Source organism: Oribacterium sp. P6A1, from assembly GCF_000702885.1.
In the GTDB taxonomy this organism is placed as follows: domain Bacteria; phylum Bacillota; class Clostridia; order Lachnospirales; family Lachnospiraceae; genus Oribacterium.
Genome location: NZ_JNKO01000012.1, coordinates 1 through 57,671 on the forward strand (window position 1 = coordinate 1; position 57,671 = coordinate 57,671).

Sequence of the window (57,671 nt, forward strand, 5' to 3'; positions counted from 1 at the left end):
TCACGTATAATCCAATCATATTAGAAAAGTGATTGGATTATTCCTTTCTCCCAGGTTCTCTGGGCTATTTCTAATCCTTTTCTGATATATTTATTTAGGCACTGTGGATCTGTTTCTAAATCAATACAGCTTTGACTGGTGTGAGGTGACTCAGACCACAGCTTTTCGTCTAATACTGGTAATTAGTTTGTTAACGCTTGACGTTTAGATTTACGTGATTACACAGTCGATCTCTCTGTGGTAGACAACAGTGCCAACTATAATAATCAGGAGGTTATATCTAATGTCTATGTATTTTGCTGGAATTGATATTTCCAAGTACAAACATGATTGCTGCATTATAGCTGCAGCCGATCAATCTGTAGTTGCTAAATTCACTTTTAAAAACAATAAAGAAGGATTTGATCAACTATTCACAACTATTAACTCTTTATCCTCTCCCGAGGACATAAGAATAGGGTTTGAATCAACATCTCATTACGCCCTAAATCTTGAGCTTTTCCTTGAAAACGCCTCGCTAACGTTCATGGAAGTAAATCCAGTCTTGATATCGGAATATAAAAAATCAACCACTCTAAGGCGTACAAAAACCGATTCTGTTGACTGTGAATCTATTGCTCGATGGTTAATGACTGTTGAGTACAAACCCCATTCAAAAGGATTTTATCACTCTTATTCTTTAAAGTCATTAACCCGTCTTCGCGATAGGTTAGTCCGTCAAAGATCTTTATATCTTGTTAAACTCACTAATGTTCTTGACCATACATTTCCGGAGTTTAAGCCATTCTTTAATGAACGTTTTTCTAAAACAGCTCTATATCTATTAGAAAACTACGGCTCTGCTGAAAACATGTCTGCCATGAATGAAACTGACTATAATGAAATCCGTCGCATATCCCATGGTAAGTTTTCTCCTCAACAGTTCCTTGAGTTGAAGCGTTTAGCTACTAATACTGTTGGCATCAATAATTCCATATTTGATGTCGAACTTGAAAGTTTACTATCCCTTTTCAAATCCTTAGTCAAAGAAATAAATTCGCTTGAAGGCGAGATTATAAGGCTCATCAACGAAGTTCGTCCTCACTTCATGACCATTCCAGGAATTGGTCCTATTTCTGCGGCAGTAATCTACGCAGAATACGGAGACATTTCCAATTTTTCATCACCAGCACAGATGCTAGCATTTGCTGGCATTGAGCCAAGCGTAAATGATTCAGGTACAGAATCCCATGGTGGAAAGATGGTAAAGCACGGATCATCTCCATTGCGATATGTCTTGCTAAACTGTTGTCTTCCTTTAATTCGCTTCGATATGACTTTTGCAACTTACTATGCCAAGAAGCGTCATGAAGGTAAACCTCATCGGGTAGCTATAACCCATGTTGCAAAGAAACTCATACGAGTAATCTTTGCTTTAGAAAAACAAAACATAGACTTCAATTCTCAGAAATCACGCTAATTTCAAATAATATCTGATCCGTCCACCATCTGAAATACGGTATATTCAGATGGTTTATTAAAGTTACCCTCAAGTCAATTAATCCCAAATTTTCTCTAAAACCTATTGACTACTAATAGTTTGTCACCTCATTTTCAACTTCTCTTGTCATGTTAAGTCCATAATCTGATTTCAGTTTCCTGACCTTATCTGCTCCGTTGATGCATTCATCAAAAAGATCTGTGAGCAAGCATATCATTTCATTCTCGGTATTTGCCGAATCATGCTTTTCACTTATGTAGATGATTGTCGCATTAAGGATATCATATCTCGGATTATCCGTATTATTACCATACAGAAATTTTCTGTCGATATCATAAATCTCAATAGAATTCGCTCTGGTCTGCGCCGCTTCGGTGCAAATCCAAATTGAATAAACCTTCTTGATATTACCATACTTCACGGGATCATCACTATTTGTAGAGAACTCAACTCCCTGCTGTGCCGATATCATCCGGCAACAGTAGAATAATGCTCTAAGCGGTAAATCATACCCTGGTTTATCTTCATTCTGAGCCTCAAGATTTATGATGAGTTTTATAAATTCCGAATCACTTCTGCCCGGCAACCTGAGATACGTACGTATATCATATCTATCTAAACCTTCACCGTTTAAATACGCTTCTGTATTCAGTCCTTCAATCCGTTCACCTGCATTGGTGATTCCACTATCAATATACATCTTACCGACGAGAACATCACCTTCTATACAGGTCTCAATCTCATCATATTTCATATCCCGGCATTCAGAAACAACTTCCTTGAAAATTCTGGCTAGCAAAGGTTTATATGAAAGAATGTTTTTCACAGTCATATCTAGCCGGATCTTGTCTGGGTCTGCAGCCACTATGGCTTTTCCTAATCCTGTTAATAGTTCCATATCTGCTCCTAAAGTACAGCGAGAAAGATATGAATCTCTCGCTTTGATTATATATCAGCTCTTCGCAAAACTAATAATGAAATTTGTATTATCGGGAATGATCATTCTGAAAGAACTTTCAAGATTATAATCGTTGAATGTCTATTAGACTTTAGCATCATATCATAGTCCAACAGATTTTCATATTGTCTAATTTTAGACCATATGGTCTTGGGTAGGGGATGAATTTGCCGGTCCATAGACCAGTATATCCCTTTCCTTGAAGCAAAATGATCCCGCACCGTGAATTTTACCTCGGTGCGGGATTCTTATATCAAACAACTTACATTTATTCTGCTTTTTTACATCATTCTGCTAATACAACGGAAGTCACCAAGATTCCGTATATATACATTGATCAATAAAAATATTATTGCGGTATAAGTTCATCCAATACCCGCTGGCTTGTGTCCCATGGCTATACCACGATCCTATATACATACGAACACTTGGATCATCTTTCAAATAGAATATTTTTGATCCCATATGATTCTGTATATCGTTGCCTTCTCCTAAATATACAATCTCATATGTCCCTGATAACCCTGCAAATGAATTCTCTATGTATAAATATCCATTCTTTATTTGTTTACTTACTACGTTCTGATAAACCCCAACATACACTTCGTTGTTATAGTCATCGTAATAAAATCCTGAAAAATCAGTACGATATCTTACCATATCACTACTTGGATCAACTCGATAGAATGCGCATTCCCATGTATCCGGAAGCTTTTGAAAAACGATTTTATCATCAGCCGGATAATAGTCAATTTCCGCCGGTTGATCTATACTTTCTATTTCCCTGTAATGAAACGATATAGTTGTATCTTTTTCATTAACACGTTCTAGTTTTAAATCACTATCAATAGAAATATCATTTTCATCTTCATCGTATCCGTCAATAATATAATTCAAATAAAGATTATTGTTCTTATAATTAACTACTAAGAACCTCTCTGCACACTCTGTTCCAAATGAGAATACGCTGCCACTCATTTGTTTCAATGGATCAGATAGCTTATTCCTCCTTGCTGCTAATCTGTTTATATTCTCCTTTTCATAAACATTGAACACAGATTCATCAAAGCTCTCTCTATCAAGATATCCGTAGTACCAACTTTTGGATTCAAAATATGAGCTTAACTCCTTCTCTTTGAATTTTCGTCCATGCCGTGCATATATTTCATTAATCGCCAGTCTTAAATCCATCATAGATAATGCATTGATCTCATTATCATTCAGAACTCTCTCATCACTGTCTGGAAATATATATTCATCTATCCTGCCTTTAGATTTAGTTTCTGTCTCTGTCTCATTATTTTCATTGGGCTGAGTTGAATCAATAGACTGCTGCATTTCTATCTTCGTCGTCTCTTGAATTACCGTGGATGAAATATCTTTGGCGTTTTGTTCTGTATTACCAGAAGAGAATGAAGCTCTACACATATTAAAAAATGAGACTGATATATAGATACATGCCAACACTAAAAGCACTTTCTTAATATCCAAATTATATGCCGTAGCTCTTGATGCCCTTCTTTTTCCTATGTCTTCAAATGATCTTTCATAATTTCCAAAATCACTTTTATCAGTAGTATCATCTGAGGCAGATGATTGAGGATTGTTATTGGATGCTGCCTCAAAATCAGATTGTTTCCCTGTGTCCTCAGCAAAAGTATTTTTATTCACTTCACTTGAAGCTCTCATCTTTTCAGACGCAGAGTTACCGCTATGAACTTCTCCACCATTGATTTCTTCTTTTATTTCTTCATAGGACTTATTATTTTCGGCAATACCCTTATAATGCGGATTTTTTGCTTCACAAATTGGGCAATACTGATCATTCTCAGACAATTCAAAACCGCAACGATCGCAATACATTTCTTATCTCACCCCATCCTAAAACCGTCAATTTGACACAGGAATATATTTCATCAATCAACCGGAGGATGTAAATCCCACTCCGGAAAACAATGTGCGAATCCCTCTAAATTCTGTGTCAAAATAACCTTTTCACTTTGTTCAGCTAATGATTCACCGCCAAATAGACTATCCAATTCTTCCAACTCATTCTGATCTTCTGGTCCTAACATACTCTACATCTCCATTTCTATATAACAACCGCCATCTTATCTGAATCACGATACATTTCCACAACTTTATTTGCTGCATTCCATTCCTTAACACAATTATCTATTGTTACAAGGCCTCCTGCTTCAATATCACTGTAAACCTTTCTTATCTTCTCAACATTTTTTACCTTATTTTCCTTGAATTTTTGAACTTGATAGAAGCAATACACAATTACAACTATTGCAATAACAAGCGAAACAAACCCGGAAGCCCCGGCAAATAAGATTCCCATTGCTGCAGCAACCATCATCCACACATAATATTGATTGGGGGTCTTTTGCATTTCCGCATTCACTTCACTTTCACAAACATTAGTTATATAATCATGAAATTGTCTCTTCATTTCTTCTTTATTTGATCCATCCTGAGTCCTTCCCTGCCAGCCTTTTATGTTCATGGATATTGCCTTGGGGAAAGCCTCCTCTTTTTCGTTCATAAATTCTTCATAACCCTTATTGATATACATATGCAAAAATGAAAGGGCAGTTTTCTTTTCCGATGCTGCAGTTCTTCCGCCATTTGTTATAAGTCCGCTCATTCTCTCAACTAAGTTTTTGGTCTCTTCGCGTCTTGCTGTATTCTCTATCTTGATTTTTGCGGCAGCCCTAGCCTCATCTCCATCAAATTGCTTCACAAAAGTAAGATACCGTTCTCTCTGTCTTAGTAACTTTTCATCCGGAGTATCCTGACTTACCAGTTCTATGAGTTTATCATCAATGCTTCTTCTTAACTGATCCATATCGACATAAGCATTTTCTATATCTTTAAAATCTGTTTTAATTCTGTTTCTTGCTCCTATACGTCCGATATATGAATCTATATCTGAAAATTCTGATACATATTCCTTCATATTTGGATAATAATTACCTGTTGAATTACAGTATTTTTTAAAATGATTTTTCCAGGTCTCTATCTGTTCATGTTCGAAACGGGCGTTACTACTTCGAACTTCATTGATCCATTTATTGATATAGTCGTCACACATATGCCACTTATCAGGTCCGAATACACCATTCACATAAGCAGTAACATATACCATGCTTGCCTCAGAAAAATTAGCTGAATTTTGAGTTGAAAAATATATGGATAGCCATTCATAACAGGTTTCAATACGATTATTTCTACGACATATCAGAGCCATTGTAAGTGCAGTCTGCTCCTTGTCTCGTTTTACTGCTTCTCTAATAGCTCGATTTGCTAGATCTCTGTCATTGTTTATCCATGCAGCTATAGCAACCAAGCATGGGGCAAGCCAATATCTCGGTGTTGATAACATTAATTCCTCTGAAATATGAGAAATAGTTGTTTTCCTGACTAATGCAGCATCTGTAGCCTGCAAAACACCCAACATATTGTCACGAACCACCTGGTAGTTACCATACTTATTCTGGATTTCCTGCCGCACTGTCACAAGTTCTGTTAATGCCTTTTGTAATGCAGCTTTCTTCCTCTGCTCATTGATCATCTCATCAAAATCATTTTGTAATTTTCTGAGTTCCTTACTCAATTCCCCAAGGTTTCTGCTAATACCACTGATCTCTTGGCTAAGTCCATTGAGCTGTGTACTTGTACTGTTTGACATTCTCGCTATGTCTGAAGATATTCTGTTTATTTTTTGATCCAGACTATGAAAAACATTATCCATAAAACTATCCCTCCGCTATTTAAAAAGCTGCATCTTTCTCATATTCGACTCTGAATTTATTGTACACAGAAACAAACTTAGCTTTATGATCATTTGGCTTCATGGCCGTAATGATATTACCCACAGGTACTACATATTTATCATAGAAAAGCCGTGTATTTCCTTTCATGTAAAAGCTATTATTCCGATACGGAGAAGAAGGGTTATCTTTAATCCCTTTTATAAGCATTAAACATGTTCCGGGGATATCACAATTCTCAGCAATATCTCTATACAACTCAGCCATATCCGAAGTCAGAAAATCAGCTGAACTTCTTTTAGATATACAAAATTTTGAAATGTCATCTGCGAAGTTTGACAGTTTCTCTCTATCTTCTTTTCCTTGAAGATTCAAAATAGCCATTTTTAACATCTGTTCCTCAAAATCAACCATATTATGGGCGCTGATAACAAAAAGATCCATGAGTTCTGTTACCTCATCATACTCCAAAGCCACATCCATCATTGTGGCAAAAAACCTTTTCATTGATCCTTCTTTCCCATTATAGAATTCATCTTCATACGCCATGATGAACAAAGCGACTGCATTATCCTGCATGATATTTAACACATCCTGTGCATATCGCCGTGCGTTTTCTCTCATGCCTTCTTTAAAAAACTTTATTGCATTATCTCTGGAAAATGCCACCTTACCGTTAGCCCCCAGCGTTGCTCTGGAATAGTATTCTGTTTTCCCACATTGATTACAGCTAATTAATCTTGTCTTGGGATCAAAGGTGACATTCGTACTTCCACAACCATGACACTGTAGTCCCGTATATTCCATATGATCTTGCCTTTCAATTCATATCTGCAATGCAACAACTATTTACCGTCACATGCCAAAATTTCAGTGGCACAGACTTAATCGTTGTTTCCAAATGTTCATAGCGCTTTTGATAATTGCGATAATCTCTTCCTTTTTCCAGTGACCATCCAGCTTTTCGTCAATGCTCAAAAGAAGGTTGTTAAATTCATTCTCAAGATCCTTTGTTTCCGAATCTGAAGTATTACCTCCCATATCTACCATTTGCTTTAGGGACAACAACATTTTATGAATTTCAGGATCATCTGCTTTAACTAAAAGCATCCCTAAAGTATCTGACATTCTGTTTATATCTCTGGTCTTCTCCCCAATCTCTCTTAACTGGATTATCAGCCTCTCCTGATATTGATTGAAATAAATCAGATATACCAGATAAGCCGAAATAGTCACAGCATTGAACAGTATAGGAATTGCTTTTATACCATCATCAGATTCTAATATCGATGACATATATATAAAAACCGAATTTACCAGCAAGGATATACAAACAAAAAACATCGTAATAAAGAACGGAACCATGTTTGCCTCTGTCATCTCCCTTCTGGCAAATTTCTCAAGATGTGTTACTTCCCAGGTAGCAATGACACAAGTTATAATTCCAAATACCAGTCCTGCCTTAAAATAATAATGAGTTCTTGATAAATTCGAACTAACATAAATACATGCACACCACGAAGCGAACAGAAAAGCTGCAATCAAACACAATTTCATATATTTGCTTAATTTCATTTTCACCTCCATGAGTTTCTAAGGCGCAGAGCCCTCACTTGTACTCATCCTTCTCACAAGTTAGACCTGACTGTTCACTTTTAAATTTGCGCCTACCCTATTTTTGTTCCGCAATTTATGCAGAATCTCGCACCCTGTTCTAATTCCTTTCCACAATTAGGACATACACTGGAACCAATTTTTGCTCCACAGCTCATACAGAACTTCGCTCCGGCAGGGAGCAACTCTCCACAACTAGGACAACGTATTTCCTGAAGCAATTTTGATCCGCAGTTAAGGCAAAACTTTGCAATCTTTGGATTCGTATTACCACAGCTTGGACAAACATTTATATCTCCTCCCTGTGAACCATTCTGTTCCTTTGATATCTCCTGATATTTTCCTCCGCTAACTCCTTTTTCAATTGGCTGAGCCTGTACACTCTGTCCCAGAAGGTTCCCCATATCACCAATGGTCCCCTTTGCAAGCGATCCCATTCCTGCGCCTACGGCACCGCCAACTCCTATCCCCATACCGAGCCCCATTCCTGCTCCCATAAAGCCGGATGAAGTACCTTCATTTGATGCTGCAGTCCCCATAACCTCAAATGCCTTTTCCTGCTGGAATGTATAGCCTTCTCTGGCACGTTTTCTTGCCATAGCTTCTGACTCAATATCCATTTTTCCGGCATTACCCTGGGCTTCAATCAAAGTCTGCTTTTTCTTGATTTTTAATTCATTAACAGCAGCAAGATCTTCATCAGGAACATTTATATTCGTTATGGAAAAATTGTCCAGTGTAAGACCAAAACTAAGAAAATGCTCACGTAATTTATTCCTCAAAACATCTGATAGTTCTGATAAATATGAGGTAATCTTCAGTATTCCTATCTTTCTTTCTGTTAATGTCTGTGATACAAGATTTGGTGTATATTCAAGTATCTTTGTTCGCATATACTCTATTAGATTATCTCTTGTAAAATCTGCACGCGTCCCTACAACATGTCTAAGAAACAATCCAGCTCTGGTAGACGCCACAGAAGTATCATCTTTTTCTATGTGGACACCAAAAAGTCCATATGCCCTCACATGGATATTCACCTCTTCTTCCGGATCTTCAACAACAAATGGCTGCTGTGTTCCCCAATTCAAATCATTTAGATATGTTGTATTGATAAAATATACGGTACTGTGAAATGCCGACTCACCTGCGGTCAAAGCATGTTTTATATTTCTAAAAGGTGCAAATCTACTGTCTCCTGTATCCAGCTTTATCTTACAAGGTCCGATAAATACCGAATACTGTGCTATACCGCTTCCATCATTCCCGACTGAACTTCCGGCATTCATATTGTTACAAAAAACAGCAATCTGTGACGGAGCTACAATTAAAAATGAACCATTCGGAAAATCTTCATACTGAAATCTATGCGCAATTATTCCGGCCTCAATATCACTTTCCGGTTCCCATTTAATGAGATCAACTGAAAATGCTCCTAAAATTCCCTTATGATCCTGCTCCTTTGGATTGTCACTGTGAAATAATGACATTTCTTGCTCCTTCCATTTAGTACATCCCATTGTAATTTCCATGTACTTTGATTAATAATCATGTACCAATCTTGCATTGTTCCGAAAACAGTTTATATATATACCTTATCGGCATATTTAACCGGTATCTTAATGATTTTAATTTCTTTTTATTAGTTCTGTGCTCACCTTTAGATTTCTTCACGACCAAGGGAAAATACAAAAATATCGAATAGGTACATATCAAAGGCATCATAATTATCGGATATTTGTTTGTAATTAAAAAAAGTCGAGCTAACCGCCCGACTTTTTTATAATTAACTATCCTTTTATTCAAACATCCTCTTTCTGCCACTTTTTTTCACAAGCATAATCCCCGTCACCCGCAGTATTCCCAGCTGTCTCTGTATTCATCATAACTGTATATGGAATCACTTTCTTCATCGTAGTAGAACATTGTATCTGTTTCGTCATCATAGAGATACAGATATCCGTCATCATAGCAGTACCATATCTCCTCCTCATAGTCGTATATCCAGTCATCATAACAACCATCATTATTGTAACAACTTGAATCATAGTATGAGTTGCTGTCACAATATGATCCGTAATCATAATATGAGTTATAGCCTGAACCTCCACCGTAGCAGGAACTGTAGTCATAACCATACTGACAGGATCCGCCGTTACTGATATTGCAGCCGTACTCGCTCTCGTAGTCTCCCCAGCCGCCCCAGTTGTTCTCAAAGCCGTAATAATCATAGTAGTCATCATAGCCGGAACTCTTTACGAATCCTTTGAGCCAGTCTATATATTCAGCATCCAGCCCGATATCGCTATAGACATCCCTGAGCCTTCTGTAAAACTCATTATCTCCGTAGGGAAGCGATACCGCAAGCCCCGTCAGTTCGTTTTTATCAGATGTATGACCATAGTAAGCCACAGCTGCTTTCAGAGCAGAAATAAGGTTCTTTGCTTCATCACTGTCTTTGTCGATACTCTCCACCAGAGCAAGGATATCGCTGATATAGTAATCCGACAGAGTAACGAAACTGTAATCAAATCCCCAGTTGTCAAAATAACTCCTGCCCTTTGCCCTGTGCATCTTACTGTAATTCTTCTTTAAAAGCGCCGCCTCGTTTTTATATGCAAAGGCCTTCCATGCTTCAAAAAGACTTCCGGAGGTGGAGACATTGAAAAGTCCCATACAGGCAGAACCGCCGCCATAACTGCTCTCATTATCCGCAATAATGGCATCCACTATATATTTTCCGAGAAGAGGGGTTGCCATCCCTGGATTATTCTCAAACTCCTTCATCCATCCGGTGTAGTCCCATCCAAGTCCCGACTCAAAATCCTCGGATAAAAGGGCATACTTGCAGTAAGGGGCCAATGCATAGCAGGTCTCCATGCTGGCCATGATACAGCAGTCCATGCCAATGATATCGAAATGTACATCCTCATTTTCCGAAAAGGCCTCTGCCATCTCCGCTATGGTAAGGCTATCTGTCTCTGACTGCCACTCATCATATCCAAAGCCATAAACAGGACCTCCGCCGTGATCCCAAAACAGGAACATATACCGGTCTGCCGGATATTCGGATTTACAGAAACCTATAAATTCAGACAGGGTTCTTTTATCAGTACAGTCAAGCTGCCCCAGTTTGTCTCTTATAAGTCTGAGACCTCCATTTTCTATCTTATACGTCTGGGCGCTTTTCGAGGAGATACCATAGTTCTGCCAGCGCCTGGTTCCCATAGTCTGTATGATGACGTTGACATTATCACCTATTCCGGAGGCTATCATCTCGGAAATATCTCCTGTTGCCTCTCCTGCCTCCGACTCAAGATCCGAGCCGTTTATATAAACCATTATGGTAGCGGACCTGGCATCTGTTCCCACAGAAACAGTATCCACATTAATCTCCTGGGCTGCGGAATTACCGTTCTGATCATTTATATTTCCGGAACTGATATGAGACTGCATCTGTTCCAGCAAAGTCTTTTTCTCAGCTGTCTTCTCCCCGGCCGTCTGCTCTGCCGCTGTTCGTTCTGCTGCTGTATTTTCTGAAATTGCCTTTTCTGCAACTGTCTGCTCTCTTAGGTTCCCGTCTGCTGCTGTCTGTTCAACCACAGTCGTTTCGGTGCTTTTTTCTTCGTCATCAGGCCAAAGCATCAAAATGATGAACATAAGGCCTAAAGCCGCCAGTATAAAGATTACTACTTTCTTTATTTCTTTCCACATAGCTCTTCATCCGAAAAACCATCGTCATCAAAATCTTCGCCGTCAAACTCCTCATCAAACTCTTCATCATCGAAGAATTCTTCGTCATCAGGCTCATCAAAGATAGTCTCATAGTATCCCGCTGTCTCGAAACCGTCATCCTCATGATCAGACATCATCCATTCCATCACTTCTACTATTTTGTCATGGCTTCCGTCAAAACGGTCATGCACATAGAACAGTGACAGAATATCCTGACTCAGCTCCATTCCCGGAATTTTATTATGGAAGGTCTCTATCAGGTTCCATAAAGTCACGGAATCATCATACTCAATATCCATGAGAAGTACATTTAATCTGTCCGGATTATAATAGCAGTGTATCATACCACCCACTGTATCCTCTCCAAAAAGATCCATATATATCTGTCTCAATGCCTTGGCATTGAGCTCATCAGGATCATTTAAGTAATTCTCAGGATTTTCTATAGCCACACGATAGTGGCTGAAAGCCTCATTCTTCAGTTCCAAAAACTCAAGGGTATCTGCTATTGCAGTCTCTATAGTCACATCATTCTGCTCTGTATATGATTTAAGGATCTGCATATACTCATCAGGGAATTCCATCTTAATGCCCATAATCAACCTCCGGTTTACTATACTTCACTCATCTTTGTCCGACAAACGTATTTTACACGCCTTCATCATTTTGTGCGTATATTCTATATCTATAATCACATACCTGCAAGCTCTGCCATGAACATATCATAGTAGTCATCCTGTCCCTCAAGCTTAGGGGAATTCTCGCCTCCGCCGTTTGTGGATCTCTTGATGGCTGCATAAAACTCCTCCCCGTATGTAAGGATATCCATCTCATACAGCTCATAACCCTCCTCACGGGCGATATTGCAAAAAGCTGCCAAAGGATTTTTTTCCTTTTGTGTATCTAAAAGTTTCTGTCTGAATTCTGCATCCTCCAGAGCTTTCTTACGAAGCGCCGCCATTACTGTCTCAACATCCATAGTAACCTCCCACTTTCAAAACATCTCCCAAATATATGCTGATACTCCCTTAACAATTCAATATCGGACCGCCTTGTGCCATACGCTGCCGGGAAAGTCAGATAATTCGAATTCATTTATCATCCAGCTTCTTCAAAACGAATCTGGTTACAGCCGCACCGATAAGACTGCCGACTGTAAGTGCAACCGCCATAAAAAATGCCGGCTTTCTCACATCTGCTCTTACCGGTATTTCAAACTCTCCGCCGTTCTTGCAGATAAGCCCTATCTCTCCATCTGCAATGAGATATGACTCTCCGTACAGCATCTCCTTATTGCTGCCTGTATCTTTACGTATGTACGCACCGTCAGTAAGACAGTAAAATGCTCTGTTCATGCTGTCCGGATAAGTGATCTCCTCAAACAGCTTTTTGCCGTCAAGAACCGAATCTATGGTCTGATTGTAGTGGGGAATGACATTGGTCTCAGTGAGCCCCAGCCCCTCTATAAACCTTTGGTAATTTGCATCCTTGGCTTCCCCCGCAAGTTCCGGCTGGGCATACACTTCATCGGCACAATTCATGGTACCCGCGCTTATGCCAATGACTATGCCCCTGAAACTTTTGATCCTCTCTCTCAGATTAATCTTACGGAACCATTCATTTTCCGTAGGTACATGGCCCCCCGCAAGGATCACCACATCATAGCAGCCTATGATCTCAACTGTTTTCTCATCCCTGGCATCCAGAACATCTATCATGTCCATGCTGAGTCCTGATTTATTGAAGGCATCAAGATAGGTCTGTGCTATGGCACTGTTCATCTCTGCGGCTTTGGGATCTGATGAAACCAGGAGACATTTGCTGTGCTCCTTCCAGTCCTTTTTTAATCTGTCCACAAAATTATTGCTGTTATCCAGTTTTTCGGGCAGCCCTGTTTTTCGATCAAACCCTCCCGGGGTAGATGTCATATATATGATCATTAAAAAACTTCCTCCTATGAAAAAGATCCTGATTTCATATCACACTCTGATATCCTTCAAATTCAAACGAATGTGCCGGATACTATATGAAGCAGTTTCATCTCTTTCGATTCCCGCCCGGGATCATACTGTTATATCCCTTCATCACGAGCCATGAAATAAGATAATTTCCTCCCAGAATTGCTACGGTCCAGAACACAGCCATAATGAGGGACTGCTCATGCACACGCAGGAAGAAGTATGGTCCATCCGCAAGTCCGGCCACATTCATGCCTATCAGAATCACAGCATAGATCACCGTCGGTATGATGGCATAAAATGGCGCCTTTTTCGGAAGCGGTTCTGCAGTCTCCAGAAAAAGAAAACTCATCAAAGACAGTACCGGTGCAATCACATGATCAATGGGATGCACTCCCTTCAGCAGCTGATCCGCAAAACCTTTCTTTGGTCCGAGAACAAAAAGCACCACAAGAAAGGTAAGCATCAGACAACAGGTGCAGATGTATCTAAGCAGTGTGATCCATCCCGGCATTCTTCTGGAACCTTTATAATGCTGCATCATATAAGTGGAAACGAAACCGCTGGTCCTTCCCTTGGACAGAGCCGGAAGCATGAACATAACAAAAAGTGCACTCACCAAAAGGCAGAGAACATTTGAGTTATCGGTATAATATATAAACATTTTAAATCCGTCATGAACCGAGAAAGTATAATTCAGTCCGATGAGTTCCATGACCACCAGCATGATGTGAATAAACAGCGCTGTTCTCATTCTTTTATCATTCATTTCAAATGATCAAGGCCCGGCGGATCTCCCGTCAGGCCTCTCCTCCTTTTACAAATCTTTCAAGTCACCGGCTATCAGTTTCATTATACAAACAGCCGTATCTTCCCATCAAGGACTTTAACACGGACTTCTCCTGTGTTAAAAAATCAGCCTTCTTACAGTATGGGCGTCAAATGTCACGTCCTTCACTCCTGCGGTCTCTATCTGATAGAGAGCATTGGCCGCAAGATGCTCCGCCGCCTGCTCCAGATCTCTGCAGCCCGTCTGATCGCGATACTTTTCAAGAATCACATCAATGGCCCTGTCCTCCACCACACACTCCGAAGCTTCCATTCCCATACGCTTTAAAACCCTGGGAAGTGAGAACTTCTTAAAGATGATCTTTTTCTCATCAGGTGTGTAATCCGGAATGTCGATCACCGCAAATCTGCTCATAAGGGGATCTGATATTCTGGACTTGTCATTGGCAGTGGCCACAGGATAGACCCCGTTGGTGGGGATGCGGCACTCGATATAATTGTCCGTATATCCTATGTTATCAAGCAGTGTCAGAAGAGCATCCGCCGGATTTCCGTTTATACTGTTCTTATCGGCTTTATCCAGCTCATTTATTATGAAAACAATGTTACTGGAGCCACTTTGTGTAAATGCCTCCATTATACGCCCGGCCTTGGCATTGGCATAAACACGGGGACTGCCGGTGAGAGCCTCGGAATCATGGATGGCACTCATATCGAGGCTGGTCCAGGGGAGCCTCAGGATCCTTGCTACTGCATAGGCAAGCTGCGACTTTCCGATTCCTGCCGGACCCGCAAGAAGAAGCCCGTAGGCAGGAAGGGTGTGGGTTCTGTTTATCTGAATGATAGTCTCCATGATGCGCTGCTTTACCCTCTCAAGGCCATAAAGCTCTTCATCCAGAATCTGCCTTGCCCTTACAGGGTCGATAGAAGCGAAATACTCACCTTTCCAGTGAATATTCAGCACCATCTGAAGAGCTCTTTCCGCGTGGCGCCTCTCCTCCGGGGTGATGGTTGAGGACTTTATGAGGTTGACGCTTCTGTCCGCCCAGACCTGCATGTTCTTTGGAAGTGTATGTCTCGCGCAGGCAAGGTAATTAAGCATTGAGTTCAGATCTCTCAGATCCTGCTGTCCGGACTCTGCCGGCTCTTCATCCATATCCCCATCCTCCGGGGCATCACTCTCTGAAAGCCTCTCTATCACCATCTGGAGAAATCTGTCACGCTCAGACTGAATACCGGATCCGCTTGGATTCACTGCACGTATCTTATAGACACAGTATCCTTCCTCCCGGCTCTCTCCGGTCAGTCTCACGGATACATGGTTCTCTCCGAGCCACTTTTCAAGCTCCACAAATCGCTTGTCTATAGTGAGGACAGGATGGTTCAGGTCTCTGCCGTCCTTGTCCAGGCCGCTGACATTGGCCTCCACCGTGCCTCCCGTATAAGCGAAGGAATTCCCTCTCAAGGGGTTTATAAAAACTCCGACAGCGTGCCGGGGAAGCTTTTCTTCCCCCTCCGTAAGGATCATGATGGGAGTCTCAGGAGAAAGCTCCTTGCTGTCACTTATCACCACCTTGAATGCATGAGACGCCGCAGTTCCGGCCTCATTACCCCCCTCTGCTTCCGGATTCACTATCGTACTACTGTTAAAGTCAAAAATCCTGTCCCCCATATATGCGCCCGTCTATAAATCGATGAAAATCGATTTCCCCTTTCTTACTAACATCAGTGCCTGACAATTGAGCTAAAAGTACCGGATCAGGCCATCATCTATCTGCCTATACTAACATACTTTCGCTTTCCAGTCACATAACTTGATATAAGTGTGAATAGAGATATGCTGTTTTTTATTTGATAACCATCAGCCGACCGGCGGAGACAGCTCCTGTCCATAAATGATATAGGTAAGTCCGTCAGCATTTTTTATAAAAGGAATGTTCAGGATACCTTCCGTATGACATAGAACAAGTACACTTGTACCATCACTGAACAGTACCTTGTATGTCTCCCCGGCGGTCACTCCTGCACTTACAAGAACATCCACTGTTTCTGAGACTGAGTCTGCAAACATCCCGTTGAAGCTTACAACACCTGCTCCCTTAATGTTTTCTGTCCTCATGGTGACTGCATCCGATAAAAAACTGTTTATGGCAGTTAAGGTGTCTAAAGGTCTCAATACATCAGAAACTCTCTGTACCCGGTATTCCCCTTTGTTATTTACCGAAATGATATGTAATCCCATGACCTCTTCAGAAAAAGCTGAACCATAATCCGTGGAGGTTGAAGTTTTTTTATTATCACTTGTGTCGGACCCGTCATCGGAACTTATGTCATTTGCAGACTTTGTCAATCTGACACCGACTTCAACTCCGCCGCCTCTTGGAACGACCAGATAAGCATTTCCTTTACCATCTGACACGATCCTGTAATTGCTGTTTCCATTGACATCATAGAATTCCGCCCTGTGGCCTGAGGGGATATCCACCTTGAGATAAACTGTTTTATCCTGATTATCTGTATACATACCGCTTATATATTTGCCGTTTCCACTGAGAGAGATGCTCGGAGAAGCCTTTATGATATAGTTTATCTCTTTCTCAGCCACTTCTGCACAGCTGTATTCAAGCTCTCCTGTTTCTGAATTTGTCTTCATGCTTTCCGCAACCGCTTTGCCACCGGATGTATCAACCTTCCATACCGATATGTCAATATTCTCTGCCGAGTCTCCATACTGAAATACCAGATTATGATCACGCCCTGAAACCGTACCATTAACTATAAGATCGATATGGGTGTCATCTGCTTTCTTGTTTATCAGGACAGCCTGTCCCTCCTGTCCGTTCTGTACGACATTACCGTCAATATATGCTTTTATATCTCCATTTACAGACCACAGATCTACTCCATCTGAATCCGGACCTGAAGAAACCACATCTCCCATGACAGTTGCAGAGGCATCACCATCCTCTGTATAAAGAAAGACGCCTATTGCCAGATCCTTTTCTGACTCGGCACTCACGCTCCCGGATACTTCAACATTTATTGTTCCGCTTTTGGCCTCCGCAAAGACCCCCTCAGCAGTCTTACGAGCTTTAACTTCAACATCATTTCCAACGGTCACGGCCGTCACTCCGCCACTATCACTTGACGGAACTATACCGAAGGCTGAATCTGAATAAGATGTGGTCTTTATATCCTCTTCTATTTCTACCACCGTGCTGCCATTGCCGGAGCTGCCTGCTTTAACACCGATATCCTTTCCTTCAGATGTTACATTTATATTTTTCGCACTGACTTCAGTAACTGCTTCATTTTCAGCCGATGCGTCAATGCCGTAGGCCAGGTCCTCCGATATCACCGTTACATCCCCGCCTATGTTGACATCGGCATTTGAAACATTATCATCATCCTTTTTACCGGATGATGAGGTTGCTACACCTATTGAAGAATTCCACGAATCACTGTCTTTACTGGTTTCAACATCACCTTTAATATCTACCGTGACCTTATCACCGTCCCTCATGGATACTATCACCGCCGGCGAACCATCATCGGAGCTTGCAGATTCTTTTTCTATAGATTCTTCATGCTGAGTTCCTGTCACCGCTATAACATTAGTCGCCAATGCCGGAACAGAAATACAGTTACTTAACAAAACTGTAACTAAAATCGCCGTAAACTTTTTTGTTTTACATAAGTTCCTTCTTATCATTATGAGTCCTCCATTTCTGCCTCTTAGGACAGATTCTCACTAAAATCTCATATGATTTTTCGCATACTTATTTATAAATTCGGCATTTTTTGAGAAAAAATTAAACGTGAGTATACGGAACACAATAAGATACTTTAGTGCTCTTTATACTCACGTTTTAATCTATGCGGCAGATATCAGACTATGGTGCAGCCTATCTGCTCAAGCCTCTCCCAGACAAAGTTCTGGGTCATGGATCCGGTCTCTTCAAGCTCCTTGAGAAGGAGCTCTTCCTTCTGCTTTGTCTTGATGGTATTTTCGTAAACTTCCTTTGCGTACTCAGGCTTGATAAAGACGATTCCGTCCTGGTCACCTACTACGATATCTCCCGGATTAACCAGCTGTCCTCCGCAGACGATGGGAACATTGACCTCGCCAGGACCGTTGAAGAAAGGACCGTTAGGGCTCACTCCCTTTGCGAAAACAGGGAAATCCAGCTCTGAAAGCACCATACTGTCACGAAGGGCACCGTCACAGATGATTCCGGCAGCGCCTGCCTTCATGGCATACTTTGTTGTGACTTCACCGATAACAGCTCTGTCTTCAAATCCACCCGCATCAATTACTATTACATCTCCGGGCTTAACATACTTAAGTGCAGCTCTGAACATAAGGTTATCTCCGTGAGGAAGCTTTATGGTAAAAGCCGTACCTACAACAGTCTTTCCTGTGAAGGATGAAATCTTATGGAAAACCGCCTGGGTTCTGGACATGTTATCATCAAGATCAGCAACCTGAAGTCCCTCAAAAAGCGAAACCAGTGACCTGTCCGGTCTCTTGAAATCTGTTATTATCTGACATCCTATAGACATATATTTTCTCCTTATTACTATGATGCAAGTGTAAAAAAAAATCTGCCACTCACTTATGACGCCACCGCACACATTCGTGTGCAAGGTGTTACTGATAAAAACTCAATCATATATTCGGTGTCATACTATAGTTCTTTAGATTTCATTTGAAAAATACAGGTTTTTTATATACTATTAGTTTTATTAATAATATTGAGCGCAATTCACATTTATTATAGTAACAATCTATATTTTGATAATATCAGCAGCTCCGGAAACCTACCTCCGGAAAATCAATTAAAACAAGTAATATAAGAGGCACGTCCATGATCACCATAAAACAGATGAAGTATTTCCTTTCCGTCTGCAGAACAGAAAATCTCAGTAAATCAGCCAAAGAGCTTTTTGTTTCCCAACCTACCCTTTCCGTTGCCATAAAGGAACTTGAACAGGAAACCTCCACCCACCTTTTCATGAGGAAGGGAACCCATATAACCCTGACAGAAGCCGGAAGGAAGCTCAGGGATGAAATAAAAAAGATCATGGAGCACTACAATAAGATGAACTCCATGATAGAATCGGGAATTTTGAACACCGACTATCTCCGTCTCGGCTACTCCACCATCATCGGCAGCGAATCCCTGCCTCTTATATACAGAAGATTCACGGAAAGCTATCCTTCCATCCATCTGGAGATCTCAGAGGGTGCCGGATGGAACCTTCTCCAGAAGCTGGATGAGGACGAGCTTGACGCAGTTCTGACTGTAGAGAATTACTCTCAGGAAAGTCTCTGGAAGAAAAGATTTGAAACAAAAAAGATAAAAGCCTCAATCCTTGAGTATTGTGTAAGTGAAAAAAGTCCCCTTGCAGGCAAGGAGACTATCACTCTTGAAGAAATTTCAAAGGAACCGCTTATTCTGTTTGATCAGGCCTTTCCTCTTTCCGGAACCATCGAAAATATCTTCAGTGACAGAGGCTATGATCTCAAAGTGGTTCTCAGAAGCTCCCAGATTTTCATGGTGTCCCGTTTCATCGAAGAAGGTCTGGGAGGCGGCTTCCTCCCTGCATCGGCATGCAGAGAGAACTTAAAGCTTGTTCCCTTGGACTGCCCTGAGCTCACCCACTCTTCCGGTATGGAAGCAAGGGTTTACTGGAAAAAGCATTCTGCCCCGGACCGGCCCCTGGCACTGTTTCTTAATCTTCTGGATTCCATAATGTGATATGCTTTGTCAAAACCAACAAACCTTTAGAACAGGCTGCTTTCACTGTCTATAGCCTTTATGATACGGTTCGTCACCATTAAAAGTACAAAACCCACTATGCTCTGCAGGAAGGACGTGGCAGCGGAAAAACTGAAATTGGCCTGCTGCATCAGCGCCTTATAGACATAAACATCCAGGGTCTGGGTCACACTCTGCAAAGATCCCGAATCCAGCGGTACCTGGTAGAACAGACCGAAATCCGAATTCAATATGGTGCCGATACGGAGAATAAATACTGTACAAATGGTGGGGCGAAGATGCGGCAGTGTAATGTAACGTACCCTCTGTAAAAATGTTGCCCCATCCAACACTGCCCCTTCATATAAGGAACGGTCAATGGCCGTCACCGCACATAGATATATGATCATTGCGTATCCGGTGGATTTCCATAACTCGGTGATGATAAGTATCACTCTCCAGTATCCGGGAGACTGGTACCACTGTATACCCTCCATCACGAAGATCCTCATAAGGTGGTTCACCTGTCCTTCATTGGTTGCCAGAAATGCATATACCAGATATCCCACTATAACCCATGAAAGAAAATACGGAAGAACCATAACCATCTGAATGAAGCCTTTAAACTTCACACTGTGTATCTCCGTGAGAAAAATCGCAATAAATACAGGTATGGCTATTCCCAAAATGATGAAGAAAAAGTTATAGAAAAGCGTGTTCCATATGATTCCGGACATATCCGATGAACGGAGCAGAAAGCTGAAATTATCAAGTCCTGCCCAGGGACTGTTTATGAAGAGATTTTTAAGAAGAAACTCCCCCGGCTTCGGTGTAAAATGCTTAAAGGCAAAGAGAATCCCGAACATAGGCAGATAGCAGAAACAAAGATACCATACGATGGCCGGAAGAGACATTAACATAAAAATCCTGTTTCTCTTTCCGGTATATCCTGATGGTCTGTTAAGAGACCCCGGCTCAGTCTGTTCTCCTCCGGCTTTGATATCTTCCGCTGCAGCATTACTTCCTCTTTCATCCCTCATTTTCTCAGTTTCCGTCATTACTTATTCCCTTCTCTCCGGTTTCCTTACTTCTGTTCCACTCCGAAAGCTGCGATCTTATATCCTGAAGAAGCTCATCCATCCCGGCAGCCTCCATTCTCCTCTTTATCTCAGGCAGCACCACATCCGGATCACTGGTGCCGGTCCTGAGTTCTGCCCCGTAATCGCTGTAAATCGCCTGAAGGGCTGCGATGATATCCTCTTTTCCTGTCTGATCATAGGAAAAACCGTTTAAGGCACTGTGGATACCCTCTGTCTCGTACTCTTCAAACACTCCCTTCCACTGATCCGGATCCGCAAGAAAAGATCTGCTGACAGATTCAACAGATGCTGCTGCAGACGGACCGGTCTGATAAAGCATCAGATAGTATCTGTCTCTCCCGGCAGGAGTCCTCAGGACAGTACCGTTTTCCAGATACTCAAAGTGCTTACCCTCTATACCGTAGGCAAGAATATCCCGGAATTTCTTATCCGTACTGAGAAGTTCCATATACTTAAGGCAGGCTTCCGCATGCTTTTCGTCACAGGCAGCCGAGACACCGAACATGGCCCCCTGTCCACTGGATCGTGACAGGAAGGGTCCCTCAAAGGTGGAGATCTTGACATTGAACCCCCACTCCTCCGGATTCGAGTATCCCTGATAGCCTTTCCAGGCAACACCGAACCTTACCGGGATAGACTTGTCAGAGGCCGTTGACTCAATTGTGGCAGCATCCGGGTGTATGTATCCCGCCTTGTACCATTTATGAAAAAGCCTGAATTTTTCCACCAGCTCTTCGCACTCATAAAAAGGCACAACCTCTTCCGCTTCCTGCCCATCTCCGAAGGGCACCACTACAATGGGATTCACTATACGCTCAAGAAAATTGAGATATCCCCCGGGACCTGATTTAGTCATTTCCAGCGGGAACTTATCCGGAAAATCCTTTTTATAGACCTCCAGAAAGGGTTCAATGTCTCTGATGGTCATTCTCTCAGGAATCACCATCCCCTTCTCCCCCTCAAAATAATCGGCATTAAGACGGAACATCTCCTCCGCCCCCATGTCTTTAAGAAGCGGCACTCCGTATATCCTGCCATTCACAGCTGCACAGTCCCAGTACGGATCCACATACTCATATAATTCCGGTGTCTTCTCCTTAACCAGGTCTGTTATATCGTAGTAAAGTCCTGCCGACGCATTTTTATCATAGTTATTGATCCAGGAGGAAGTATAGACCATATCATAGTACTCTCCCGATGCCATCATGAGATTTATCTTATCTCCCGGCTGGAACTCAAGGTCCACAGTCACGCCGATCTTTTCCTGGGATATGGCATTGGCCTTCTCCATGACCTCTTTTATATCGAGAGGGACATCTACTGCCTGATATGTAACAAACCTCAGATTGATCACACCATCCGCCTCTTCCTTTTTTCCGCATCCTGTAAACAGCACCGAAAACACAGGAATCAAGGCCATAAGAAACCTCATACCGGTCTTTTTAAATAATCTTTCACTCATACATAAATGTCCTCTGACTCTCAAAAACATCTTCATCTGTCAAAGATGTGTTTTATCCCTTGATGGCGCCTATAGTCATTCCGTTCTTCAGGAACCTGTGGAAAAACGGAAGCAGTATCATGATGGGAAGGATAACTATCACAACCATGACCATACGCACAGTCACAGCCGGAGGTACGTATGTAATGGCTCCTGACATATACTGGGCATCTCTGGACAGCCTTTCTATACTCATATCCATATTCACAAGTACATACTGCAGGGGATAAAGCTCCGTGTGATTGCTGTCCAGATAAAGGAGGGCCGGATACCATGAACTCCAGTAAGAAAAGCTCTGAAAAACCGATACCGTCATTATTACAGGCTTTGAAATAGGCAAGACCACCAGTCTGAAGGTCTGGAAGGGATCACAGCCGTCAAGCTCTGCAGCTTCGATAAGAGAATCCGGTATGGATATATGGAAATAGTTTCTCAGTATCATGATATACCAGGTGGAACAAAGCCCCGGCAGTATCAGTGCTAAATAAGTGTTTTTCAGATGAAATATCTGGGTGTTTACCATATAGGATGAAACCAGTCCTCCGGAAAACATCATAGGTATCATGAGAAAAAGAAGCATCGGTCTCCTGAAGCTAAACTCCTTCCTGGATACCGCATACGCAATCGGACACATGACGAGAAGTCCTGTCAGAGTACCTGACAGGGTGATAAAAACAGAATTTAAAAAAGCTCTGAACAAATATTCTCCGGAGTTAAAGAGATACCGGTAAGCATCCAGAGAGAAGCTCTTGGGAAAAAAGCTGTATCCAAGTTCCGTTACACTCTCTTCGGAAGAAAAAGAAATAATGATAACCAGCAGTATGGGAAGAAATATCAAAAGAGCGATAAGTAAAAAAAACATACTCATCAATAAATTCACCGTTCCTGAATAGGCACTTTTCTGAGGTATGATATACTCTTCAGCTTTTGTCTTACCCGGATTATTTGGATTCATTTCTTTCATTCCATTTCCGCCTTTTTTTAATGTATAAGTCCTGTGTCAAAGTGACTGATCATTCTGTGAGCAAGCTGCCCTGATACTGCAGATTATGCCATATTCGCATTATTATATATCTCCATATCCAGTTCTCCCTCACTTTTAGCTACGATTGTGGATACCGCCACATCTCCGAGACAGTTACTCATGGTTCTGAACATTCCGCAAAGGGAATCTATACCCATAACAAGACCTATAGCTTCAACAGGAACACCAATCTGCGTCAAAAGGACAGAAAGACATATAAGTCCTGATCCCGGGATGCCCGGAGCTCCCATTGAAAGAACCACTATGGATATGAGCATGGAAAGCATGGCCCCTTCAGTAATATGAACGCCATAGGTTTTTGCAAGTGCCAGCGCAAATACTCCGAGATATACACATGTTCCATCCATATTGAGAGTTGCGCCAAGAGGAAGGGCTAATGAAAAAATCCTCTTGCTGATACCTATTTTTTTCTCACACGCTTCCATGTTTATAGGGATAGAGGCATTGGAGGAAGCCATGGAGAACACCTGCAGCATGTACGGCGCATATTTCCTTACGAAGGGGACAGGATTAATCCTTCCCATCACCACGATAAGGATGCAGTAAAAAGCCATCATCATAAAAAGTCCCAGTATAAATGTTCCCACCATTTCAAGCGCCAATACTATGGTTTCAATACCCGGAGTCATAATCATAGACATTATGGAACAAAATATAGCTATGGGCATAACCTTGATGATCATGGTTGTAACCTTCAGGAACAGGTCATTGCAGGCACTGAAAAGGTCCGTCAGCATATCCGAATACTTCCCGAGAAGACCCGTGGCGACACCACAGATCACTGCCATGAAGATAAGCTGAAGCATATTTGCTTTCAGGAAGGGATTAATGATATCGGAAGGTACGATTCCCACTATTGTATCCTTTAAGGAAACCTCCATGGTTTTTGATGTAATTGCCGAAGCGTCTTGAACCAGAGATTCCGCAAGGGCCGCGTCACCGGGCTTTAACAGATAAAAAGCACCGACACCCATCGCTACCGCGATAAATGTTGTAAAAAGATACATTCCTATGATCTTTCCACCTATTCTTCCCAGGGCAGAAAGATCTGAAAACTGTACGATACATGAAATGATGGAAAAGAAAACCACCGGCGCAACTATCATCTTCAGTGCATTCATGTACATGGTCTTGATAGGAATAAGAAGCATGTTATTAAGGTTTTCGTTGATCTCTGCCGGAACAAAAGCCGTAAACAATATACCGCATACTATGGCAAGGACCATGGCTCCAAGAGTCCTGTAAAGGAATGTCCTCGGGGACCGTATAACAGTCATCCTTATATAGTTGACACCATTTTTATGTGTGTACCTTATATCCGCCGTCAGAGATTTCAAAATGATATTTCTAAGAGATTCCTGGATATCATCTCCATTATTTTCATCATTCAGAAGAGACGTGGATGCCATGTTATCCGCAAGAGAATACTCTTTTCCATCGGCTTTCAGTTCTATGGAGACATTACCGAATTCCGCCTTGAATACAACCGTTATCTTTCCCGCACCGTCACTGTTATCTCCGTGACTTATGAGACTGCCTGCCGCCTCTTCCACAGCAAGAACAGCCTTGACTCTGTTCCTTCTCTCTGTTTTACACTCATCAAGCTTTCCGCCCACAAACCGGGTAATCTCATCAAGACTTTGAATATCCGCACTAAATTGTCTTTTTTCTCTCATGATTCCCCATTTTAATTTAAATAGTATTTTTATTTCGGGCAAATATATACCCAATAATTATTTATATCGACATATTTTTTCAATTATTAATTTTTTGTAAAAAAATTGGGGGGATCGTTATTGTGAATTTCCTGTCCTTTTAACTCTCCTCATTTTCCCCATCCGTATTTTCCGTTAAGAAAGCCATTATCTCATCAAAACTTTTATTACTCTTGGTTATAGCACTGAGTAGTTTCTTGTTCCGGATCTCCTCCTGCTTTTTCATCAAATCATCAAGGATCGCTATGTCCTTATCCATCTTTTCTTTGTCTTTAAGCACGATAAGTTTCTGTTTCTCAACCCGTTCGTCTATTGATGATGCAGGTTTTCTTCCACGTTTCATTATCTTTATGCCTCCTCAGAATATTTCAAGCGTGCAGTTATTTCTCTAACTCCGGATTTTATCTTTGCATCATTGAGCCCAAACGCCTTGAATAATATTTTGCATGTGGCTGTCACTGCATGATCAAGTCTGTAATTCCCATCAGCCTGCCGTATCATTTCTACCTTACCAAGTTCTCTCAAGGCAGCCGGAACAGAAAAATAATTCTGCTTACTCTCAGTCGCTGTCTTATAATCCTTCAGCATCCTATATAGCTTGTTTCTGATGATCAGTGCCACAAACTCTATAAAGATTTTTGCATGTAGAGATTCTGTGGAATGTACTCTGAAACTTCTATCTCCAAGATAGGATTTGTCCTGACGGAACAGTTTTTCAGAAACGTCCCTGCCCTTATATAGTTCCAGCGCTTCTTTTGCAGTTATGTTTTCAGATGTGATGATGACAAAATATCCGCAAAGATTTATGACCTTGTTTATTTCTTCATATTTTTCTTTTGCAAACATGAACTTCTCGTCAGGTTCACCCTTCTTACTGTATATAAGATCAAAATATCTTTCCAGTTCCTTGCCAAGAGATATCTTCTCGTGCTCATGCTTTTTCAGAAAAGCGGACAGTTTGTCTATACGATCTTCAAAGTTCTCTCTTTCCGCAGCTTTCTTTCGGTCACTGTAGTAAATATGGAAGTATCGTTCCTTTGTGTCCGATGGATACAGTTTTCTTTTCACGGTTATACCACTGACCTGATACTCGCGGATGTTGTTCTCCCTCCTGTTTTCAAACAGTCCCTTTCTTGAGAGAACCAGTTCATTTACAAATTTCTTCATCCCCTTGACCATTATCACAAACTGGTAGCCGCACTTGTCCATGTAGTGGATGTTCTCTTCACTGAAATATCCCCGGTCAAGTATGAAACCTATATTTTCATAGCCAAAGCCTTTAGCCTTTTCAAGCATCACCTGCAGCTGTGCCATGTCAGTTATGCTTCCAGGATAATCCTCATAGAACAGGGGCAATGAATTATCGCAATCATATGCAACCGCGTAATTTACTATCGGCTTACCCTGGTCATCTTTTGCATGACCAAATTCTGCGATTTCAATGTCTCCTGCTTCGCAGTTCTTATTAGTCGAATCATAGGAAATATAGATCTTCTGTAAATGGTCATGCTGCATGTTCCACCGGTTCATGAACTCAATTGCCTGAGACTGGCTTATTCCATTAATAAAATCGCTCACTTTCGAATCACTGTATATCCTCATTGATTTAGTGAACAAAGGATGATCAAATGCATAATCAGGATAGTACTGGTTAGCGTTATTCTCCGCAATGATGCTGTATGCAGCCAGATCAAGAAAGAGACCGGAATCTTCACCTATGATACCAGCCAGCATATCATCAAGATGGTAATCTTCAGCCACCTTCTTTATTGCCAGATATGGTCCAACCTTAAGTACACCGCTTCGATCGGATATGTTCTTTGTTTCAGGGATCTCTGCATCCGGAAAATACTTAAGGTAGTTTGTATTGGGATACATCATGTCGCTGTCGCGGCTCTCGCACTTACCTATGGAAGTCAGATTCCCTACCGTATATTTCTTCTTAGGGTCATAGTGTCTCTCGTATGTGTAATAAACGTAGGTTATACCACCGATGGTTTTCTTCGAAATCCCCTTCTCGTCTTTTGGAATCGGAACAAGCTCTTTTAAGAACATATCAGCCTCCTTCGCAGAGCGTTATTTAACTCTCTATAATTTTACCACGGATTTGCCCCAAAATCCAGACTTTTCGGCTTAAATCCGTGGTTTTTTCGATATTTCTTTAGCCGCGAGTTAATCTTTTAGGAAATTCACAGTTATTTAAAAATAGCTATATTATTCATTCTTCATTCATCATGTAGGCTCCCTTCCCGATTTTCTTTAGAGAGCAGTCGTGGCCTCGGAATAAACAATACCCTCATGTTCTGTAAACAGCTCAAGTTCTCCGATGATGTACCCGTCAGATCCCGAAGACAGACTGTAAGTATTGCCGTCATCGCGAATGTAATATATAGATAGGTTTCCTTCGATGACCACCTGATAGTAATTGTTGTTGTGAAGAGGCGCAGAAATGATTTCCCCTGCTTCATACTGTATAAGAAATAACGGCACCTGAAGTCCTGCCATCATGTCCGCATACCGGCATGATGATAATGCTTTATCTATTCTCTCTTTGTCGTACATCTGAGCCATCAATGTCAGTAAGCGGGCAGGCATCGTATGATATATATGGTTTTCATCAAAATAAAAAGATATGGGTACCGAACAGTCCCAGGAAATAGAACGGGATCCGAAAAGAACCTTATAAAAAAAAACCGCTTTGAGCCTCTGTTTAAGCATATAAGAGAGGATACGATCCGGTAGTATATTTTTTCCGAAAAAACATAAAAAAGCAGGAATGCAATTCGCATTCTTGCTTTTTTATTTAGAGCCTGTCATCTGACAATGTTAACTTAATGACATTGGCAAGAAGTGCAGCCGGCTGAGTTCTGACTGAGCCGGCTGATAAATGTCATAAATCATCTTCCGCCTGTGCTTTTCAAAGACGGAGAATCATTTAACCATATATTCTCTGTAAATCAGATTTCTAAGGTACTCCAGCTCTTCTGTGTCGCTGTACCCATGCTCAGGGATATAAACGAGTCCTACGGCATATCTCGTCACTGCTGCAAGCATCAGATGTAAAGTCTTGCTGAATACCATCTCCTCCGGTTCATCCGTACGGAAGCTGTGATCCTGCTCCGCCTTGATAAAGATCTGGTGAAAAGCCATCCTTAGATCCATGATTATATCCTCATAAGGCTTCATGACATCACAGTCGATATTTTCGGACTGTATGTAGATGTTAAAAAACTGATTGAATCTGAGAAGATCTCTGTGATTCCTGTACATCGCGAGAAACGAGTCCAGATAGAATGCGAATAACTCTATCGCAGTCATCTGACTGGTATCAATGTTCGGAAGCCTTTTTCTGTTTTCTTCCCGAACCTGCTTCCATTTCTGTGCAGCCACAGCCACTACAAGTACAGGTTTGGACTGAAAATATCGATACAGTGTCATATCCTTGTATCCGCTTGCTTTAGCAATTTCTGACATGGTAACAGACTCAATGGTTCTTTGAGAAAACAGCTCATAACTTTTCTCAAGAAATGTATTTCTCGTTGCTTCTGTCCGAACCAGGTCCTTCTTTCTGCCGGCAACTCCCAATTTAAACCTCTCTTCTCTGAAGACAGTATACATCTTCAAGTTTTTTATTTTTCTTCAGATCTGCTATATGCCAGATTCCTACGGAATCTGCCATCAGTCATGTGGGGCGTGTCATGAAGTCTATCCTCCACTTTTGTGCAGGCACAGGTGGGAGAAGACTTCATGACACTTAAATCATACTAGCATTTTTGTCCGGTATTATCAATTATTCATTTGATACCATAAAGCAGAGCATTCACTATGGCTGCTGCGATATTGGAGCCTCCTTTTCTCCCCCTTGCGACTATCAGAGGTATATCTACGTATTCAGGTTCATTTCTCAGCTCCCATATAAGCTCCTTAGCCTCTACCACATTGACAAAGCCAACGGGCACGGCAATGATCCCCGCAGGTCTCAGATTTTCCTCTCTTATAAGCCTTTCCAGTTCTATCAGTGCTGTGGGAGCATTGCCGATGGCAAAGATAATGTTTGACAGTGCCTGACCGCCTCGTTTTTCTTTGCTGTATGTACAGGCTTCAGGAGTGTTCACCTGAGATCCGGAAGTCTCTGAATAACTATCCTCGCGAAGCTGTGACCGGAAGTCGTTTTTCAGAGTTTCACCGGAAAACTTTATCTTCGGAAGATGTCTGGCAAGCCTTGCGGCATGTTCCATACTTACAGTTGCTCTGGTGATGCCTCTCTTTTTTGCTTCTTTCATAATCTCCGGATCCGACATAAAACATCTCAGCTTTCCGTCGTATTTCGTCATTGCCACTTTACTGATTCCGGATTTTGCCATCTCGGTATCTGTCACCACCGTAGCACCTGCCGAAAGGGCAGCTCTCATTCTCTCTACTGCCCGATCAGTAAAAACAAGATTCTCATAATAATCGAAATCTGCCGAAGTATGTATACATCTCTCTATCACCGGAGCCTCTTCATCCGGAAGCTTAACTCCTCTATGTGCAAGTTCCCCCCGGATGATCTCCATGCTTCTCCGCTCTATGTCCTTCGGTTCCACATGTTCAAATCTTGTTTTATTCACGCCGTCCTCCTTACTTCGTTGCGTTTAACCTTTTTCACAGCTTCGTCAAGCATCCTGGAATACTCCGTCTCCGGAGCTTTGCCATCCATATATCGCACTCTCACAGACTATGATCTAAGCATTGAAAACATACTTATCCAAGCGTTCAAAAGCTTCTTTTACTCTGGACAGGGGAAGGGCCAGATTCATTCTAAGATGACAGTTTCCATGGAACATCCTTCCATCCTGAACGGCAACTCCCACATCCCATGCCGCATGCTCTATGTCTTCGATAGTTTTCCCATGATTTTCGCACCACTTGCTGCAGTCCACAAAAAGCATATAGGTTCCCTGTGGCTTGCTGACTCTGAGTCCTTCAAAGTGCGAAGCTATATAGTCACATGCATAGTTTACATTTTCGCTGAGTACTGCCTTTAACTCATCGGCCCACTCATATCCTTCCGGCTTGTAAGCACCTATAAGGGCATGCATGGATAAAACATTCATTTCATTGTAATGTGACAATGATGATTCTTTTTCAATCCTCTCCCTGATCCACTTGTTGTAAATGATATGGTAACTTCCTACAAGTCCTGCAAGGTTAAAGGTCTTTGACGGTGCATAGAGTGCCACAGTACGCATCCTGGCATCCTCGGAGACAGACTGGGTCGGGATATGTTTATGTCCGTTCAGGATGATGTCCGACCATATTTCATCGGATATAACGAAGACATCATGTTTCCTGAACAACTCCATGGCCTTCTCTATCTCCCACCTCTCCCATACACGGCCACACGGATTGTGAGGCGAACAGAATATAGCTGTATGGATCTTATTATCAACGATCTTTTTCTCCATATCGGAATAGTTCATTCTCCATACGCCCTCATCATCAATCTCCAACGGGCTGTGAACGATATTATAGCCATTATTCTTAAGGGATTTGGTAAATCCGATATATGTAGGACTGTTGACTAAGACATTGTCACCCTTGGAACAGAAAACATTCATGGCACTTACAACTCCGCCAAGTACTCCGTTTTCATATCCGATTGCTTCCCTTGTGAGCCCTTTTACATCGTTTCTTGTTTCGTGCCACTTAATGATGGAATCAAAATACTCATCTGTAGGCGCAAAATAACCAAACAACGGATGCCCGGCTCTCTCGATGATAGCCTCAGAAATGGTTGGAACTGTAGAAAAATTCATATCAGCCACCCACATCGGTATGATATCAAATCCATCCTTTGGCGATTCCGGAGCAAATCCGGGATTAGTTCCCAGACCATCAACTGCAATAGCATCTTTTCCTTTTCTATCCATTATAGAAACAAAATCATATTTCATATAAATCTCCATTCCGCTGCTGTTTAAAGACATCATGTTGTAGTTATCAAAGACTTTTCAGCACGACTCCTTATTATCTTGTTTATTATACAATATCGTAGAGTTCTTCAACAGACACCATCCTGACCCCAACGATCCGGAAACAGGCGAATGTAACCATTTTGACTCCGAAGATTTCGATGGTATGTTCCGGTTCGAGAAACAGATGAAAAAAACAGCTGAATTTTAAATCCCGAGTTCAGGATATGCGTTTACTATTACAGATCCGCTCATAATAAAAGCCGCCGAACCAAACAGGACACAAAAGTCCCATTAAGTCCGACGGTTATCCATCATTTGTATATACAATTTTACGCCCAAAAGGGCAGACTTTACCTTACTGTGCTTTATCTTAGAATTCATCCCTGCTTATTTTTCCCGGGACAGCCTCCATGCCGAACATCCTAAGCGCCTGATTTACTTTGTCCATACGAGCAGTCTCCTTACCCTGTTCCAGTTCTCTGACAAATCTTAGTCCTAATCCGGCTCTAAGTGCAAATTCTTCCTGGGTAAGCCCGGCTTTTTTTCTCTCTGTTTTAATAAATTCAGCGATAGTATTACTCATAATCAAAATATATACCCTATCGGGTATCATTTCAATCAATTTTGATTATTTTGAACCCGATAGGGTATATTATCGATTATCCGTGTATCATTTATACCTTATAGGGTATAAATGATACAGGATTTATTATAATTCCACTCACATCCCGGCATTTGCTGCGGCGCTCTCACCTGCAAGAAGTCCTGATGCATAACAGAATCCGAGACCCGAACCTCCCTGATAGTAAGGCGTGCTCCAAAGATCTGCGTCTGCGCCGCATACATAAAGGTTAGGAATAGCCCTTCCGTCGGAAGTCAGAGCCGCAAGGTTTCCGTCAGTCTTGATTCCGCCGAGAGTAAGCCATGCGCCGACATTGTACTCTACCATATAGAAAGGACCGGTCTTTACAGGAATGAGGTATTCCTTTGGAGTATACATCTGGTCATCCACTCCGCTTTCACAGGCTGCATTGTAAGTCTCAACAGTCTTTACGAGGTTTGGCATGTTGAAGTGCTCCGCCAGCTCCTCTACGGTGTCGGCCTTGTAAGCCCAGTTCTGGGATACCGCCTCTTCAAAATCGTCATAGATATGATCAAGAACAACTCCCTCGAAGCCAGCAAGAAGAGCCATTCCCATGTTTGCCTTTGCCCCCTCACCGAGGAAATCGATGACCGGAGTGGTGCTGATCTTATCCATAAAGGCCTGATCCACAATGGTGTAATATGTGCTCTCACGAAGAGCCTGCTCACCGCTGTACATGGTTGCCTCGCACATACGACGCTCATCCATGAAACGATCGCCTGCCCTGTTCACAAGCATCAGACCAAAATTCGGGAAATAGAAGGTGGCATTTGTTCCTCTTCCCGGAGCCCAGGAGAAGGTTGGAGTTGCCTTGAAGTTCGCAGCTCCCATTTCATTCATGGAAATGGAGAAGTTCTTACCCATCTGAGCACCAGCATTCTGAAGCAGCCGGATGCCTTCACCGTCATTGTAAATGCTGTCCTGAGGAACCAGCTCGGCACCGCCATAGTACTTTGCAACCATCTCCTTGTTCTGGAGGAAACCGCCGGTACATACGATAACGCTCTTGGCACGGATCTTTACAGTATTTCCATCTTTATCTCCGGTGAGCACACCTACGATGGCATCACCATCCTTGAGAAGATTTGTTACCTGAGTGTTCCAGCGAAGCTCAACATTTGGTCTCACCTCAAAGATCTTCTCAAGGTACGGAACTCTCTCAAGGCCTTCAACCATATATACATGTCCGCCGCGGCTGAGCCAGTCTGTGGCTCCCATGGCAAACGGATATATCATTGGCATTCCACTGTTGATGACTATGTCTATGGCACGTCCGCTTACCTCCAGCATATTTCTCACGAGACGGGCATTGCACTGATAGTTGGTGCCGGACATAATATGTTCAAATGCCTCCTGCTTTGTGAGATATCCATCATACTTAAGCTGCTCGCTGGACTCAATGTGCCATGCACCTGTGGTATTGACATTGTTGGTTCCTCCGAAGCCGGAAGCACGGTCAAGAGCTATTACCTTGCAGCCCTTATCTGCTGCACCTGCCGCCGCAGTTGTTCCCGCAACACCGATTCCTACTACAACTACGTCTGTTTCCTCTTCCTTTGAAGCCTCTGCCTCATCATAGAGAAGCGTCTCAAACTCTGCAGGCTTTCCCTCTGCTGCTGATTCCGGTGCCAATGATTCTGCCGGAGCCCCGGTGGCTGTCTCTTTCCCATTCTCGCTTTCCGGATGACTCTCTGCCGGAGGCACCTGAGGTCCGCAGGCAACAGTTACTCCCATAGCTGCCACCGCAGCGAGGCCTCCCTTTATAAATGAACGACGACTGATTTCTTTCATGATACACTCTCCTTTTCTATAGCCGACATATTTTCGGTTTTGGCTGCGAGTTGTTCTTCATCATTACAGTTTGTTTTAATTCCTGCAGTCTGCGTTACACCGGATACGGCTTCATGAGACCTTCACCTTATTTCAGCTTATACCGGTATCAAATATGCGGCTCTCTATAATCACTTTTACATCCATTTTAAAGTCTACAGTAACTGAAGAGTCAATCATTATCTGATACATTTTTAACATTTATCCACAGATGGTCATATCTCCTGTTTTTCCCGTCTCTTCTGACAGTCAGGATTCTTTTTGAAAGTACCGGACTATCCATGGACATCTCAAGTTCATTCTTTGCCAGTACATCTTTTACAGATGCCCTGCTTCGTTCCAGGCTTTCTTTATGGATGGTGAAATCCTCATTTACCTCTACGATACAGTGAACAGCCTGGTGCTCATCATATTTCCTCACATTAGAGCCTTCAAAATATCCCAAATTCAAAATATCTGATTCAAATATTCCCACACCTGGCTCAGGAACAGGTCCCTCCGGAATTTCCAGATACTCTTTTACAGAGTACCGCAGCATCGAATCAGCATAGGGAATCTCAAAGGCAGAATTCTCCGGCCATACGGAAGGCTTTCCGTTCCTTACCTCCAGCGGCATCCAGATGATAGCAGGCCTCATGGTAAGCTCACAGAAGCTGTCAGCTCTCCTGATATCCGATGCGTCATGGCTTCTGTGCCGAAGAAAATGAAGAAGTCTCATACTTTCATGTATCTCTCTTTCCAGCTCATCACAGCGCCGGTCAAGTATCCTTACTTCATCCTCACTGTGAAGAAGCCTCAGGATCTCCTCCTGGCTAAGCCCGCTCTTTCTGTAATTTCTGTAATCTAAAATAGCCGATACGTCCGACATGCTGTAGGACCTGTATCGACCTTTTCTGCCCCCTGAAGGCGAAAGCACTCCCTGCTGCTCCAAGAAACGAATGCCGCTTGGAGACAGCCCTGTCATTTTTGCTATAGTTCCGATTTTGAATTCCATGATGATCTCCGGTATATCTGTTTTCCAAATAAATTAATTTGGAAGCATTCTCATAAATGTGCTCTTCAATAATAAGGATCCGAATTTGTATCGCATATACCATTATCTCCCGAGTATATTTGCCTCAGTCAAGTGGTAAATACGCCGCATCACTGCCGGATGTTTACAGCTCTACCCCAACTCTTGCCTTGATCCCATCATCATAGGGATGCTTGTCCTTGACCATATTGGTGACATAATCCGCCATGGACAGGATGGTAATGTCGGGATCCCGGCCTGTCAGTATGACCTCCACATTTTCCGGAACCCTCAAAAGAAAGTGGGTCAGAAGATCCCGATCCAGAAGGTCTTTATTCACCGCATCAAGTATCTCATCAAATATGAACATAGCCTCTATATCCGTTTTAAAAGGCTCTCCCTGCATGATGATCCCGTTCTTCCTTAGTCTTTTTTCGGAAGCTATCTGCTTTTTCACCTGATTTTTCAGACTTATCTTCATGGTCTTTAGAGCCTTTACGAACATGGCATCACAGTCTTTTCTGGTGATCCTAAGCTCCTCATAGGACATCTTTCCTGTCCAGCCGAAAAAATGCTCGGGAAAAAGAACCAGCACTCCCGGAATCTTCTCCAGGATGCCGATCTCTCCGGACATACCGTCCTTCAGGAACTGACAAAAGACCACCGGCACATTATGTCCGGCAGCCCTTACAGCAGCTCCCACAGCCGCGGTGGTCTTCCCTTTTCCGTTTCCCTGATATATATGAATCATCTTAATGCCTTTCCCTTTTTATCTTCACATTATAGCATATCGTAAGAAAACAACGTTCATTTACTTCTGTGTATTATATCGCGGAACCTGTCAAAAAATTTGATGCTAAAAAACACAAAAAAGACATTCCCCAAAAGGAATGTCTCAAAAGCGGATATTTCAGGATCAGTTTTCAAGCCCCATGATCCGATACACTTTATCCATATCAAGAGACTCTCTCAGCACAGAAGCCAGCTTATCATACTGCTCCTCCTTGAAATCCTCATACCGTAATTCTGTTATATGTTCGCGGTTTATACCCTTTTTCCCGAATAAAATCTGAAGAAATGCTTCCCGGAGCTCATCACTGTCAAAAAAGCCATGAATGTAGGTTCCGAAGACATTACCGACAGAATCAATGTATCTGTTTTCTGATCCTGCCCCGTAAGTTCTTCCCATGTGAATCTCATAGCCTGTGACAGTCTTACCGTTGAGCCAGGAAAACACACCGGAAAGTCCGGAAAGTTCCTCTGTAACTCTGGTTCTTGTCTTCTCTTCGGCAAATTCTGTCACCAACGGCAAAAGTCCAAGCCCCCGGGCCGCTGTTCCGGGAACAGTTTCCGCACCGGACTCATCCACGATACTTTCCCCAAGCATCTGATAACCTCCGCAGATTCCTATGATCATAGTTCCGGCATGATGCTTCTGAAGAATCTTCGCTTCAAGTCCCGTAGCCCTGAGCCACTCCATGTCCCTGATGGTGCTCTTGGTTCCCGGAAGTATGATAAGGTCAGGCTCTCCCAGCTCACGTACCTTCGTAACGTATCGAAGTGACACTCCGGGTTCTGTGGATAATGCAGTAAAGTCTGTAAAATTGCTGATCCTCGGAAGACGGATAACCGCTATATCAAGAAGTGATGTGATTGATTCATTAAAACCGAGCGCATCACCGTGCCCGGTTTTTTTATCTGATCCACTGCCATGACAACTCTCGTTTTTCGCTTCTTTGCACATTCCGGCATCCGAATCCGGCATTTTCCTGATATATCTTCTCACATTCAGCTGCTCCGAAAGAGAATCCTCATCGTCTATCACCACATCCATATATGGCACGACTCCGAGAATTTCCTTCCCTGTTCTGTCCCTCAGGATATCGAGCCCCGGATCAAGTATGGTCTTGTCGCCTCTGAACTTATTTATGATCAGCCCCTTAATCCGCGCCTTCTCGTAATCTTCCAGCAGCTCGATGGTTCCGTAGAGCTGTGCAAATACTCCGCCCCTGTCTATATCACCCACCAGCAGCACCGGCGCATCCGCAAGCTCTGCCATGCCCATGTTGACGATATCATCATCCCTCAGGTTCACCTCCGCAGGACTCCCCGCTCCCTCGATCACGATGATGTCGTAGTCCTCTGAAAGCTTATCATAGGCTTCCCGAACTACAGGAATCAGCTGTTTCTTATGTTTATAATACTCCCGCGCGGTCATGTTGCTGCTGACTTTCCCGTTGATGATCACCTGAGAACCGACATCGGTGGTGGGCTTCAATAGTATGGGATTCATAAGAACAGATGGCTTAATGCCGGCGGCCTCCGCCTGAACCACCTGAGCACGGCCCATCTCCAGTCCTTCATCGGTTATAAAGCTGTTCAGCGCCATGTTCTGAGACTTAAACGGAGCTACTCTGTATCCGTCCTGATGGAAAATGCGGCATAGACCTGCTGCAATGAGACTCTTTCCGGCATTGGACATGGTCCCCTGTATCATGATGGCTTTTGCTCTTTTCTTCTCCATTAGTTTCCCTTTTTAAATTCTAAATTGTGATGCGGATGACTGCGGATGACTAAAGTTATATCCCATCCTTTTGCACTCCAAAGTCGTCAAAACGACCTTTGTAAACTGATATGCGAAGTTCTGTTATTCCGCTCAGAAATTAATTCTCGAAATCAGCTTGCAGTGTCAGCTCTTATAATCACTTCTCGGAATCAGCTTATAATGTCAGCTCTTATAATTACTTCTCGGAATCAGCTCTTCTCCTCCGAAAAAAGACTTTCTGATTCCATCATCATTTGTTAAGACGAAGCCCAAATCTCCCGCTTCTTTCCAGTAAAGATCATTTTCAAAATACCTGTCACCGCTGATCACCGATCCCGGGCTCTTATATGCTTCCCTGTCCTCATGGCTATGGTATTCGTGTTTCAGGAACTCAGAATCTTTGTCTGCATAGATCGTAAAATCAAAGATATGTTCCCGGTCAGGAAAGGTAATGAGATATCCGTTTTCTGTTTTTTCAAAAGACAGGTCATTAAAATCGCTCTCCCGGCCTTCTATTACCTTAATTTCTCCCTTTTCTTCCTTCTCGACCCAGTAGGTTTCCTTCATACGGATACGAATATCCGGATCATCCACCTGACGGAAACAGTATCTGTGATAAACTGCACGGCCGCTGTAGGTGGATATATCTTCATAAGAATCATAAAGGTCAAAGTTTTCAAAGAACAATCCGTTTTCTTCCCGTTCTTTCACCCAAAAAGCCATACTGTATTTCTCCAGAACAGCTTCATCCGGAACACTGATGGTACCTCCGATTCCAATCACCTGCCTGTTTTCTTTATTGCGGACAAATTCATCAAGGATTTTACGGACATCATCGTCGGCGGCATCCTCCAGCTTCACTACCAGTTCTCCGGGAAGCCAGACTTCGTCTGATAATGTTTCATTATAAATTTTATTTTTGGTTCCTGCCGGTATGCGAAATCCGGTACCAAGTCTCATTACATCGCAGTCTTCCCTGAATTTTTCAAGATCCAGTACTTCATAAACGTAATCCAGACACACTTCGTTAAACAGGCTGTTGTCATATGCGATATATATCCCGCCGGATGCTGTATCCACCAGATAGTCCCGGGGTTCACCTTTATCGGAAAATGTTCCCAAAACAAGGTCTGTAAGATAGTGGGGACCGCTGGGAATCATAATTACATATCCTTCGGAAGAAAGAACCTCTCGTCCTGTCATGTTCTTATCCAGCCATTCCTGCATCTGCTTTCCGCCGGTTTCTTCCAGGTTTTTCTTGTCTTCCTCCTCATACTGGGGACCGCGACAGCTGGAAAAACCGCATGATACAAGGAAGATCACAACTACGAGACTTGCAAAAAACAGTAGTCTTTTATTTCTCATTCTTTGATATAGAAACATTTCTTTCGTCTCCGTTTTGATTGAAATCCATCTGCTCCTTATCTGTATTTAAAATCAGTCGTTCAAAATATAAACCGTATTCTTTTTCAATGCTTTCTATATTGTCAATTGTATAACTCGACAGATCTGTTTCCTCGGGTACATAAGCATTCATACCGACAACGATCAGATCCTTTCGATCTCTGTCCCTGACGAACTCCTTCACATCTCCATCAGAAAGCACAAGAGAGGCCGGAAGATACCCGTGGGTCTCCATATTAGTCAGCCAGAATCCCAGAGCTCCTTCTTTCAGTTTATCGTTTGTCTCAACTCCCTGTTTATCAGCCTTATCAACCATGATCCAATCATCCATTCCCATTGAGAGCACGAATGACATATTGCTGTATTCAGACTTATCCAATATCAATTCATCTACTCCGAGCCCCTCTTCTACAAGAGACCGGCATTCATCATAAAACTCCTGTCTCTTTTTTGCTCCCGGATCAAGATACAGTTCCCCATTCTGTACATTCATCAGGTAATCGTAAGTTTCTCTGCCGTCTGAAAACTCTCCTTCAACAAAACCCGTCAGGAATATGGGGCCGCCGGTAAGCTGACAGAAGCTGTTTTCCATGGATAAAACCTTTCCGTCCGGACAGTTTACACCTATCCATTCCTCCATCTTTTCTTCTCCGGTCTTAAGTTCATCCGCAGCTTCTTCTTTTGTATAATGCTCCCTTAGTTCCTTTGTCATATCCACGTTGCAGCCTGTAAGCATCAGGCCGGACACTGTAACTGTAAGAAAACCGATTATTATTTTTTTGATCCCTGTCATATAAAACAAATGCCCTCCTTTACTTCCTTCATTTACTTGTCTGCATAATGCGTCGATTAAAATCAAAAACTGTGCTGCTGTATTCCGGATTCCCGAGGAATCTGCCACATATACATTATATTATGACATGAGTGTCCAAAGCCGACGACGAATCATTTCGCGCAGAGAGCTACAGGGAACATCAGTCCATTGAGTTCGCTTCGTGAAAGACTTATGCTATATGCCAGGTTCCTGCGAAACCTGTCACGAGACTCACGATTCTCCCATTTGTTTTTTCATGTTCTTCCATGTCTCTATCAGCTCGGCATTTTCCTCATGCCTTCGTACACAGATTCTGAAGAATCTTCCATCAAGTCCTGAAAAATCCCCGCAGCTTCTTATGAGTATCCCTTTTTCTATAAGTTTTTCCTTCAGATCAGTAACATCTTGAGATACTCTGAAAAGAATGAAATTAGATTCTGATTCAATATTATATATCTTTTCTGCAAGCCGGTTTCTCAGGATTTCATCAATCAGAAATTTCCGTTCTTCTTTTATTATTTGCCTCGTTTTCTTGAGGTATTCACCATCAGAAAGCGCAGCCACTCCCGCCATCTGCGCAGGTGTATTTATCTCCCATGGTGACATGTTTTCTCTTATTTTACTAATCAGCTCCTGATTTTCAGTAACCAGATATCCAAGCCTTAATCCCGGCATACCATATATCTTTGTAAATGCCCGGAGGACTATGAGATGTCTCCCAATCCCGTTCTCTACATCAAATCCACTATCTATAGTTCTATTTTTTTCATTATAAACTATTTCGCTTTGGGATTTTAATACAGAACCCATACTACATTCAGCCGTATTGAAGAACGATTTTGTAGTATTCCTATTACATTCCGTTAAATTCCTTTTCTTCGATCTTTTTCTGATCTCCGGAATCATCGAATACACTTCTTCACAGGAACTGAATGGCAGGAAACATTCATCCACTATTAACCAAATTGAGTTCTTCATGCAAACCTCATAAATGCGAAGAAGCATCTCCTTTGGAATCATGCCTCCGTCGGGATTATTCGGATTACATAAAAAAACGGCAGACCCTGCTGCCATTTTTTCTATCTGTTCAATGAAATTCTCCGTAGCTTCATCCGTAAAGCAGAAGGCGTCCTTCTCATAAAGAACAAACTCCTGAACCTCTGAACCACTCCTTACGGCAGCTTCACTGTACTCGGAAAAAGAAGGTGCCGAAACCAGGACCTTTTCCGGTCTTATCACCTGCATGAGACGGTATATGAGATCCGCGGCACCATTTCCGAAAAGAAGATTCCTTTCAGGCACATCGAGATATTTCGATAATGATTCCCTCAGCTCTCTTTGATCCCAATCCGGATAGCCGGTACAGAGCTCCACTCCTCTTTTTGCCGCTTCCTTTGCTGATTCAGGCATACCCAAAGGATTGATATTCACAGAATAATCAAGTTTTACCTTATTCCCGTATATGTCACCACCATGATTGTAATTCAATTAATTTCTCCTACTCTACGTTCCTTTTTTTCGAAGACAACCTTGCCATTTATTGTCTTACACAGTTCCTTCGAACAGTACCTTTTCAACTACTTCATCCCTCTTTTATCAAAAGTTCCTTCCCTTCAAACACAAAAGCGAACTTCTTTATCTTATCCTTACTGTTCCGATGAAATCGTCACAATTCTCAGATTGTTAAGGTCAGAAAACAATGACTCTCGGCTGACTCTTGTGATTCCTGTCAAAAGTGCCTTTTGAAGGTTCGGATTTGTTTTTAATGTCGCATTAAACATATTCCGCATGAATCCGGAAATTTCATCCCAGTATCCGTTGACATAGGCTTCCTGCATAGGTGTATCGTATTCATCAATCAGGATAATGACCTTTTTTCCGTAATAATCACTTAGCCACTTACAATAATACCCAAGGCAGCTTGAACTTATCCCGGGATCCATGTCGATACAAATCTTATTGTAAAAATCCAAATCAGCAGAACTAAACTTACCCTTCATGAATTCCAATGCAGATAAGAGTTTACTGAAGATTATGTTGAATTGCTGTAATGCTCCCTTATAAGTATCTGATTTAACATTGGCAAAGGAAACGAAGAGTACCGGCCACTTGCCACACTCCTTCATCATCTCTGTGTCTTCGGAAACATTTGATCCTTTAAAGAGTTCCTCATTGTTTCCCTGTCTCACCGAGAAGAACTTCTCTACCGTGCTCAGCATCAGTGTTTTTCCGAAACGTCGGGGACGGGTGATCAAAGTGATATCATCGTTACTTCTCCACCACTCGGATACAAACTTTGTTTTGTCTATATAGAAGTTATTTTGCTCTATGACCTTTTCATAATCCTGTATTCCAAGTCCGACTGTTTTTAACATCTGATTACACCTCTTCCCGATTCATTTTTTTCAGATTCATCTCACACCGTTCCTTCAAACAGTACCTTGTCGTCTATTTCAACACGTTTCACGCCCTGCTCTTTGTTTTTGTTGAAATTAAAGCTAAGCATGTATCCTGTATCAAGGTGCCAGTAATCAAGATACTCACGTATCTGTTTCTCGCCGTCAGCATTATATCTTTCACCACGCCAGATCTTAAGTTCAATTATGTACTGCTGTCCGAGATAATCCACTATAACATCAGTTCTTGTCATGTCACGGGTCTGGGCTTCGATGTAGTAGTTTCCTGTTCCGTTGATGATTGGTTTCAGGTAAAGAAGGAACAGTTCTCTTCCGTCTTTTTCTTTAAATCTGTCAACCAGTGGTCCGCATATATCTGTGTAGGTTACGATGAATTTCTCCAGAATCAGTCGCATGTTCAGCTTTCCGTCTTCAACAAACTGATTTTTTGCAAGCTCTCCTTCACGTGAAAAGACATTGCTCTTTAACTCTTCATCAGAAAGGAACAGATTGTATAATCTCGTCTCAAAAATTCGATTTGATATTCTGACCATATTATGATCATTCTTTATCAGACCATACATCTGGAGTTCTTCTATATCCTTCTGATCACCATTCCAGCTAATTCTGGTTCCCTCCATCAGAACACTGCGAATAGATGCTTTTAACTCAGGATAATTATTAAGATTTTTTGTTATCGAATCAAATAAAGTATTTTTCTCACTGAGAATCAGTTTTACGGCCTCGTCAATTCCTCTTCCGGACCAAGCTTCGTTTAAACTCATACTTTGGGATATCCTGGTGTCAATCAGTTCACATATCCTGCTCACAAGAAACGGATATCCGCTTGTATAGTCATGGATCAGTTTCGCCATTTCAGCAGTATCCATACCCGTATGATGATCTTCCTCATACTCTTCAAGCATTCCCTTGATTCCTTCTTCTGAAAGACTCATGTCGATATCGAAATCAGCTGCTATGTTCCACGGACTGTTTTGCTTTGCTTCAGATTCTTCGCGTATCTTACTCTTCAAATGCTTAATATCTGTGACACCAGCAAGGATAACAGAGTGAAAGGTTTTTATTCCCATAGTATCTCTGTTTATGTAGTTGTCCCTAAGCTGCGCAAGAAAATCCAAAAATACCTGATTATTGGTTGCACTATCCACTTCATCTATGATCATAACAATCTTTCTATCGGACTCGTCACACCAATCAAGCAATGTATCGAACATTTCATCCAGCTTAGCTTTATCAGCTTTTCTTGTCATGTAATCTTCAAATTGCTCTTTTATATCATCGGGAATTATAAATCCTGTTCTTATTCGTCGTTTTATTTGACGTATAAATGCCCTGACAAACTCTTCCTCTGTTTCAAAGCCTGCAGCACCTATAGCTGCAAAACTCAGATTCAACACTTCATACTCCGGCATTAAATATCTTGAAAGCGCATTGAGCGTAGTGGTCTTTCCATACTGTCTCGCCCGATTGATGGTGAAATACTTCCCCGCATCAACCATCTTCTTTATTTCTTTAACTCGCTCGGAGATATCCACCATATAGTGTTTTTCAGGTATGCATACTGCACTTGTATTAAATGCCTTCATTGTGGCTTTATCCTTTCCCGAAATATTTAAACTAAAGCACGTTCTTAATCATATCGAATCCAAAAAGCTAAAATCTACCTATTCATTATTTTAATCACTGAATTTGTCCATTTTTTACTAAATTGGAATCCTTGTTTTCTAACCATCCCCGGAATTACCAATCCTGCAGCTCTTTTTCTTTTCCAAATGTCATTTCAAGAAGTTCTGCCGCGATATCTTTACTGCATACACGCATCAGATTATCTTCAATATCTTCTTTTGACAAAAGATTCATGCTCCCATACCATACTACTTCATTATCAATTATAGCGTAATGTTCACAGTTATCTTCTACAAGTTTAACTTCAAAACCGGCCTTTCTTAATCTCTCCATCAGCTCCATACGAACATCATCCCTGCCATATTTATATGAATCATAATGCCAGGTAACAACAGTAACCTTCACACCCGATTCCTGTCTAGGAGCCAGTTCTGAAATGATACGTTCCACTTTTTCTGTGTTTAGTCTTGGGCTTGATATGATAACATTCGTCTTTGCCTCAGCCATATCTCTCCAATAAATATCTGCATATGTATATATATCGTAAATAGCATTTGTCTTCTGTTTTTCTCCATCACTGTTTACACAAAGTTCATATCCGATTTTCTTATATGCTTTAAGCCTCGCAGAGTACATCTTATCAAACTTAGGGATATGTCCATCTACATAATCATAAACGATAACATTTTCCTTACCTTCATAATCACGATTCAGGCGTCCCACGTATTGTTCAACGACATTTTCTCCTGATATAGGAGTCGCCATAAATAATGTATCAAGTCTGGGATAATCAAATCCCTCCCCTAACAAAGAACCTGTCCCAACCAGTATAAGACTTTCCGAATCATCTACTTCATTCAATTCTTCCGCCTGTTTTCTGCGAGCTTTTGTTCCATCCGAGCCTGTCAGTAAAATCAGCTTATCTGCATGGTTCTTGAGTCTCTCTGCCAATTTTATGGCATGATCCACATATTTTGTAAGCACAACCGGCGTCCTTCCGAGTTCGACACACTTTACCACATCCCGAACAATCTGTTCATCACGTACGTCATTGTTCCTTATAAGTTCAAAGGCATCATTTCCATAAGGTGTATTTGATAAATGATGGGATTTTACCGTTCTCGTAAAACGCGGATATACAAAATGACCGATATTCTGTTCTTCTGCCCTGTCTTTTGCTGTAAACCTATATCTTATAGGTCCAAGTAAAAACTCGTTTATTTTTTCTTTTCCATCTCCTCGCTTAGGAGTTGCCGTAACTCCATATACGTACTTTGCATCTATCTCCTGAAGAACTTCTATGGCACTGTCAGAAGCGGCATGATGACATTCATCAAAAAACACCTGAGAATACTCTTTTAGCATGGGATGAAATCCATCTTTCTTTTTTAAAGAACGAATCATAGCTACATCAACTATACCTGTCAATGTATCATGTGCCCCCTGTAGATTTCCAATCAGTGATTTTCTTATTTTTGTTCGTCCGCCTTTTGTCTTATATTCAGGAAATTCTTCATCTATTTCTAAAAATTCATCCAGCCTTTTGATCCACTGATTCATCAAAGCAGCCTTGTCTACAAGAATAAGCGTATTTACCCCTCTTTTTGCGATCATATCACAACACACTACTGTCTTTCCGAAAGCAGTAGCCGCATGAAGAATGCCAATATCATTATTCAGCATTGTCTCAACAGCAGGAACTTGTGACTCTTTCAGTTTTCCTTTAAAAGCTACATTTATACTCCGACCGCAATATCTTTTATCATCAATATTATATTTTATTCCGGCATTATCAAATCGTTTTAATAACTCTTCCTTAATTCCCCGTGGCAATACAATATATTTTCCTTTATCATTTCCAAGATATAAGTATCTTGATTGATCATAGTTCGGCATATCCATAGCCTGATTTTTAAAATATTGCTTGTTGGAAAATGTCGCCAGTTGTCTTATCTGTCTCTTTAGCTTATTTGACATCAGTGAGGCATTAATATAAATCCGATCTGATAGTACGATGTGAACATTACCCTTTACTTCATTGACATCAAAAGCTGAGTTCTTATCCCATGGCGTATCTTCACCTTCATTTTCATTTCCTTCAACGCTATACCACTGTGATATATAATCTTTTATCTCTTGCCGGGATATTCTCTTCAGTCCTCCCAAATATTGCAGCTGATCCCTGTAAGCATTCCAATTCTCATCAACAAAAGCACTATTACCTGATCTTAAAGCCAGCCCCTGAAGAGGAAGTGCAATAACATTTCCCAAACCACCTTCCGGAAGCGCATCCTGAGTCGGTATCATTCGATCATAATATCTGAATGATTTAAGATTGACTGATTCCGCACCTTTTTCCAATAATGCATATCCAAATCTTCTGGCTAGTCTCGCCGGAACCATGTCCTTAAAAAATATCCAAAGATGAGCGCCTTTTCCCGATCTTGACCTTTCTACCGCTGCATCAATGCCCAAATTAATACAGATTTGACGTAATGCATTTACTTCGTCTTTCCAATCATCGTCCACATTCGCAAAATCATTTTGTTCTGCCCCTTCCTTGTGATTATCAAAATCAAAAACAAGTAACTGACATGTATTATTTTCGAGCATTGGAAATATAGCAACTACATCATTGCCGTAAGGATCATTTCCACTTAAGTGTTCTAAAATCAATTTTATATCAAGTGACTTAAATGCTTGCATTTCACAATCCTTACACCTTATTTTATCCCTCTTTTGTATATGGCAATTTCGATCCCAGCGATTATGGCATTGAAGATAATATCCGGTTTTTCCAGTTTTAGGATTGCAATATCTAAGATCATATACATCCTTCCGCCCTCTGCAAAACTTAATAAAGAAATTATATGCATTCTTCTCTGTGATATTTATTTTATTTATACGAGCGCCCTGATTCGGATCAAACTTTTCTGATTTACAAACATATTCAGCAGGAATTATATCTTCATACGAAATTCCGGCTTCCGAAAGTCGTTCCTTCAAAAGCCGGTTCTCATTCTCCAATTCTGATATCTTTTTCTTTAATAAGTTTATTTCATCTTCGGAAACATGCATAGTGTAATCCTCATAAAGCATAGCGATTATATCTCACGCCGTTCCTTCAAACAGTACCTTGTCACCTATTTCGACGCGCTTCACGCCCTGCTCTTTATTTTTATTGAAGTTAAAGCTCAGCATATATCCTGTATCAAAGTGCCAGTAATCAAGATACTCCCGTATCTGTTTCTCACCGTCGGCATTATATCTTTCACCTCGCCAGATTTTCATCTCAACAATGTACTAATAATTCTCTGCTGTACTCAGTATCACTTAACAGTCTCAGCCATCATTTTTTTCTGTACTTCTTCGATTAGTTCCATGGGATATTTACAAAAAGACGCGATATCCTGAGGTGATTTTCCATCTTTAAGCATTTCTTCTATTTGCTCACGCTTATACATTTCCCTTCCGATATATTCATGCTCTCGATCTCTCATATTGATAACCATATACTCAGTCCTCCACTTCTTATTGAGCCTTGCCATCTTTACTGCTTCATCTAGCTTCTTTACATATTCATCATCAACTGCTTTTCCTCTGTCTCAAGTCGTAACTGACTTTCAATCAGTTCATTTTCAAGTATTAAATTGTCCATATATGATCCTTCATATACCTAAAGTATAGCATCAAAACAAATAGCATTTATTAAAATTTCATTTAACAAATACCTGACTGCAAAAAGCGGGATATCTTTAAAGATAAATAGATAAAAACATAGCCACAGAAACGGCTAACGCTTAACGCTCCAAGAGAAGGAGCTTTTTGAATATTCGTTTATATAGTAAGACCACATCATATGTCTGTCAATTCAAAGATTAAAAATCAGTTTTGTAAAATTCTATAGATGAGATTTTTTTATGATAGACATAATTCTATGAATTATCGTCATATCCTAATGTGTGCATAATCTGTTCTGAATATTATAAAACAATTTGAAGTGGTCGAACTTTTTTTTATAGCATGCAGAAAAATCATAGGGATACTTTGACTTTTTCTGCTCTGCAGGTTGATGAAAAATAATCACAAGGAGGTCATGAATGAGGCGAACAAAACTCAATGGCATTTTAGCTTCGGTAATCACAGCAAGTATGATACTGACCGGCTGCAATGCTACTTCAACACCTGAGATCGGTTCAGGAGCAACCGATGAAAAGGCTGCAGTGGAAACCAAAGACGGAGAATCACTTGAAGATTCCCAAGGTGGAACCGCTACTAAAGAAACAAGTGAAACAGAAGCAGAAAAAGCTGTGGAATCAGGCTCTTCTGAAACTGAAAAAGCCGGAGAATCAAGAGAGACCGATTCTAAGACAACCGAAAAATCAGCTTCTGATTCTGAAAAAAACGGGTCTGAAAAAAACGACGCAAATAGTTTTTCTGAAGCTGATAATGAAAAGTTAAGTGAATGGCTTGAAAGTGAGCTGACCAGACTAAAAGAAGGCGGACCTCTGGAAAAGGCATTTGAGCCTGGAGATCTTAAGACAAAGGATGTACCTATTTATTTCAATTCTGCCGAGTCCAAAGAGAATATAAGTCTCGCCTTCTTTGATCCTGATGAGTCAGTGCCATACATCTCCCTCGAGGATGTTCCTATGGTGCTTGAGAATGCTTACCTTATACAGGCAAAGGACAAGGATTATAAGCTTACCTTCACCAGTGACGGCAGGACGGCAACATTGACAAGAGAAAGCGGAACCTGGATGAAGCTGGATTTCGATGAGAATACCATCACATTCCTGGATCATGACGATTTTCTGAAAGCTTCCAATATGGATTCACTGATGGATGTTGTATCTGAACGTGCATTGGCAAGTGAATCATCAAGAGACCTGTTTGAGCATACCGGTGATTCCTATGAACGTTACGGAGATGTTCTTATACTTGATCTTGATGCTTATGGAATTGATCTTGTAAGAGACAAGGATAAATACTATATGCCACTTGCCATAATCAATGATTTTATCCTTACCAGATTCTATATTCCGCTTGTTTATAATGGTAAGAGTGTAATTCTTTTTACTTATGGCGGACTTCAGAACAAGATTCTTTTCGAAAATGGCGGATCTCAGAACGAGGAAGGAAGTCTCACTGATATAGGTGAACTGTATTATGCAGGCGATACAGGAGAGATAAGTCCTTCCATGGCAGTGTTTAATTATAACGAACTGTGTATGATGCTGGATTATAATTATGGATTAAAAGAAACTCATGGAATCAGTTCTTTTGACCGTATATTCCTTCAGACAGGAACAAAACTGCAGTTGTTAAACCCTGATCCGAAGGTCATTGACAGTGCACTTGCTGAATTTATCAATAAGAATCTGGATGACGGACACAGCGGATTCATTCTGCCATCATATGAAAGCGGTGTAGATGCTGAAATCGAGAATAGTTACGGCAGCTCAATTGCGATAATGGTAGATGAAGTGCAACGCTTCGGTATTGCAAGGGCTGAAGCTTATCCTGATGGCTGTCCCGGATATGAGGAAGTTGGAAATACAGCCTATATCACTTTTGACGGATTCAAGCCTATTCCTGAAGATGCCGACTACTACAAGAATCCTCCTAAGGAAGCAGATCCCAATGATACAGTCGGTCTCATGCTGTATTCCTATGCGCAGATAACAAGAGACGGCAGTCCTGTAGAGAATGTTGTTCTTGATCTTTCAAACAACGGCGGCGGTGATTCCAATGCTGCAAGTTTTGTTCTGGGAACATTTTTAGGCACAGGAATGTACTCGATTCATAACACTATGACAGGGGCTATGATGACTGACTATGTTCATGTGGATCTGAATCTTGATCATAAGTTTGACGAAAAGGATTCTCTTCAGGGATATAAGCTTTACTGCCTTGAATCCTTCAATAGTTTCTCATGCGGAAATCTTGTTCCAAGTGTTTTCAAGAATTCTCACAAGGTTACTCTTCTCGGACAGACCTCCGGCGGTGGTTCATGTATGGTACTGCCCTGTATGTCAGCTACCGGAACAGTTTTCCAGGTTTCAGGTCCTCTTCGTATGGCGTTTACGAAGAACGGAAGCTTCTATGACATCGACCAGGGTGCCGAGCCTGATTTCTATATCGATGATGAGAAGAACTTCTACGACAGAAAGGCTCTTTCAGAGTATATAAATGGTCTTTTTTGATAACTCCAACAAGAAAGGAGCGTAAATGAAACGGCTTTCGAAAATCCTATGTCTCATATTTGCATTGTGCATCATAAGCAGTATAACGCTGTTTTTTGCCTATGCTTATAATGGAAATAAAGAAACAGCACAGACTGAAGAAACAAAGGCTGAAGCTGTAACATCGGAAAAATCAGAAGTAAGGAAAACAAGCACCAAGGAAAAAACGGCTTCTCCCAGCGAACCTGCCAAAGCACAGGCTGAGTGGGATGTAATGCTCTATCTCTGCGGAACTGATCTGGAATCTGAAGGTGAAATGGCCACCAACAACCTTGAGATGATCAAAAACACCATTCCCAACAGTTCGGTTAATGTTCTTATCCAGACAGGCGGCACAAAAGAATGGAAAGCAAAGGAACGCATAGGCCTAGACATTGCAACAGACAAATTACAGCGCTGGAGCTATGGTGAAGATGGTTTCGTACTTGAGGATGAGCTGGAAAATGCCTCCATGTCCAAGTACACCACATTATCAGACTTTATCAGCTGGAGTGCAGAGAACTTCCCTGCCAAGAAGCATCTTCTCATAATCTGGGATCATGGCGGAGGAAGCTCAGCAGGTCTCATAGTGGACGAATTACATGACCACTCAATCATGAGTCTTGAAGGGCTTGAAAGAGGCTTAAAGGATGCCGGCGTTCACTTTGATTTGTTCATGACAGATGCCTGCCTTATGGCATCACTTGAAACTGCGCAGGCAATTAAGCCTTATGCAGACTATTTTATTGCATCAGAAGAAGTACTTCCGGGATACGGCAGCAACTACGCAGAGTGGCTTCAGTCTCTATATGATGAACCTGAGTGCGACGCACCGCGTCTTGGTGCCAATATCTGTAATGCGACCCAGATCATGTACGCTGAGATGGCAGATGACGGCAGTCTGAAAGGTCTTACATTCTCTACCATAGATCTAAGTAAGATAGGTCCTGTAGTTGAAGCTTTTGAAGCATATATGAAGGAAGTCATTGAACTGATTCAGGATCCTGCTGCCTTCGGTCAATATCTTAATGCTGTAAGCAAAACAGACAGATATAGTGATCGTGATATGTGGGATCTGTATGACCTGGCGAGAAGAGGCAGAAATGGCGGCATATCGAAAGAAACCGTTCTGAAGCTTGAGAATGCTGTTGATGATGCTGTAATGACCTGTGTTCGCGGTTCCTACCACCCGTATTCTCACGGATTATCTGCATTCATCACCTACAACGGAAAGACAGAAAAGCTTGATCGTTTTGCCAGAACCTGCAAGAATCCATGGCAGATGGCTTTCCTTGATGCTGTAAGTCTGAAATGGGATGCTCCGGAATGGGCTTGTGAAGTTGCCGGAGAGATACCTCAGCTTAAGCCGGAACTTTATACAGTAAAATTTGAGACCGAAAATTCCGAAGATAACAGTCAGCATCTTATTCATATCTATTCCGGCATTGAAAGCGGCGGATCCATATGCTACGAAATCCAAAGCTTTGATGAAAATTTCCAGGAGTGGCATGCTCTCGGACAGAGTGAAGATCTGAAGTTCCTGGGTTATTCCGACAATACTCTTACATATACTGCGGATTTCACAGGAAAATGGCCTGCAATAGGTGACAAGTTCTTACATGTGATCACTAAGGATATTCAGGGGAATACTGTTCTTATGCAGGCATCTGTACGACTCCCTGAGTTCAATCCAAACAAGATAATGAAGCTCAGGATCCTGGCAGAGTATCCAGAAGGTCTCACAAACGATATCAATGATGAACCTGATACAGCAACCGAAGATGAACATATAGTGAGATATCAGTTGGCCGGAATTTGGGACGGTTACGATTCTTCAACCGGTCTCTCGGATAGAAATACTTTTTCCATGACCGATATTCTTGGAGCACAGATGGAAATATGCACTCCTGTATACAGTAATTTTTTGAAAAACATCGGTGATATGAGATACCAGGATCCGGTGGCGATAGACCTGAGTCTTGATGTTCAGGATACCGTGCTTCCGAAAGGTAAGTACAGAATGCGCTATTCTATCTCTGATATGCTGGACAGAACCTATACCACAGAATTTGTAAACTTCACATGGGACGGAAATAAAGCAGTGTTTGAAGCTCCTGTTGAAACCGAGGAAGAAACCGATTCAAAATTTTATCTCAGGTAAAGGAATTTAATGATAAGTATCCCGACTATATAGATCATAAACACCGAAAGATACATCACCCTGTTTGCGGTCTCTATGTCTTTTGGCTCAATCTCACGAAGCTTATCTCCTATTTCGGATTTCTTCACAAGCTTTCCGAAGTACCATGCGTCACCTAAAAGAGTCACACCCAAAGCTCCGGACATGACTGCCTCAGTCTGTCCGGAGTTTGGGCTTGTGGACTTCTTTGCATCTCTCATCCAGATTTTAAAGGCATTCTTCCAGTTAAGATTCAAAAATGCTGCCGCAATGACCATAAAAAGCGCTGTCACTCTAGCCGGAATAAAATTCAAAACATCATCAAGTCTTGCAGCGGCTGTTCCGAAATATCGATATTTTTCGTTTTTATATCCTATCATGGAATCCATGGTATTTACTGCTTTATAAAACCAGCCGCCGGCAACTCCGAAAACCATCATAAAAAGAAGGGGTGCCACAACACCGTCGGAGGCATTTTCAGCCACCGTCTCCACTGCGGCCTTTGCGATTCCCGATTCATTAAGACGCTTTGTGTCTCTTCCGACTATCATGGAAACCGCTTCTCTTGCGCCCTTTATATCCTTTCTCTGAAGCGCCCTGAACACCTTCATTGATTCAACCTTCAGCTGTTTCATGGCAAGCATCTGATAGGCAAGAAATGCACTTAGGGCCCATGATATGGTCTCACCGAACATTCGGCTGATATAAATGACCACAAGAGGTATCATTGTAAATACCAAAAGCATTATCACCACAAGTATCCCTCCGGCTATCCGCTTCTTTACCTTGTCTTCCTCTGCAGCTTCAGAAATGTTAAGCACTTTTCTGAGAAAACTATCCAGCCACTCTATCGCCCGTCCCATGGCCATAACCGGATGAAACCAGTTGTGGGGGTCTCCGAAAACCAGATCAAGTATCAGTGCCATGATAAGTATCATTATTCTTTCGTACATTTTGTCATCCTATCTTTTTTATGTTTATTATTTTCAAGTCGCCATGCTGATCAACTGTGATGTCCGTTTCATATCCCTGTCCGGGCTTCAGACTCCATTCGAAGTAGTCCCTGTGAGGCTCTGAGAATCTATCCAGAAGTGCCATGACAGTGCCGCCGTGTACCACAAAGATCAGTGTACTGCTTTTTCTTTTTGATAAAAGATAATCCGATACGATACTGTTAAATCCACGGACAACTCTCTCAATAAACTCTGCTTTTGATTCACCTCCGGGAAATGCCGTTTCACCGTTGCTGTCAATATATCTCTGATAAGCCTCTCTGTGATCCGGATCCGGATCTTCATTTATCTCATGATAAGTCTTGTACTCAAAAGCTCCAAAATCCATCTCCCGGAAATTATCGATTATTTCATACCGGCCTTGTGAAATCATCTCAGGAAATAGACATTCTGCAGTTTCCATGCACCGACCCATAGGACTGATATAGATTTTCGAATTTTGATTGCCTTCCCTACAGTTCCCAAAGTATTTTTCAACCGATGGCCGAAGTCGCTCTTTCTCGGATGGAAGAATCGATTCGTCAGTTGCCCCTACATATCTATGTTCCTGATTACCTTTTGTCATGCCATGCCTTATAAGAAACAGTTTCATCAGTATCTCCAGGGGTTATATTATATGTTCCGTCACTATTTTTACAGCAAGAAGGCCAAGGACCGCAATGATGGAAGGACGAACCACTTTGATTCCGTTCTTCATTACGAGGCCTGAACCAATGTAATTTCCCGCCATATTACAGAGCGCACATGGAAGCCCGACTGCAAAAAGTACCTGGCCGTGAAGGATAAATATCACAAGCGAGGTGATATTCGTTGTCAGATTAATAGCCTTTGTCTGACCGTTTGCAGTTTTCACTCCAAGCTTTGCAAAAACTGTAAATGCAATAATAAGAAATGTTCCTGTACCGGGACCGTAAACTCCATCATAAAAACCGATTATAAGCGCTGCAAGAACAGCTGTTACATAAGTCTTTTTGTCATGTACCACCTCAGTGCTTCCGTTATCCTTAAAGATCTTTCTGTTTAGAACTACAAATGCAGTCACCGGAAGGACAACAACAAGTATATAAACAAGCACTTTTTCAGGTATCACAAGGCTAAGCCTTGCTCCGACGGATGAACCTATTATGGCGGCGATTATGGAAGGAACAGCTATACCCCAGTTTATGAGCCCTTCCTTTATAAATCTAACCGTGGATACAGTGGTTCCGCAGGCACTGGACAGTTTGTTAGTGGCGATGGCTGTATGAACAGGCAATCCTGCAAGTAAATATGCCGGAAGTGAGATAAGTCCTCCGCCCCCTCCTATTGAGTCAACAAGCCCTGCAAGAAATAGCAGTGGACAGCATATAAGATATGTGAGTGCGGTTATAGTCATGATTCTGTTACCTCTCATTCATATAAGATTATCTCAGTGTATATCTTTTTCCAAAAAACTCAATATGAGGTAGTTATCTTATTTCAACCTCTGTGGAATTCCCGCTATCAACCTGTAAACTCTGTCCGCTTTCTTTGCAAAAAGACAGCTCACCCTTCCAACCGACTCACGCCATGCACGCTCATCCTTATTCATGGGCACAACTCCGGATCCAACCTCATTCATGATGATAACAAGCTCCTTTGTGATTCGTTCCGGATTACTGTTTCCAAAATATGCTCCGGAAACATCGTCTTCATTAGTTCCTGATTCTGTATCATCCCCTGCAATGCTTTCAAGCCACTTCTCTGCTTCGGATAAAGGCTCTTTACCTTCTTTCATTTCCCGACGAACCCGCTCTTCATAATGATCTATCACTTCTGCATCAGGAAATTCATTCCTGCAAAAATCATGCTTTCCCTGACATATTCCGCCTATAATAAGGATCATTTCTCCTCCATATTCCTTGAAAGTACAGGTTTCAGAACACAATTAAGAACACTATGTTCCAAAAACATGTATCACAGCACATAGCCCCCTTGAAGGAGAACTAACCGCCAATCATCACTCCGACATTTCCATGAAGTATTATTCTCAAAATGCCGCAGACAATAAGATGCGCAGGATAATAAATATAAAACAGATATTTCATATTCCTCATCTTCCCACGCTCACCATTATAGGATTTCAAAAGCGGAATAGTGAGACATACGAAAAGCTGGATCATACCGTAAACCGGATTGATAAAAACCGCATAAACTATGGCATAAACAAGAACCCACAGCATGACCATTGTCATTTGCTTTTTGAAGTTTCCACGGTTTGCTCCGATATATATAACTGCAAGTACCGCAATACTGCTCCAGTCTGCACAAAATGCAAGGATGGTCAAAAGCAGGATTATAAGTGTTTTCTGCCACTGCTTAAATCCCTCATGATCAGACACCCACAACCCGATCAATCCTAAAAATAAAGGCCATATCACACTGGTCTGATTGAAAACACCTGTCTGAAAAGGAATAAACGGAATTCCAAAGGCAAAGTTATAGGCAAAATGACCTACAACCGCAAAAATCAAAAGTCTCATTCCATATTTCTTAAGATCATGCGTATGATGATATCCCTCCGCAACCATAAACCAGAAAACAGGCGCCGCCAGTCTTCCGATTATATGAAGTAAAATAATCCACCAGTCCGTTGGATACCCCGGCCATATTACCGAAGTCAGATGATCGATGGTCATCGCAAATATTGCGATCATTTTAAGCTGATTACCGCTAAGTCCTTTTGTCCTCATAAATAATATCCCCTCATCTCCTGTTGTCACTGTTTTTTAGCCGTTATTTCAGCCATACAGATGTAGATCTAATCAATTCTGCACTTAATGCATCAGATCTTTCGTTGTTTCCGTTCTAAGGAAACACCTTCATTTCAAGTATTTTTGTTATCAGTATATTTGCCAATAAAATCAAAAACTCGCAGTTACAGAGAAAATATCCGCAAAGGTCTCCTGTTGTTCCTCCGAACTCAGGAACAATCCTGTACCTGTATCTCAAAAATGATACTGCTGCCGCCGCCAATGTCACTGCCGGATACACAAGCTCTATCTTCCCAAATATGAAAAACGAAAACATGCAGACCACCGTCAATATAAGCTCTGCTATAATAACATTTTTTACTTTCCTGTCAGCATTCTCCGAAAAGGTACTTACCATGCCATCCTTCTTAGCCTTTGGAAAGCACACTACACTAATCCCGCTTAACTCTCTTGAAATAACAAAACCAAAACACACAGAAAGCAGCGCCTCTATGTCCATCTCAGTTGCCAGTGAATATCCCCCAAGGATATACATTACCCCATAAATGACAGCGAAGGCTCCTATATGTGGATCCTTCAATATGGAAAGCTTCTTCTCCCTGTCGCCATAACTGTGAAGGGCATCTTCTGTATCAAAAAGACCATCCAGATGGATCCCGCCGGTTACCATAATGGGAACCAGCATCAGAAAAAATGCCGTAATCATGTTATAAGTTTGAAGCTTCAAGGCCACCCACCATACGAAAAGCTCTGCTATTGCAACAACTGCACCCACCATGGGAAAAAAGCACATGGCGTATTTCATGCTTTTTTCATTCCAGTCTGCCTTCGGCATGGGAAGTCTTGAATATGTGGAAAAAGCGATAATGAAGGAATCTATCATATAGTTATTCTCCCTTTAATGAACTGTTCCGAATATCAGAAAGGCTGATGCTCTATAGTGCAGGTTCCTCTGTTACCTGTCGCCAGACTCACGATCGATTTCACTTCACTGCCACCGGAATGCCAGCCACCACCTCATAAACCTTATCAGCATCCTTAGCTATCTCACGATTTATCATGGACAGCTCTCTCAGAAATCCCGAGGTTTCCTCCGGATACCGGATTCCGTCGCAGTACAGCTCATTGCTGACAACGATAAGGGCTTTAACACTGGCTGAAAGCTCTTTCAGAGGTGCCACGATTTCATGAGGATGACCATCAGTCTGATAACACTCATTGGCGTAAAGATTTGTCAGATCTTCGAGAAGAACCACCACATCCTTCACTCCGGCATACTCCTGATCCGAGCTGTCTCCACTCTCAAGTCCTTGCTCTGTATTGATGTCCTTCTTCACCCTGCCAGAGCACTGTTTCTGTGCTTCAGCTCTCAGATTCTGTTCTCGAAACGGTGAGCAGTCTGTTTCATCCGTATGAGCTTTTATTTCATCTAAAATCTTCGATATCTCAAAAGGCCTCTCTATAGTAACAAATCCCTTACCTGCCCGTAAACTTCTATGCCTTTCTATCCGCTTTTTGGTTTCCCCATCATCATAGGGATACATGGTGGCAATGTAAAACAGCTGTCCCGAATTATCCTTTAAAGACAGTGCCAGAGATTCCGCATATTCAGATTTTCCCGATCCGGCACCTCCCGTCACCAGAAAGTACATAGAGCCTCCCCCTGTTTTTTGATTTATACCCATAAACTAAATTAACTGCCCCCTGAATGAATTTTTAGCGGGCAGTTCCCGTTATATACTGTACCCATAACAGTAGACATGAAAGTTTTTAGGCACCCACAGTAATGGACACATTATGATTTCAGTCATTGGAAAAAGATTACAGTTGTGCGGATCG

General features: G+C 41.8%; 49 protein-coding genes. 4 read left to right on the forward strand and 45 right to left on the reverse strand.

Annotated elements, in window-relative coordinates:
- Positions 1-283: 283 nt before the first annotated feature.
- Positions 284-1,459 carry an IS110 family transposase gene (locus T515_RS09480; protein WP_036609367.1) on the forward strand — a complete coding sequence of 392 codons (1,176 nt, stop codon included), beginning with the start codon at positions 284-286 and terminating at the stop codon, positions 1,457-1,459.
- Between the two features lie 112 nt (positions 1,460-1,571).
- On the opposite strand, the gene T515_RS09485 is transcribed toward T515_RS09480, so the two are convergent.
- From T515_RS09485 to T515_RS09550, 15 genes are all read right to left on the reverse strand, one after another.
- Positions 1,572-2,378 carry a hypothetical protein gene (locus T515_RS09485; RefSeq protein ID WP_051671606.1) on the reverse strand — a complete coding sequence of 269 codons (807 nt, stop codon included), beginning with the start codon at positions 2,376-2,378 and terminating at the stop codon, positions 1,572-1,574.
- A gap of 369 nt (positions 2,379-2,747) precedes the next feature.
- Positions 2,748-4,301, reverse strand: a complete 1,554-nt coding sequence (locus T515_RS16635) for a YARHG domain-containing protein (protein ID WP_051671607.1) — start codon at positions 4,299-4,301, stop codon at positions 2,748-2,750.
- Between the two features lie 53 nt (positions 4,302-4,354).
- Positions 4,355-4,513 (reverse strand): hypothetical protein, encoded by a 159-nt coding sequence (locus tag T515_RS17390; protein ID WP_155988345.1) that lies wholly within the window; start codon positions 4,511-4,513, stop codon positions 4,355-4,357.
- 17 nt (positions 4,514-4,530) lie between these two features.
- Positions 4,531-6,198: a hypothetical protein gene (locus tag T515_RS09495; RefSeq protein WP_036610282.1), complete on the reverse strand. Its 1,668-nt coding sequence runs from the start codon at positions 6,196-6,198 to the stop codon at positions 4,531-4,533.
- Positions 6,199-6,217: 19 nt separating this feature from the next.
- Positions 6,218-7,024 carry a hypothetical protein gene (locus T515_RS09500; RefSeq protein WP_155988346.1) on the reverse strand — a complete coding sequence of 269 codons (807 nt, stop codon included), beginning with the start codon at positions 7,022-7,024 and terminating at the stop codon, positions 6,218-6,220.
- 63 nt (positions 7,025-7,087) lie between these two features.
- Positions 7,088-7,792, reverse strand: a complete 705-nt coding sequence (locus tag T515_RS09505; RefSeq protein WP_036610287.1) for a hypothetical protein — start codon at positions 7,790-7,792, stop codon at positions 7,088-7,090.
- A gap of 92 nt (positions 7,793-7,884) precedes the next feature.
- Complete coding sequence (locus tag T515_RS09510; RefSeq protein ID WP_036610289.1) at positions 7,885-9,321, reverse strand: SPFH domain-containing protein; 1,437 nt, start codon at positions 9,319-9,321, stop codon at positions 7,885-7,887.
- Between the two features lie 358 nt (positions 9,322-9,679).
- Positions 9,680-11,545: a clostripain-related cysteine peptidase gene (locus tag T515_RS09515; RefSeq protein WP_036610291.1), complete on the reverse strand. Its 1,866-nt coding sequence runs from the start codon at positions 11,543-11,545 to the stop codon at positions 9,680-9,682.
- Positions 11,530-12,162, reverse strand: coding sequence for a hypothetical protein (locus T515_RS09520; protein WP_036610293.1), 633 nt, complete (start codon positions 12,160-12,162; stop codon positions 11,530-11,532). Before T515_RS09520 ends, T515_RS09515 begins: the two co-directional genes overlap by 16 nt.
- A gap of 95 nt (positions 12,163-12,257) precedes the next feature.
- On the reverse strand, positions 12,258-12,545 hold the full coding sequence (locus T515_RS09525; RefSeq protein WP_036610295.1) for a Nif11-like leader peptide family natural product precursor: 288 nt from the start codon (positions 12,543-12,545) through the stop codon (positions 12,258-12,260).
- Between the two features lie 112 nt (positions 12,546-12,657).
- The gene (locus T515_RS09530) at positions 12,658-13,506 is read right to left on the reverse strand and encodes a Type 1 glutamine amidotransferase-like domain-containing protein (RefSeq protein WP_051671608.1); all 849 of its coding nucleotides are present in this window, start codon (positions 13,504-13,506) and stop codon (positions 12,658-12,660) included.
- Between the two features lie 97 nt (positions 13,507-13,603).
- Positions 13,604-14,278 (reverse strand): hypothetical protein, encoded by a 675-nt coding sequence (locus tag T515_RS09535; RefSeq protein ID WP_155988347.1) that lies wholly within the window; start codon positions 14,276-14,278, stop codon positions 13,604-13,606.
- Positions 14,279-14,431: 153 nt separating this feature from the next.
- Entirely contained in the window at positions 14,432-15,985 is a 1,554-nt protein-coding gene (locus T515_RS09540) for an AAA family ATPase (RefSeq protein ID WP_036610297.1), read from the reverse strand.
- Between the two features lie 189 nt (positions 15,986-16,174).
- On the reverse strand, positions 16,175-18,025 hold the full coding sequence (locus T515_RS09545) for a hypothetical protein (protein ID WP_036610300.1): 1,851 nt from the start codon (positions 18,023-18,025) through the stop codon (positions 16,175-16,177).
- A 176-nt stretch (positions 18,026-18,201) separates the two neighbouring features.
- A complete protein-coding gene (locus T515_RS09550; protein WP_036610301.1) occupies positions 18,202-18,876 on the reverse strand; it encodes an RraA family protein in 675 nt (224 codons plus the stop codon).
- A gap of 305 nt (positions 18,877-19,181) precedes the next feature.
- On the opposite strand from T515_RS09550, the gene T515_RS09555 reads away from it, so the two are divergent.
- Positions 19,182-20,075 carry a LysR family transcriptional regulator gene (locus T515_RS09555; protein WP_036610304.1) on the forward strand — a complete coding sequence of 298 codons (894 nt, stop codon included), beginning with the start codon at positions 19,182-19,184 and terminating at the stop codon, positions 20,073-20,075.
- Positions 20,076-20,101: 26 nt separating this feature from the next.
- On the opposite strand, the gene T515_RS09560 is transcribed toward T515_RS09555, so the two are convergent.
- The 23 genes from T515_RS09560 to T515_RS09670 all read right to left on the reverse strand — a co-directional run bounded on the left by T515_RS09560 (position 20,102) and on the right by T515_RS09670 (position 47,196).
- Positions 20,102-21,133 carry an ABC transporter permease gene (locus tag T515_RS09560; RefSeq protein ID WP_051671610.1) on the reverse strand — a complete coding sequence of 344 codons (1,032 nt, stop codon included), beginning with the start codon at positions 21,131-21,133 and terminating at the stop codon, positions 20,102-20,104.
- On the reverse strand, positions 21,120-22,637 hold the full coding sequence (locus T515_RS09565) for an ABC transporter substrate-binding protein (protein ID WP_036610307.1): 1,518 nt from the start codon (positions 22,635-22,637) through the stop codon (positions 21,120-21,122). Before T515_RS09565 ends, T515_RS09560 begins: the two co-directional genes overlap by 14 nt.
- A gap of 52 nt (positions 22,638-22,689) precedes the next feature.
- The gene (locus T515_RS09570) at positions 22,690-23,640 is read right to left on the reverse strand and encodes a carbohydrate ABC transporter permease (RefSeq protein ID WP_051671611.1); all 951 of its coding nucleotides are present in this window, start codon (positions 23,638-23,640) and stop codon (positions 22,690-22,692) included.
- 83 nt (positions 23,641-23,723) lie between these two features.
- Entirely contained in the window at positions 23,724-25,397 is a 1,674-nt protein-coding gene (locus T515_RS09575) for a cation:dicarboxylate symporter family transporter (protein ID WP_036610310.1), read from the reverse strand.
- 139 nt (positions 25,398-25,536) lie between these two features.
- Positions 25,537-25,779, reverse strand: a complete 243-nt coding sequence (locus T515_RS09580; RefSeq protein WP_036610313.1) for a hypothetical protein — start codon at positions 25,777-25,779, stop codon at positions 25,537-25,539.
- A gap of 5 nt (positions 25,780-25,784) precedes the next feature.
- Positions 25,785-27,491, reverse strand: a complete 1,707-nt coding sequence (locus tag T515_RS09585) for an IS1634 family transposase (RefSeq protein WP_036610316.1) — start codon at positions 27,489-27,491, stop codon at positions 25,785-25,787.
- 204 nt (positions 27,492-27,695) lie between these two features.
- Positions 27,696-27,998 carry a hypothetical protein gene (locus tag T515_RS09590; protein ID WP_155988348.1) on the reverse strand — a complete coding sequence of 101 codons (303 nt, stop codon included), beginning with the start codon at positions 27,996-27,998 and terminating at the stop codon, positions 27,696-27,698.
- 369 nt (positions 27,999-28,367) lie between these two features.
- Entirely contained in the window at positions 28,368-29,054 is a 687-nt protein-coding gene (locus tag T515_RS09595) for a TetR/AcrR family transcriptional regulator (protein ID WP_081832763.1), read from the reverse strand.
- A gap of 176 nt (positions 29,055-29,230) precedes the next feature.
- Positions 29,231-30,046: a precorrin-8X methylmutase gene (locus T515_RS09600; RefSeq protein ID WP_036610323.1), complete on the reverse strand. Its 816-nt coding sequence runs from the start codon at positions 30,044-30,046 to the stop codon at positions 29,231-29,233.
- A gap of 114 nt (positions 30,047-30,160) precedes the next feature.
- Positions 30,161-31,372: a MalY/PatB family protein gene (locus tag T515_RS09605; protein ID WP_036610461.1), complete on the reverse strand. Its 1,212-nt coding sequence runs from the start codon at positions 31,370-31,372 to the stop codon at positions 30,161-30,163.
- 391 nt (positions 31,373-31,763) lie between these two features.
- The gene (locus tag T515_RS09610; RefSeq protein ID WP_036610326.1) at positions 31,764-31,976 is read right to left on the reverse strand and encodes a helix-turn-helix transcriptional regulator; all 213 of its coding nucleotides are present in this window, start codon (positions 31,974-31,976) and stop codon (positions 31,764-31,766) included.
- A 138-nt stretch (positions 31,977-32,114) separates the two neighbouring features.
- The gene (locus T515_RS09615) at positions 32,115-33,827 is read right to left on the reverse strand and encodes an FAD-binding protein (RefSeq protein WP_036610330.1); all 1,713 of its coding nucleotides are present in this window, start codon (positions 33,825-33,827) and stop codon (positions 32,115-32,117) included.
- A gap of 211 nt (positions 33,828-34,038) precedes the next feature.
- On the reverse strand, positions 34,039-34,860 hold the full coding sequence (locus tag T515_RS09620; RefSeq protein ID WP_036610332.1) for a helix-turn-helix domain-containing protein: 822 nt from the start codon (positions 34,858-34,860) through the stop codon (positions 34,039-34,041).
- A 163-nt stretch (positions 34,861-35,023) separates the two neighbouring features.
- A complete protein-coding gene (locus T515_RS09625) occupies positions 35,024-35,629 on the reverse strand; it encodes a cob(I)yrinic acid a,c-diamide adenosyltransferase (RefSeq protein WP_036610335.1) in 606 nt (201 codons plus the stop codon).
- A gap of 165 nt (positions 35,630-35,794) precedes the next feature.
- Positions 35,795-37,402, reverse strand: a complete 1,608-nt coding sequence (locus T515_RS09630) for a cobyric acid synthase (protein ID WP_036610338.1) — start codon at positions 37,400-37,402, stop codon at positions 35,795-35,797.
- 204 nt (positions 37,403-37,606) lie between these two features.
- On the reverse strand, positions 37,607-38,806 hold the full coding sequence (locus tag T515_RS09635; protein WP_155988350.1) for a hypothetical protein: 1,200 nt from the start codon (positions 38,804-38,806) through the stop codon (positions 37,607-37,609).
- Positions 38,778-39,620 carry a hypothetical protein gene (locus T515_RS09640; protein WP_036610344.1) on the reverse strand — a complete coding sequence of 281 codons (843 nt, stop codon included), beginning with the start codon at positions 39,618-39,620 and terminating at the stop codon, positions 38,778-38,780. The genes T515_RS09635 and T515_RS09640 overlap by 29 nt, the downstream gene beginning before the upstream one ends.
- Before the next feature lie 252 nt (positions 39,621-39,872).
- Entirely contained in the window at positions 39,873-41,129 is a 1,257-nt protein-coding gene (locus T515_RS09645; protein ID WP_036610347.1) for a pyridoxal phosphate-dependent aminotransferase, read from the reverse strand.
- 158 nt (positions 41,130-41,287) lie between these two features.
- The gene (locus T515_RS09650) at positions 41,288-42,016 is read right to left on the reverse strand and encodes an AAA family ATPase (RefSeq protein WP_036610463.1); all 729 of its coding nucleotides are present in this window, start codon (positions 42,014-42,016) and stop codon (positions 41,288-41,290) included.
- Between the two features lie 41 nt (positions 42,017-42,057).
- On the reverse strand, positions 42,058-43,644 hold the full coding sequence (locus T515_RS09655) for an AAA-like domain-containing protein (protein WP_036610350.1): 1,587 nt from the start codon (positions 43,642-43,644) through the stop codon (positions 42,058-42,060).
- A 154-nt stretch (positions 43,645-43,798) separates the two neighbouring features.
- Positions 43,799-46,783, reverse strand: coding sequence for a TOTE conflict system archaeo-eukaryotic primase domain-containing protein (locus T515_RS09660; protein ID WP_442950150.1), 2,985 nt, complete (start codon positions 46,781-46,783; stop codon positions 43,799-43,801).
- Positions 46,784-46,795: 12 nt separating this feature from the next.
- Positions 46,796-46,975, reverse strand: a complete 180-nt coding sequence (locus tag T515_RS09665) for a hypothetical protein (RefSeq protein ID WP_036610355.1) — start codon at positions 46,973-46,975, stop codon at positions 46,796-46,798.
- A gap of 38 nt (positions 46,976-47,013) precedes the next feature.
- Positions 47,014-47,196, reverse strand: coding sequence for a hypothetical protein (locus T515_RS09670; protein ID WP_036610358.1), 183 nt, complete (start codon positions 47,194-47,196; stop codon positions 47,014-47,016).
- Between the two features lie 588 nt (positions 47,197-47,784).
- On the opposite strand from T515_RS09670, the gene T515_RS09675 reads away from it, so the two are divergent.
- Entirely contained in the window at positions 47,785-49,890 is a 2,106-nt protein-coding gene (locus tag T515_RS09675; protein ID WP_036610362.1) for a S41 family peptidase, read from the forward strand.
- A 25-nt stretch (positions 49,891-49,915) separates the two neighbouring features.
- Positions 49,916-52,069, forward strand: coding sequence for a clostripain-related cysteine peptidase (locus T515_RS16640; protein ID WP_051671612.1), 2,154 nt, complete (start codon positions 49,916-49,918; stop codon positions 52,067-52,069).
- Here the strand turns inward: T515_RS16640 and cbiB are convergent.
- The 7 genes from cbiB to T515_RS09715 all read right to left on the reverse strand — a co-directional run bounded on the left by cbiB (position 52,057) and on the right by T515_RS09715 (position 57,484).
- Positions 52,057-53,040, reverse strand: a complete 984-nt coding sequence (cbiB, locus tag T515_RS09685) for an adenosylcobinamide-phosphate synthase CbiB (protein WP_036610363.1) — start codon at positions 53,038-53,040, stop codon at positions 52,057-52,059. The two genes, T515_RS16640 and cbiB, sit on opposite strands and share 13 nt — an antisense overlap.
- A gap of 4 nt (positions 53,041-53,044) precedes the next feature.
- Positions 53,045-53,692: a histidine phosphatase family protein gene (locus tag T515_RS09690; RefSeq protein WP_051671613.1), complete on the reverse strand. Its 648-nt coding sequence runs from the start codon at positions 53,690-53,692 to the stop codon at positions 53,045-53,047.
- 15 nt (positions 53,693-53,707) lie between these two features.
- Positions 53,708-54,475, reverse strand: coding sequence for a sulfite exporter TauE/SafE family protein (locus tag T515_RS09695; protein WP_036610366.1), 768 nt, complete (start codon positions 54,473-54,475; stop codon positions 53,708-53,710).
- Positions 54,476-54,553: 78 nt separating this feature from the next.
- Positions 54,554-54,964 carry a bifunctional adenosylcobinamide kinase/adenosylcobinamide-phosphate guanylyltransferase gene (locus tag T515_RS16645; RefSeq protein WP_051671614.1) on the reverse strand — a complete coding sequence of 137 codons (411 nt, stop codon included), beginning with the start codon at positions 54,962-54,964 and terminating at the stop codon, positions 54,554-54,556.
- Between the two features lie 100 nt (positions 54,965-55,064).
- Positions 55,065-55,811 carry a TraX family protein gene (locus tag T515_RS09705; protein WP_036610368.1) on the reverse strand — a complete coding sequence of 249 codons (747 nt, stop codon included), beginning with the start codon at positions 55,809-55,811 and terminating at the stop codon, positions 55,065-55,067.
- 115 nt (positions 55,812-55,926) lie between these two features.
- Entirely contained in the window at positions 55,927-56,715 is a 789-nt protein-coding gene (locus tag T515_RS09710; protein ID WP_036610370.1) for an adenosylcobinamide-GDP ribazoletransferase, read from the reverse strand.
- A 100-nt stretch (positions 56,716-56,815) separates the two neighbouring features.
- The gene (locus tag T515_RS09715; RefSeq protein WP_036610372.1) at positions 56,816-57,484 is read right to left on the reverse strand and encodes a bifunctional adenosylcobinamide kinase/adenosylcobinamide-phosphate guanylyltransferase; all 669 of its coding nucleotides are present in this window, start codon (positions 57,482-57,484) and stop codon (positions 56,816-56,818) included.
- Positions 57,485-57,671 lie beyond the last annotated feature (187 nt).

What these genes read in the sequence shown, in the direction of transcription:
- T515_RS09480 (WP_036609367.1), top strand. Translation starts at nt 284, where the DNA reads ATGTCTATGTATTTTGCTGGAATTGATATTTCCAAGTACAAACATGAT.
- T515_RS09485 (WP_051671606.1), bottom strand. Translation starts at nt 2,378, where the DNA reads ATGGAACTATTAACAGGATTAGGAAAAGCCATAGTGGCTGCAGACCCA.
- T515_RS16635 (WP_051671607.1), bottom strand. Translation starts at nt 4,301, where the DNA reads ATGTATTGCGATCGTTGCGGTTTTGAATTGTCTGAGAATGATCAGTAT.
- T515_RS17390 (WP_155988345.1), bottom strand. Translation starts at nt 4,513, where the DNA reads ATGTTAGGACCAGAAGATCAGAATGAGTTGGAAGAATTGGATAGTCTA.
- T515_RS09495 (WP_036610282.1), bottom strand. Translation starts at nt 6,198, where the DNA reads ATGGATAATGTTTTTCATAGTCTGGATCAAAAAATAAACAGAATATCT.
- T515_RS09500 (WP_155988346.1), bottom strand. Translation starts at nt 7,024, where the DNA reads ATGGAATATACGGGACTACAGTGTCATGGTTGTGGAAGTACGAATGTC.
- T515_RS09505 (WP_036610287.1), bottom strand. Translation starts at nt 7,792, where the DNA reads ATGAAATTAAGCAAATATATGAAATTGTGTTTGATTGCAGCTTTTCTG.
- T515_RS09510 (WP_036610289.1), bottom strand. Translation starts at nt 9,321, where the DNA reads ATGTCATTATTTCACAGTGACAATCCAAAGGAGCAGGATCATAAGGGA.
- T515_RS09515 (WP_036610291.1), bottom strand. Translation starts at nt 11,545, where the DNA reads ATGTGGAAAGAAATAAAGAAAGTAGTAATCTTTATACTGGCGGCTTTA.
- T515_RS09520 (WP_036610293.1), bottom strand. Translation starts at nt 12,162, where the DNA reads ATGGGCATTAAGATGGAATTCCCTGATGAGTATATGCAGATCCTTAAA.
- T515_RS09525 (WP_036610295.1), bottom strand. Translation starts at nt 12,545, where the DNA reads ATGGATGTTGAGACAGTAATGGCGGCGCTTCGTAAGAAAGCTCTGGAG.
- T515_RS09530 (WP_051671608.1), bottom strand. Translation starts at nt 13,506, where the DNA reads ATGATCATATATATGACATCTACCCCGGGAGGGTTTGATCGAAAAACA.
- T515_RS09535 (WP_155988347.1), bottom strand. Translation starts at nt 14,278, where the DNA reads ATGAGAACAGCGCTGTTTATTCACATCATGCTGGTGGTCATGGAACTC.
- T515_RS09540 (WP_036610297.1), bottom strand. Translation starts at nt 15,985, where the DNA reads ATGGGGGACAGGATTTTTGACTTTAACAGTAGTACGATAGTGAATCCG.
- T515_RS09545 (WP_036610300.1), bottom strand. Translation starts at nt 18,025, where the DNA reads ATGATAAGAAGGAACTTATGTAAAACAAAAAAGTTTACGGCGATTTTA.
- T515_RS09550 (WP_036610301.1), bottom strand. Translation starts at nt 18,876, where the DNA reads ATGTCTATAGGATGTCAGATAATAACAGATTTCAAGAGACCGGACAGG.
- T515_RS09555 (WP_036610304.1), top strand. Translation starts at nt 19,182, where the DNA reads ATGATCACCATAAAACAGATGAAGTATTTCCTTTCCGTCTGCAGAACA.
- T515_RS09560 (WP_051671610.1), bottom strand. Translation starts at nt 21,133, where the DNA reads ATGACGGAAACTGAGAAAATGAGGGATGAAAGAGGAAGTAATGCTGCA.
- T515_RS09565 (WP_036610307.1), bottom strand. Translation starts at nt 22,637, where the DNA reads ATGAGTGAAAGATTATTTAAAAAGACCGGTATGAGGTTTCTTATGGCC.
- T515_RS09570 (WP_051671611.1), bottom strand. Translation starts at nt 23,640, where the DNA reads ATGAAAGAAATGAATCCAAATAATCCGGGTAAGACAAAAGCTGAAGAG.
- T515_RS09575 (WP_036610310.1), bottom strand. Translation starts at nt 25,397, where the DNA reads ATGAGAGAAAAAAGACAATTTAGTGCGGATATTCAAAGTCTTGATGAG.
- T515_RS09580 (WP_036610313.1), bottom strand. Translation starts at nt 25,779, where the DNA reads ATGAAACGTGGAAGAAAACCTGCATCATCAATAGACGAACGGGTTGAG.
- T515_RS09585 (WP_036610316.1), bottom strand. Translation starts at nt 27,491, where the DNA reads ATGTTCTTAAAAGAGCTTGTTCCGATTCCAAAAGACGAGAAGGGGATT.
- T515_RS09590 (WP_155988348.1), bottom strand. Translation starts at nt 27,998, where the DNA reads ATGTACGACAAAGAGAGAATAGATAAAGCATTATCATCATGCCGGTAT.
- T515_RS09595 (WP_081832763.1), bottom strand. Translation starts at nt 29,054, where the DNA reads ATGTATACTGTCTTCAGAGAAGAGAGGTTTAAATTGGGAGTTGCCGGC.
- T515_RS09605 (WP_036610461.1), bottom strand. Translation starts at nt 31,372, where the DNA reads ATGAAATATGATTTTGTTTCTATAATGGATAGAAAAGGAAAAGATGCT.
- T515_RS09610 (WP_036610326.1), bottom strand. Translation starts at nt 31,976, where the DNA reads ATGAGTAATACTATCGCTGAATTTATTAAAACAGAGAGAAAAAAAGCC.
- T515_RS09615 (WP_036610330.1), bottom strand. Translation starts at nt 33,827, where the DNA reads ATGAAAGAAATCAGTCGTCGTTCATTTATAAAGGGAGGCCTCGCTGCG.
- T515_RS09620 (WP_036610332.1), bottom strand. Translation starts at nt 34,860, where the DNA reads ATGGAATTCAAAATCGGAACTATAGCAAAAATGACAGGGCTGTCTCCA.
- T515_RS09625 (WP_036610335.1), bottom strand. Translation starts at nt 35,629, where the DNA reads ATGATTCATATATATCAGGGAAACGGAAAAGGGAAGACCACCGCGGCT.
- T515_RS09630 (WP_036610338.1), bottom strand. Translation starts at nt 37,402, where the DNA reads ATGGAGAAGAAAAGAGCAAAAGCCATCATGATACAGGGGACCATGTCC.
- T515_RS09635 (WP_155988350.1), bottom strand. Translation starts at nt 38,806, where the DNA reads ATGTTTCTATATCAAAGAATGAGAAATAAAAGACTACTGTTTTTTGCA.
- T515_RS09640 (WP_036610344.1), bottom strand. Translation starts at nt 39,620, where the DNA reads ATGACAGGGATCAAAAAAATAATAATCGGTTTTCTTACAGTTACAGTG.
- T515_RS09650 (WP_036610463.1), bottom strand. Translation starts at nt 42,016, where the DNA reads ATGTTAAAAACAGTCGGACTTGGAATACAGGATTATGAAAAGGTCATA.
- T515_RS09655 (WP_036610350.1), bottom strand. Translation starts at nt 43,644, where the DNA reads ATGAAGGCATTTAATACAAGTGCAGTATGCATACCTGAAAAACACTAT.
- T515_RS09660 (WP_442950150.1), bottom strand. Translation starts at nt 46,783, where the DNA reads ATGCTTTATGAGGATTACACTATGCATGTTTCCGAAGATGAAATAAAC.
- T515_RS09665 (WP_036610355.1), bottom strand. Translation starts at nt 46,975, where the DNA reads ATGAAAATCTGGCGAGGTGAAAGATATAATGCCGACGGTGAGAAACAG.
- T515_RS09670 (WP_036610358.1), bottom strand. Translation starts at nt 47,196, where the DNA reads ATGGTTATCAATATGAGAGATCGAGAGCATGAATATATCGGAAGGGAA.
- T515_RS09675 (WP_036610362.1), top strand. Translation starts at nt 47,785, where the DNA reads ATGAGGCGAACAAAACTCAATGGCATTTTAGCTTCGGTAATCACAGCA.
- T515_RS16640 (WP_051671612.1), top strand. Translation starts at nt 49,916, where the DNA reads ATGAAACGGCTTTCGAAAATCCTATGTCTCATATTTGCATTGTGCATC.
- cbiB (WP_036610363.1), bottom strand. Translation starts at nt 53,040, where the DNA reads ATGTACGAAAGAATAATGATACTTATCATGGCACTGATACTTGATCTG.
- T515_RS09690 (WP_051671613.1), bottom strand. Translation starts at nt 53,692, where the DNA reads ATGAAACTGTTTCTTATAAGGCATGGCATGACAAAAGGTAATCAGGAA.
- T515_RS09695 (WP_036610366.1), bottom strand. Translation starts at nt 54,475, where the DNA reads ATGACTATAACCGCACTCACATATCTTATATGCTGTCCACTGCTATTT.
- T515_RS16645 (WP_051671614.1), bottom strand. Translation starts at nt 54,964, where the DNA reads ATGATCCTTATTATAGGCGGAATATGTCAGGGAAAGCATGATTTTTGC.
- T515_RS09705 (WP_036610368.1), bottom strand. Translation starts at nt 55,811, where the DNA reads ATGAGGACAAAAGGACTTAGCGGTAATCAGCTTAAAATGATCGCAATA.
- T515_RS09710 (WP_036610370.1), bottom strand. Translation starts at nt 56,715, where the DNA reads ATGATAGATTCCTTCATTATCGCTTTTTCCACATATTCAAGACTTCCC.
- T515_RS09715 (WP_036610372.1), bottom strand. Translation starts at nt 57,484, where the DNA reads ATGTACTTTCTGGTGACGGGAGGTGCCGGATCGGGAAAATCTGAATAT.